This window comes from Ruegeria sp. BK1, from assembly GCF_056535645.1.
In genome coordinates, this window is the sequence record NZ_JBQFIS010000001.1 from 1,578,442 (window position 1) to 1,634,437 (window position 55,996).

General features: G+C 60.4%; 55 protein-coding genes, 1 tRNA gene and 2 riboswitches (2 of these 58 running past the window's edge). Of the genes, 35 read left to right on the top strand and 21 right to left on the bottom strand.

The window, feature by feature from the left end; genetic code table 11:
- Positions 1-677: the 3' portion of an alpha/beta fold hydrolase gene (locus tag ACR3E7_RS07880; RefSeq protein WP_480502640.1), read on the top strand. Its footprint begins 217 nt before the window's first position; only the last 677 of its 894 coding nucleotides appear in the window; its start codon lies beyond the left edge, outside the window; it ends in the stop codon at positions 675-677.
- On the opposite strand, the gene ACR3E7_RS07885 is transcribed toward ACR3E7_RS07880, so the two are convergent.
- Positions 657-1,265: a carboxymuconolactone decarboxylase family protein gene (locus ACR3E7_RS07885; RefSeq protein WP_480502641.1), complete on the bottom strand. Its 609-nt coding sequence runs from the start codon at positions 1,263-1,265 to the stop codon at positions 657-659. The genes ACR3E7_RS07880 and ACR3E7_RS07885 overlap by 21 nt on opposite strands.
- Before the next feature lie 154 nt (positions 1,266-1,419).
- Between ACR3E7_RS07885 and ACR3E7_RS07890 the strand changes: the two genes are divergently transcribed.
- From ACR3E7_RS07890 to ACR3E7_RS07905, 4 genes are all read left to right on the top strand, one after another.
- Positions 1,420-1,974, top strand: a complete 555-nt coding sequence (locus ACR3E7_RS07890) for an NYN domain-containing protein (RefSeq protein ID WP_480502642.1) — start codon at positions 1,420-1,422, stop codon at positions 1,972-1,974.
- Positions 1,975-2,083: 109 nt separating this feature from the next.
- Positions 2,084-4,042 carry a DNA topoisomerase IV subunit B gene (gene parE / locus ACR3E7_RS07895; RefSeq protein WP_480502643.1) on the top strand — a complete coding sequence of 653 codons (1,959 nt, stop codon included), beginning with the start codon at positions 2,084-2,086 and terminating at the stop codon, positions 4,040-4,042.
- Positions 4,035-4,643 carry a hypothetical protein gene (locus ACR3E7_RS07900; RefSeq protein ID WP_480502644.1) on the top strand — a complete coding sequence of 203 codons (609 nt, stop codon included), beginning with the start codon at positions 4,035-4,037 and terminating at the stop codon, positions 4,641-4,643. Before parE ends, ACR3E7_RS07900 begins: the two co-directional genes overlap by 8 nt.
- A 363-nt stretch (positions 4,644-5,006) precedes the next feature.
- Entirely contained in the window at positions 5,007-5,288 is a 282-nt protein-coding gene (locus ACR3E7_RS07905; protein ID WP_170770289.1) for a DUF1496 domain-containing protein, read from the top strand.
- A gap of 18 nt (positions 5,289-5,306) precedes the next feature.
- Here ACR3E7_RS07905 and ACR3E7_RS07910 read toward each other — a convergent pair whose 3' ends face one another.
- The 9 genes from ACR3E7_RS07910 to ACR3E7_RS07950 form a co-directional block, all read right to left on the bottom strand.
- Positions 5,307-6,077: an alpha/beta hydrolase gene (locus ACR3E7_RS07910; protein WP_480502645.1), complete on the bottom strand. Its 771-nt coding sequence runs from the start codon at positions 6,075-6,077 to the stop codon at positions 5,307-5,309.
- Positions 6,078-6,135: 58 nt separating this feature from the next.
- Complete coding sequence (locus ACR3E7_RS07915) at positions 6,136-7,281, bottom strand: iron-containing alcohol dehydrogenase (RefSeq protein ID WP_480502646.1); 1,146 nt, start codon at positions 7,279-7,281, stop codon at positions 6,136-6,138.
- Entirely contained in the window at positions 7,278-8,660 is a 1,383-nt protein-coding gene (locus ACR3E7_RS07920; RefSeq protein WP_480502647.1) for an aldehyde dehydrogenase family protein, read from the bottom strand. The genes ACR3E7_RS07915 and ACR3E7_RS07920 overlap by 4 nt, the downstream gene beginning before the upstream one ends.
- Positions 8,661-8,753: 93 nt before the next feature.
- Positions 8,754-10,115, bottom strand: a complete 1,362-nt coding sequence (locus ACR3E7_RS07925) for a glutamine synthetase family protein (RefSeq protein ID WP_170788909.1) — start codon at positions 10,113-10,115, stop codon at positions 8,754-8,756.
- 56 nt (positions 10,116-10,171) lie between these two features.
- Positions 10,172-11,857, bottom strand: a complete 1,686-nt coding sequence (locus ACR3E7_RS07930; protein ID WP_480502648.1) for a Na/Pi cotransporter family protein — start codon at positions 11,855-11,857, stop codon at positions 10,172-10,174.
- Between the two features lie 148 nt (positions 11,858-12,005).
- Entirely contained in the window at positions 12,006-13,040 is a 1,035-nt protein-coding gene (locus ACR3E7_RS07935) for a TRAP transporter substrate-binding protein (RefSeq protein WP_170770277.1), read from the bottom strand.
- 52 nt (positions 13,041-13,092) lie between these two features.
- Positions 13,093-14,412, bottom strand: a complete 1,320-nt coding sequence (locus ACR3E7_RS07940) for a TRAP transporter large permease (protein ID WP_170770275.1) — start codon at positions 14,410-14,412, stop codon at positions 13,093-13,095.
- Positions 14,409-14,981 (bottom strand): TRAP transporter small permease subunit, encoded by a 573-nt coding sequence (locus ACR3E7_RS07945; protein ID WP_170788912.1) that lies wholly within the window; start codon positions 14,979-14,981, stop codon positions 14,409-14,411. The genes ACR3E7_RS07940 and ACR3E7_RS07945 overlap by 4 nt, the downstream gene beginning before the upstream one ends.
- An 8-nt stretch (positions 14,982-14,989) precedes the next feature.
- Complete coding sequence (locus tag ACR3E7_RS07950) at positions 14,990-15,745, bottom strand: N-formylglutamate amidohydrolase (protein ID WP_480502649.1); 756 nt, start codon at positions 15,743-15,745, stop codon at positions 14,990-14,992.
- A gap of 155 nt (positions 15,746-15,900) precedes the next feature.
- On the opposite strand from ACR3E7_RS07950, the gene ACR3E7_RS07955 reads away from it, so the two are divergent.
- Complete coding sequence (locus ACR3E7_RS07955; RefSeq protein WP_480502650.1) at positions 15,901-16,770, top strand: MurR/RpiR family transcriptional regulator; 870 nt, start codon at positions 15,901-15,903, stop codon at positions 16,768-16,770.
- Positions 16,771-17,609: 839 nt separating this feature from the next.
- Here the strand turns inward: ACR3E7_RS07955 and ACR3E7_RS07960 are convergent.
- Complete coding sequence (locus ACR3E7_RS07960; protein ID WP_480502651.1) at positions 17,610-18,284, bottom strand: TIGR04283 family arsenosugar biosynthesis glycosyltransferase; 675 nt, start codon at positions 18,282-18,284, stop codon at positions 17,610-17,612.
- A gap of 73 nt (positions 18,285-18,357) precedes the next feature.
- Between ACR3E7_RS07960 and ygfZ the strand changes: the two genes are divergently transcribed.
- A complete protein-coding gene (ygfZ, locus tag ACR3E7_RS07965; RefSeq protein ID WP_480502652.1) occupies positions 18,358-19,095 on the top strand; it encodes a CAF17-like 4Fe-4S cluster assembly/insertion protein YgfZ in 738 nt (245 codons plus the stop codon).
- Positions 19,096-19,199: 104 nt separating this feature from the next.
- Entirely contained in the window at positions 19,200-20,144 is a 945-nt protein-coding gene (locus ACR3E7_RS07970; RefSeq protein ID WP_170782710.1) for an ABC transporter transmembrane domain-containing protein, read from the top strand.
- A 52-nt stretch (positions 20,145-20,196) separates the two neighbouring features.
- On the opposite strand, the gene efp is transcribed toward ACR3E7_RS07970, so the two are convergent.
- Entirely contained in the window at positions 20,197-20,760 is a 564-nt protein-coding gene (gene efp / locus ACR3E7_RS07975; protein ID WP_170770260.1) for an elongation factor P, read from the bottom strand.
- Positions 20,761-20,978: 218 nt separating this feature from the next.
- On the opposite strand from efp, the gene ACR3E7_RS07980 reads away from it, so the two are divergent.
- Positions 20,979-21,299: a DUF6280 family protein gene (locus tag ACR3E7_RS07980; RefSeq protein WP_037310273.1), complete on the top strand. Its 321-nt coding sequence runs from the start codon at positions 20,979-20,981 to the stop codon at positions 21,297-21,299.
- Positions 21,300-21,371: 72 nt separating this feature from the next.
- Here ACR3E7_RS07980 and ACR3E7_RS07985 read toward each other — a convergent pair whose 3' ends face one another.
- Positions 21,372-21,941: a cobalamin biosynthesis protein CobQ gene (locus ACR3E7_RS07985; RefSeq protein WP_170788916.1), complete on the bottom strand. Its 570-nt coding sequence runs from the start codon at positions 21,939-21,941 to the stop codon at positions 21,372-21,374.
- Between the two features lie 62 nt (positions 21,942-22,003).
- On the opposite strand from ACR3E7_RS07985, the gene ACR3E7_RS07990 reads away from it, so the two are divergent.
- Entirely contained in the window at positions 22,004-23,461 is a 1,458-nt protein-coding gene (locus ACR3E7_RS07990; RefSeq protein ID WP_480502653.1) for a cobyric acid synthase, read from the top strand.
- A 3-nt stretch (positions 23,462-23,464) separates the two neighbouring features.
- On the opposite strand, the gene ACR3E7_RS07995 is transcribed toward ACR3E7_RS07990, so the two are convergent.
- The 3 genes from ACR3E7_RS07995 to ACR3E7_RS08005 all read right to left on the bottom strand — a co-directional run bounded on the left by ACR3E7_RS07995 (position 23,465) and on the right by ACR3E7_RS08005 (position 26,393).
- Positions 23,465-24,112 (bottom strand): hypothetical protein, encoded by a 648-nt coding sequence (locus ACR3E7_RS07995; RefSeq protein ID WP_480537059.1) that lies wholly within the window; start codon positions 24,110-24,112, stop codon positions 23,465-23,467.
- A 113-nt stretch (positions 24,113-24,225) separates the two neighbouring features.
- Positions 24,226-25,644, bottom strand: a complete 1,419-nt coding sequence (locus ACR3E7_RS08000; protein ID WP_170788919.1) for a TolC family outer membrane protein — start codon at positions 25,642-25,644, stop codon at positions 24,226-24,228.
- Between the two features lie 95 nt (positions 25,645-25,739).
- A complete protein-coding gene (locus ACR3E7_RS08005) occupies positions 25,740-26,393 on the bottom strand; it encodes a protein-L-isoaspartate O-methyltransferase family protein (RefSeq protein WP_170770250.1) in 654 nt (217 codons plus the stop codon).
- Between the two features lie 226 nt (positions 26,394-26,619).
- Here ACR3E7_RS08005 and ACR3E7_RS08010 point away from each other — a divergent pair.
- Positions 26,620-26,693: transfer RNA gene (locus ACR3E7_RS08010), tRNA-Cys, on the top strand.
- Positions 26,694-26,736: 43 nt separating this feature from the next.
- Here the strand turns inward: ACR3E7_RS08010 and ACR3E7_RS08015 are convergent.
- Complete coding sequence (locus ACR3E7_RS08015) at positions 26,737-27,693, bottom strand: NAD(P)-dependent oxidoreductase (protein WP_480502655.1); 957 nt, start codon at positions 27,691-27,693, stop codon at positions 26,737-26,739.
- Between the two features lie 146 nt (positions 27,694-27,839).
- Positions 27,840-28,047: riboswitch (cobalamin riboswitch) on the top strand.
- An 85-nt stretch (positions 28,048-28,132) separates the two neighbouring features.
- On the opposite strand from ACR3E7_RS08015, the gene ACR3E7_RS08020 reads away from it, so the two are divergent.
- Genes ACR3E7_RS08020 through cobJ form a run of 7 tightly spaced genes read left to right on the top strand, consistent with a single transcriptional unit; the run spans position 28,133 to position 36,079 of the window.
- Positions 28,133-28,507 (top strand): DUF1636 family protein, encoded by a 375-nt coding sequence (locus ACR3E7_RS08020; RefSeq protein ID WP_170788921.1) that lies wholly within the window; start codon positions 28,133-28,135, stop codon positions 28,505-28,507.
- A 1-nt stretch (position 28,508) separates the two neighbouring features.
- Positions 28,509-29,564 carry a cobalamin biosynthesis protein CobW gene (gene cobW, locus ACR3E7_RS08025; RefSeq protein WP_170788922.1) on the top strand — a complete coding sequence of 352 codons (1,056 nt, stop codon included), beginning with the start codon at positions 28,509-28,511 and terminating at the stop codon, positions 29,562-29,564.
- A 3-nt stretch (positions 29,565-29,567) separates the two neighbouring features.
- Complete coding sequence (cobN, locus tag ACR3E7_RS08030; RefSeq protein ID WP_480502656.1) at positions 29,568-32,861, top strand: cobaltochelatase subunit CobN; 3,294 nt, start codon at positions 29,568-29,570, stop codon at positions 32,859-32,861.
- On the top strand, positions 32,858-33,979 hold the full coding sequence (locus ACR3E7_RS08035) for a cobalamin biosynthesis protein CobG (RefSeq protein ID WP_480502657.1): 1,122 nt from the start codon (positions 32,858-32,860) through the stop codon (positions 33,977-33,979). Before cobN ends, ACR3E7_RS08035 begins: the two co-directional genes overlap by 4 nt.
- Positions 33,979-34,608 (top strand): precorrin-8X methylmutase, encoded by a 630-nt coding sequence (locus ACR3E7_RS08040; protein ID WP_170788925.1) that lies wholly within the window; start codon positions 33,979-33,981, stop codon positions 34,606-34,608. Before ACR3E7_RS08035 ends, ACR3E7_RS08040 begins: the two co-directional genes overlap by 1 nt.
- Complete coding sequence (locus tag ACR3E7_RS08045; RefSeq protein WP_170770236.1) at positions 34,605-35,330, top strand: precorrin-2 C(20)-methyltransferase; 726 nt, start codon at positions 34,605-34,607, stop codon at positions 35,328-35,330. Before ACR3E7_RS08040 ends, ACR3E7_RS08045 begins: the two co-directional genes overlap by 4 nt.
- Positions 35,327-36,079, top strand: a complete 753-nt coding sequence (gene cobJ / locus ACR3E7_RS08050) for a precorrin-3B C(17)-methyltransferase (RefSeq protein ID WP_170770234.1) — start codon at positions 35,327-35,329, stop codon at positions 36,077-36,079. Before ACR3E7_RS08045 ends, cobJ begins: the two co-directional genes overlap by 4 nt.
- On the opposite strand, the gene ACR3E7_RS08055 is transcribed toward cobJ, so the two are convergent.
- Positions 36,052-36,801 (bottom strand): cobalt-precorrin-6A reductase, encoded by a 750-nt coding sequence (locus ACR3E7_RS08055; RefSeq protein ID WP_480502658.1) that lies wholly within the window; start codon positions 36,799-36,801, stop codon positions 36,052-36,054. The genes cobJ and ACR3E7_RS08055 overlap by 28 nt on opposite strands.
- Between ACR3E7_RS08055 and cbiE the strand changes: the two genes are divergently transcribed.
- The 9 genes from cbiE to ACR3E7_RS08100 all read left to right on the top strand — a co-directional run bounded on the left by cbiE (position 36,800) and on the right by ACR3E7_RS08100 (position 43,651).
- Positions 36,800-37,999, top strand: coding sequence for a precorrin-6y C5,15-methyltransferase (decarboxylating) subunit CbiE (gene cbiE, locus ACR3E7_RS08060; protein ID WP_480502659.1), 1,200 nt, complete (start codon positions 36,800-36,802; stop codon positions 37,997-37,999). The genes ACR3E7_RS08055 and cbiE overlap by 2 nt on opposite strands.
- The gene (locus ACR3E7_RS08065) at positions 37,996-38,364 is read left to right on the top strand and encodes a cobalamin biosynthesis protein (protein WP_480502660.1); all 369 of its coding nucleotides are present in this window, start codon (positions 37,996-37,998) and stop codon (positions 38,362-38,364) included. The genes cbiE and ACR3E7_RS08065 overlap by 4 nt, the downstream gene beginning before the upstream one ends.
- On the top strand, positions 38,361-39,155 hold the full coding sequence (gene cobM, locus ACR3E7_RS08070) for a precorrin-4 C(11)-methyltransferase (protein WP_480502661.1): 795 nt from the start codon (positions 38,361-38,363) through the stop codon (positions 39,153-39,155). The genes ACR3E7_RS08065 and cobM overlap by 4 nt, the downstream gene beginning before the upstream one ends.
- Entirely contained in the window at positions 39,148-40,476 is a 1,329-nt protein-coding gene (locus tag ACR3E7_RS08075; protein WP_480502662.1) for a cobyrinic acid a,c-diamide synthase CobB, read from the top strand. Before cobM ends, ACR3E7_RS08075 begins: the two co-directional genes overlap by 8 nt.
- Positions 40,473-41,201 (top strand): uroporphyrinogen-III C-methyltransferase, encoded by a 729-nt coding sequence (cobA, locus tag ACR3E7_RS08080; protein ID WP_480502663.1) that lies wholly within the window; start codon positions 40,473-40,475, stop codon positions 41,199-41,201. The genes ACR3E7_RS08075 and cobA overlap by 4 nt, the downstream gene beginning before the upstream one ends.
- Entirely contained in the window at positions 41,194-41,937 is a 744-nt protein-coding gene (cobF, locus tag ACR3E7_RS08085; protein WP_480502664.1) for a precorrin-6A synthase (deacetylating), read from the top strand. The genes cobA and cobF overlap by 8 nt, the downstream gene beginning before the upstream one ends.
- A 43-nt stretch (positions 41,938-41,980) precedes the next feature.
- A riboswitch (cobalamin riboswitch) is annotated at positions 41,981-42,186 on the top strand.
- 36 nt (positions 42,187-42,222) lie between these two features.
- Positions 42,223-42,387 (top strand): CbtB domain-containing protein, encoded by a 165-nt coding sequence (locus tag ACR3E7_RS08090; protein WP_170770220.1) that lies wholly within the window; start codon positions 42,223-42,225, stop codon positions 42,385-42,387.
- 4 nt (positions 42,388-42,391) lie between these two features.
- Positions 42,392-43,090 (top strand): CbtA family protein, encoded by a 699-nt coding sequence (locus ACR3E7_RS08095; RefSeq protein WP_480502665.1) that lies wholly within the window; start codon positions 42,392-42,394, stop codon positions 43,088-43,090.
- 66 nt (positions 43,091-43,156) lie between these two features.
- Entirely contained in the window at positions 43,157-43,651 is a 495-nt protein-coding gene (locus ACR3E7_RS08100; RefSeq protein ID WP_480502666.1) for a hypothetical protein, read from the top strand.
- Here the strand turns inward: ACR3E7_RS08100 and ACR3E7_RS08105 are convergent.
- Positions 43,648-43,983, bottom strand: a complete 336-nt coding sequence (locus ACR3E7_RS08105) for a DUF1636 domain-containing protein (RefSeq protein ID WP_209194612.1) — start codon at positions 43,981-43,983, stop codon at positions 43,648-43,650. The two genes, ACR3E7_RS08100 and ACR3E7_RS08105, sit on opposite strands and share 4 nt — an antisense overlap.
- Positions 43,984-44,131: 148 nt before the next feature.
- Here ACR3E7_RS08105 and ACR3E7_RS08110 point away from each other — a divergent pair, with 148 nt between their 5' ends.
- The 7 genes from ACR3E7_RS08110 (at position 44,132) to mdoH (ending at position 53,625) form a co-directional block, all read left to right on the top strand.
- The gene (locus ACR3E7_RS08110) at positions 44,132-44,590 is read left to right on the top strand and encodes a DUF302 domain-containing protein (protein WP_480502667.1); all 459 of its coding nucleotides are present in this window, start codon (positions 44,132-44,134) and stop codon (positions 44,588-44,590) included.
- Positions 44,591-44,668: 78 nt separating this feature from the next.
- Positions 44,669-46,288 (top strand): thiamine pyrophosphate-binding protein, encoded by a 1,620-nt coding sequence (locus ACR3E7_RS08115; protein WP_480502668.1) that lies wholly within the window; start codon positions 44,669-44,671, stop codon positions 46,286-46,288.
- Positions 46,275-47,459 carry a CaiB/BaiF CoA transferase family protein gene (locus ACR3E7_RS08120; RefSeq protein ID WP_480502669.1) on the top strand — a complete coding sequence of 395 codons (1,185 nt, stop codon included), beginning with the start codon at positions 46,275-46,277 and terminating at the stop codon, positions 47,457-47,459. Before ACR3E7_RS08115 ends, ACR3E7_RS08120 begins: the two co-directional genes overlap by 14 nt.
- A gap of 181 nt (positions 47,460-47,640) precedes the next feature.
- Positions 47,641-49,011 (top strand): tetratricopeptide repeat protein, encoded by a 1,371-nt coding sequence (locus ACR3E7_RS08125; protein ID WP_480502670.1) that lies wholly within the window; start codon positions 47,641-47,643, stop codon positions 49,009-49,011.
- A 35-nt stretch (positions 49,012-49,046) separates the two neighbouring features.
- Positions 49,047-50,264: an OpgC family protein gene (locus tag ACR3E7_RS08130; RefSeq protein ID WP_480502671.1), complete on the top strand. Its 1,218-nt coding sequence runs from the start codon at positions 49,047-49,049 to the stop codon at positions 50,262-50,264.
- Positions 50,261-51,760: an OpgD/OpgG family glucan biosynthesis protein gene (locus ACR3E7_RS08135; RefSeq protein ID WP_480502672.1), complete on the top strand. Its 1,500-nt coding sequence runs from the start codon at positions 50,261-50,263 to the stop codon at positions 51,758-51,760. The genes ACR3E7_RS08130 and ACR3E7_RS08135 overlap by 4 nt, the downstream gene beginning before the upstream one ends.
- A complete protein-coding gene (gene mdoH, locus ACR3E7_RS08140; RefSeq protein ID WP_480502673.1) occupies positions 51,757-53,625 on the top strand; it encodes a glucans biosynthesis glucosyltransferase MdoH in 1,869 nt (622 codons plus the stop codon). Before ACR3E7_RS08135 ends, mdoH begins: the two co-directional genes overlap by 4 nt.
- Here the strand turns inward: mdoH and ACR3E7_RS08145 are convergent, their stop codons facing one another.
- Both ACR3E7_RS08145 and ACR3E7_RS08150 read right to left on the bottom strand, forming a co-directional pair.
- Complete coding sequence (locus tag ACR3E7_RS08145) at positions 53,626-54,450, bottom strand: CE1 family esterase (RefSeq protein ID WP_480502674.1); 825 nt, start codon at positions 54,448-54,450, stop codon at positions 53,626-53,628. It lies immediately after the preceding gene.
- The gene (locus ACR3E7_RS08150; RefSeq protein ID WP_170770199.1) at positions 54,447-54,920 is read right to left on the bottom strand and encodes a rhodanese-like domain-containing protein; all 474 of its coding nucleotides are present in this window, start codon (positions 54,918-54,920) and stop codon (positions 54,447-54,449) included. The genes ACR3E7_RS08145 and ACR3E7_RS08150 overlap by 4 nt, the downstream gene beginning before the upstream one ends.
- Before the next feature lie 221 nt (positions 54,921-55,141).
- Here ACR3E7_RS08150 and ACR3E7_RS08155 point away from each other — a divergent pair, with 221 nt between their 5' ends.
- Positions 55,142-55,996: the 5' portion of a monovalent cation/H+ antiporter subunit A gene (locus tag ACR3E7_RS08155; protein WP_480502675.1), read on the top strand. It continues 2,016 nt past the right edge of the window; the window shows 855 of its 2,871 coding nt (coding positions 1-855); its start codon is at positions 55,142-55,144; its stop codon lies off the right edge, out of view.

Below are 55,996 nucleotides of genomic sequence, written 5' to 3' on the forward strand. Positions count from 1 at the left end.
CCCTGTCAAAACTGGTCGGGGACATGGCGGCGCTGATCGATATGCTGGGCGCACCTGTCACGGTTCTGGGCCATGATTGGGGGGCCTCAGTCGCCTATGGGCTGGCCATGTTCCAGCCCAAGCTGGTGGGCCGACTGATTATCGCCAATGGCGTCCACCCGGTGCCGTTTCAGCGCGCGATGGCGTCGGGCGGAGCGCAATCAGCGGCCTCGCAATATATCAACGATCTGAGGGCCGAAGACGCCGCCCAAAGATTTTCTGCCGACAATTTCGCGCGGCTCGAGAGGTTCATTCGGTACGGGATGGGGCTGGATTGGCTGTCGGATGCACAAATGCAGGCCTATCGCACCGAATGGGCCCGGCCCGGCCGGTTGGACGCAATGCTGAACTGGTACCGCGCCTCTCCGCTGGTGGTGGCGAAACCCGGCGAACCGCTGACGAATCTGCCCGAGCTGCCGGTCGAGCGCCTTTTGGTCCGCTGCCCGCATCTTTTGCTGTGGGGATCTGAGGACAAGGCCCTGCTACCCGAGGCCACTGAGGGGCTGGAAGAGTTCGCCCCCGACCTGACCCGCATTGACATTCCCGGCACGGACCACTGGCTGCATCATCAACGCCCCAAGGCGCTGGCTCAGGCCATTCTGAACTGGACCCGAGCCTTAACGGTGTCCCCAGTCTGACGGATCGTCCGAGTTGTTGGGGGACAGCCCCAGAATATCCCCATCGGTGGAACAGCCCAGCCCCAGAACCGTGCGATTGGCGTAAGAAAAATAGGCGCAGACCTGATTGATCTCGAGGATTTCTCCATCCTCCCACCCTGCAGCGTGCAGAGCCTCAATATCACTTTCTGTCAGCTCCGCAGGCGCCTCGGTCAGTTTGCGCGCATAGCCCATCGCCGCGATCTGCGCCGGATCTAGAGGGGCTGTCTGCGGTGTCCGAGCTTCAATCGCGGCACGGATAGCATTGCCTCGGTCAGGGTCAGCCAAAAGCCGCTGCAGGCCATTGAAATGATGCTCGACACAATAGTCGCAGCGGTTGAGCGCGCTGACCCACACGCCCAGGACCTCAAGAAACCATTTCGGGATGGTGTTGGCCGAATGGTGCAAGACATTCTTGTACATCGCCATGTGGCCTTCCATCGAATGCGGGCGCAAGGAATGCACCATCATGATGTTGTCCACATTATTGCCCGGCCCCGTCACCCGCTCATACAGTTTCTTCAGCTTCCCCGAGGCGTCCTCGAACGGTATGGTCTTGATCCAGCTCATTGAAACGATGTCCTTTTTCCTGACTGCCACCGGGCTGCGGACAGGTTTGCTGATTTCCCTATTAACAATCAACCGGTTTTGATAAGAGACCTGAAGAGATTGAATTCGAAAACCCATTTTCCCGTTTTGCAAGAACGCCACTCAGATATCTAACATGCGCCTGCTTATTACTTGTTTTCTGCTTTCCACCATCGCGGCCCTCTACGCAGCGCTGGACCCAGCCGCGTCGGATTGGGTATTGCTGGCCGCCCCGTGCGCTTTCGGCAGCGCGATATTGATCCTTTGGGGCGGTCTGCAACGCCTCCACACCCCGCGAAAATGGGCGGTTATTGACGGATCAAACGTCATGCACTGGAAAGATGGCGAACCCAGCCTCGAAACGGTGCGCGATGTTGTCGAGAAACTGTCGCAGGCCGGATATACGCCCGGCGTCGTCTTTGATGCCAATGTGGGCTACAAAATATCTGACCGTTATCTGGATCACCGCGTCCTTGCCCGACGTCTGAGCCTGCCCAAAGACCGCGTTCTGGTTGCCCCCAGCGGCACACCGGCAGACCCGCTGGTTCTACAGGCGGCTACCGACTATCGGGGATTCGTCGTATCCAATGACAGATTCCGCGACTGGGCTGAGGATTTCAGCCAAATTCTGCAACCTGAACACACCATACGGGGCGGTTTTAAGAACGAAAAACTCTGGCTTTCGCTTTGATCCGACCTTGGTTGCGCGCCGCAATCCGCCCACAACACTTCGCGCCCCTCTTCCCCCGGACCACATCACCTGCCATAATGGGTAAAACCCAAAAACAAGAGCAGCACCGATGCCAGACGATCTGTTGACGCCCAGCGCCACCTCCACATACGACGCCTCTTCGATTGAGGTGCTTGAAGGACTGGAACCCGTTCGCAAACGCCCCGGCATGTATATCGGCGGCACGGATGAGCGCGCGCTGCATCACATGGTGGCCGAGATCCTCGACAACTCGATGGACGAAGCGGTCGCGGGGCACGCCAACCGGATCGAGGTGGAACTGCACGCAGATTACGCCCTGACCGTGCGCGACAACGGGCGCGGCATCCCGATTGATCCGCACCCCAAATTCCCGGACAAGTCCGCGCTGGAAGTCATTCTGTGTACTCTGCATGCGGGCGGTAAGTTCTCGGGCAAGGCCTATCAGACCTCGGGCGGTCTGCACGGGGTTGGTGCCTCGGTGGTGAACGCTCTGTCGGATTCGATGGTCGTACAGGTGGCGCGGGACAAGACGCTGTTCGAACAACGGTTCTCCCGCGGAATCCCGCTGGGTCCGGTCGAAAAAGTCGGCGCGGCCCCCAACCGGCGCGGCACCACCGTGACATTCCACGCCGATGCCGAAATCTTTGGCCACCACAAGTTCAAACCGGCGCGGTTGTTCAAATCCATTCGCTCCAAGGCCTATCTGTTCTCAGGCGTGGAAATCCGCTGGAAGTCCGCCATCGACGACGGCGAAACCCCGACCGAGGCCACGTTCCATTTCCCCGGCGGCCTGTCCGATTACCTCAAAGAGACGATGAACGGCTCGTCCACCTATGCCGAGCAGCCCTTTGCAGGCACCGTGGACTTCACTGAAAAATTCGGAACACCGGGCAAGGTCGAATGGGCAATCAACTGGACACCCTCGCGCGATGGGTTCATCCAATCCTACTGTAACACCGTCCCCACCCCCGAAGGCGGAACCCATGTGGCGGGTTTCTGGGCCGCGATCCTCAAGGGGATCAAGGCTTACGGCGAGCTGATCAACAACAAGAAAGCCGCGCAGATCACCCGCGAAGACCTGATCACCGGCGGCTGCGCGCTGGTGTCCTGCTTTATCCGCGAGCCGGAATTCGTGGGCCAGACCAAAGACCGTCTGGCCACGGTCGAGGCGCAGCGCCTGGTCGAGAATTCGGTCCGCGACCATTTCGATAACTGGCTGGCCGCGGACACGAAATCCGCCGGCGCGATACTCGACTTTGTGATACTCCGAGCCGAGGAACGTCTGCGCCGACGGGCCGAGAAAGAGACACAACGCAAGTCCGCCACTAAAAAACTTCGTCTCCCCGGCAAGCTGGTGGACTGCTCTAGTTCAACACGCGATGGGACCGAGTTATTCATCGTCGAGGGCGACTCGGCCGGTGGCTCGGCCAAAATGGGGCGGGACCGCAAGACACAGGCCCTGCTGCCCCTGCGCGGCAAAATCCTGAACGTGCTGGGCGCGGCCAGTTCCAAGCTGGGCACCAATGCCGAGATCAACGACCTGACGCAGGCGCTGGGTGTGGGTCTTGGCACCAAGTTCAACGTCGACGACCTGCGTTATGACAAGGTCATCATCATGACCGACGCGGATGTGGACGGCGCGCATATCGCCTCACTGCTGATGACGTTCTTCTTCACCCAGATGCGACCCATGATCGACGCGGGCCACCTGTATCTGGCCTGCCCGCCTCTGTACCGCCTGACCCAAGGCGCCAAACGCGTCTATTGTCTGGATGAGGCCGAGCGCGACGAATGGCTTGAGAAAGGTCTGGGTGGCAAGGGCAAGATCGACGTATCCCGCTTTAAGGGGCTGGGCGAAATGGACGCCAAGGACCTGAAAGAGACCACGATGGACCCGGCCTCGCGCAAACTGATCCGCGTTACGATTGACGAGGACGAACCCGGCGAAACCGGCGATCTGGTCGAGCGCCTGATGGGTAAGAAGCCCGAACTGCGGTTCCAGTACATTCAGGAGAACGCGCGGTTTGTGGAGGAGTTGGATGTTTGAGTGGGTAGGCAAACTGCCATATTGGCTCCGAGCTACTCTCTCTGTTTTTTCATTTATTGGAATATGGTTAGCTTTTAGCCTATCGCCTCTATTGGACAATCGGCCTGATGCATTTCAAGCCGCGGGTTCTATTGTGGTGGCTTGGGGAATTCTGTTCATTGGCACTAGACGAATTCAATACGAAAACAGCATCCAAGTTGCAGAAGAAGTTGTTATTGCAAGTGCGCTAAACCGACTTGAAGCGCATCGGAAAATTTCAGATGAAAGGTCCAATCTAACTTTCGATGTGCACATGCTCCAGATTGCTCAACTTTCCAAACACTTAGAGGTTCCTAATCCCATCGGGCCTGAAACTGACAAAGAAATCTCTGAACTAGCAGATAGCGTCACCAATAGAACCAAAGGCGGAGAGTTTAGGCCAGCACCGCCTGAAGATGAACAAGCTACCAGAGCTTTGCAGCAGTTGGCGAACATCAAGTCACAGTTCAACCCTTGGGCAAAGTTGTATTGGCGAACGGAACTTGCATTTTTGGTTTTTGGCACCCTTCAGTGGGGTTATGGAAATCACTGGGTCATGGCTCTGCATAACCAAATCGGGTAATGAGAATAGTATAGTAACCTGCACCAATCGTTAATGAACTGCACAGTCATAAAAAGTGCCACAAGAACTCAAAATGACCTATCTGATTTAATCCGCACTCTCGATCGGAGTATGCGAAGTATCGGTGATCGCTCATAAGAGTCGGGTCGACGGGCACGTAGTGTTTCGCATCGTACCGTGGTTGGATAGCTTGAAATACTCCCCCCCGGGTAGGCTGGGCTTCAGCCCGGCACAAGTAAACCCCCTGCCTAACCCGTTGATCCCGTTCACACTTACCCTCAACCCGTCATTCAAGAACGACATTTGAGGTTCCCGAGCGTCCAAGATCCATTTGACCCACTGATTTCTCAACGGGAGGACGACATGAAGACACTACCCCTCGGACTGGCCTTAGCCCTGCTGGCCACACAAGCCCCAGCGCAGCAAATGCTCAGCACCGCATCGCCTATTCCGGAAGGTGCCGAGAAGCGGTTTTGCTATTATGAAGGCATGGCCTATTCCGAAGACGCATTTGTTCTGATGGTCGGCGACAACACTGTAACCAGCACCGTCAGTACCGTTCAGGAACGCCTGCTGCGCTGTCATCGTGAAGAGGATGGCTCGCTGAAGTGGAAACCGCAGAGCACATTCTCGACCAACAACTGAACGCGTTGGGTGGGCGTTCTAGCCCACCATTTGCTCCAGCCAATCCGCGATCTGACCTGCTGGCCCCTCCCAGCCGGGCTCCATGAACAGGAAATGGGCGTGGTCTTCGGCTGGCAGGAAGGTGGCTCGCACGCCGTAAAGTTCCGCCAGCGCGCGGCAGGTGTTGGGGTTCACGGCCCGGTCCTCGGTTCCGGATACGATCAGCACCGGGCAGTCGACCTTGTCGATATCCACCTTCATCGCGTGCTGGTCGTCGAACATCCAAAAGAACATCTCGAACATCACCCGCCCGCTTTCCGGGCCAAGCTGGTCGAATACCTCATGCTGCTGTGCCTCGGGCATTTTGTTCAGCGCAAAGGGGGCCATCAGGTCGAAATCGACGCGCATGGGCTGTTTCCAGAACGCCCCGCCCTCCATCAGTGCGCGCGGTACCGCGCGTTCGTCGTCGGTTTCGGGCAGCGTCCCCCAGGCCGCATTCGGGTTGATCAGAACGATGACACTGGCCAGGCCCCGAGACGCCACCTGCTGTGCCACCACCCCGGCGATGGCATGGCCGAGCAGCACCGGCTTGCTATCCAGCCCCTGCACGAATGCGGCAACGTCATCGGCGTAGTCCATGACGCTGGTGTCGGTCAGGCCGGGATCGGGCTCGGCCTTGGGGTCGCCGTCATGGTAGCGCAGCGCAGGGGTGTGAACCGTCCAGCCGCGCGCGCGGAAGAAGCCCGCGTAATCCTCCATACACCACGGCCCGGCAAAGGCCCCGTGGATCAGAACAATCTCTTTGGTCATGAAAATCTCCCTCACCTGCGCGCAGTATGCGGAGTGAGGGAGCGGGTTTGCAACCCTGTTACAGCGCGGCTTTGAACAGCGCGGTCAGGTTGTCTTCGGTCAGTTCAATCGGGTTGCCGCCACAGGACGGGTCGGTGATCGCACCTTTGACCAGTTCCGGGATCGATGCTTCGGTCACGCCCAGATCGGACAGTTTGCGCGGGATGGCAAAGCTGTCGTTGAACGCCTGCACAAAGGCACGGAAGCCGTCAAAGCCGCCTTCGATGCCCAGATAGGCCGCGGCCTGCCGGAACCGGTCCGCGATAACGGGCGCGTTGAAATCCAGCACGGCGGGCATACAGACCGCGTTGGTGGTGCCGTGATGGGTGTTGAACACCGCGCCAATCGGATGGCTCATCGCGTGGATCGCTCCGAGGCCCTTTTGGAACGCCGTGGCGCCCATTGCCGCTGCGCTCATCATCTGGGCGCGGGCTTCGATGTCGGTACCGTCAGCATAGGCGCGTGGCAGGTAGTCCTTGACCAGCCGCATCCCCTCCAGCGCGATGCCCTGGGACATGGGGTGATAATGCGGGCTGCTAAACGCCTCGACGCAATGCGCAAACGCGTCCAGACCGGTGCCTGCGGTGATGAACTTGGGCATCCCCACGGTCAATTCAGGGTCACAGATCACGACCGCAGGCAGAACTTTGGGGTGAAAGATGATCTTCTTCGCGTGCGTTTCCGAGTTGGTGATAACGCTGGCACGGCCCACCTCGGACCCTGTCCCGGCGGTGGTCGGCACGGCGATGATCGGTGCGATGGCGTCAGCATCGGCGCGAGTCCACCAGTCGCCGATATCCTCAAAATCCCAAAGAGGGCGGATCTGGCCGCACATGAAGGCAACCATCTTACCCAGATCCAGCCCCGAGCCACCGCCAAAGGCAATCACCCCGTCATGACCGCCCGCATTATAGGCGGCAACCCCTGCTTCGAGGTTCTTTTCATTGGGGTTCGGGTCCACTTCGCTGAACAGCCCTCGTCCCAGCCCTGCGGCCTCGAGGATATCCAGAGTGGCCGTGGTGATTGGCAGATCGGCCAACCCCTTGTCCGTCACCAATAAGGGGCGTTTCATCCCAGCCGCTGCGCAGGCCTCGGGCAATTCCTTGATCCGGCCAGCGCCGAACTTGATCGCGGTCGGGTAGGACCAGTTTCCAACAAGGCTCATGATGTCACCTTTTTCAGATGGTAGGATTTTGGACGTGTGAGGTTGTGATAGCCGATGACCGACAATCCGCCTCCGCGTCCGGTATTCTTGCAGCCGGTCCAGCACAGACCCGGGTCCAGATAATCCGCCCGGTTCATGAACACGGTGCCGGTTTCGATCCGGTCGCCCACCCGCGCCGCGCGATCCACGTCACGGGTCCAGAGGCTGGCAGTCAGGCCAAACTCGCTATCATTCATATGCCCGATGGCTTCTTCGTCCGAGGACACTTTCATGATGCCCACAACCGGGCCGAAGCTCTCATCCCGCATCACGCGCATGTCATGGGTGACATTGGTCAGGATCTGTGGGGTCAAATAGGCCCCGCCATCATCCTCAGCGAAGGTCTCGATATGGGGAACGGCACCATCCGCGACAGCCTCGGCAATCTGCGCGCGCACCTCATCAGCAAAGCGGACGTTGGCCATCGGGCCAATCGTCGTCTCAGCGTCAAGCGGATTGCCCAGCTTATAGCCTTTCAACACCTCAACCGCTTTGGCAACGAAGGCGTCATAGAGGCTTTCATGCACATAAATCCGTTCGATCCCGCAGCAGCACTGGCCCGAGTTGAACATGGCCCCGTCGATCAGCGTATCGACCGCCGCATCCAGATCGGCATCCTCCATGACGTAGCCCGGATCCTTGCCACCCAACTCGGTACCAACGCCAGTAAAGGTGCCCGCCGCAGCGCGTTCCATCGCCTGTCCGCCGCCGACCGAGCCGGTAAAGTTTACGAAATCAAACGCCTTGCCAGCGATCAGATCATTGGTCACGTCATGGCTGAGGAACACGTTCTGGAACACATCCGCGGGCACTCCCGACGCATGGAACGCCTGCGCCATACGCTCACCCACCAGCAAAGTTTGTGTGGCGTGTTTCAGCACCACCGCATTGCCCGCAATCAGCGCAGGTGCCACCGTGTTGATCGCCGTCATATAGGGGTAATTCCAAGGCGCCACCACAAAAACGACCCCATGCGGAATACGCTTGATATAGCGTTTGAAGGTCTCATCCTCACCCACAGCGATATCGGCCAGAGCGTCTGAGGCAATTTCGGCCATATGACTTGCACGTTCATTGAACCCGCCAAACTCACCGCCATAGCGCACCGGCCGGCCCATCATATGCGCAAGCTCTGGCACGATCTCGTCATTCATCGCCCCCACAGCGGCCACACCTGCCATTACAAGATCAATCCGCTCCTGCAACGGCCGCGCCGCCCACTCCACCTGCGCCGCACGGGCCCGCGCGGCGGACTTTAAAGCCGCCTCAGCCGACAACACTTCACGCTCCGCAAAAACCGATCCGTCAATCGGCGAGACACATTGCAACATCTGCCCCATTTTCACTCCATTTTCGAAAGAAACAGGATCCCTGCTTCATCTGGCCCAAAATATCCCGGGGAGCGCGAGGGGCTGGCCCCTCGCTCCCGCCCTCTAAGCCCGCTCAAACCCGCGCGCAATTTCCCAATCCGTCACTACACGCTCGAACTCTTCGATCTCGACCTCCGCCGCTCGGGCATAGTGATCGACCACATCATCCCCCATGGCCGCGCGCAACATGGCCGACCCATGCAACGCATCCCGCGCCGCGCGCAAGTTGCCGGGGATCATGCCCGTTTCGCCCTGATAGACGTCTCCCTGTGTCGGGGGCTGCAATTCCAGCGCTTCCTCGATCCCGGCAATCCCAGCGGCCAGCATCCCTGCCATCGCCAGATACGGGTTCGTGTCCGAGCCCGGAATACGGCACTCCACCCGAACTGCCTTGGTGCCATCCCCGCACAGACGGAACCCCGCCGTGCGGTTGTCCACCGACCAGATGATCCGCGTTGGCGCAAACGTACCCTTCATGAACCGCTTGTAGCTGTTGATATAGGGAGCCATGAAATAGGTGTAGTCGGCGGCGTATTTCAGCAAACCCGCCATGTAATTCTTCATGACATCAGACATCCCGAGCGGATCTTTTTCGTCGAAAAAGATTGGCACCCCATCTGCCCAAAGCGACTGATGCACGTGGGACGAGCTTCCCACTTTCTCATGATGCCATTTCGGCAGGAACGTCGCCGCATGGCCATGCTGCCACGCGATTTCTTTCACTGCGTTCTTGGCAATCGAGTGATACTCGGCCGTGTCCATCGCGGGGGCGTATTTGATGTTCAGCTCTTCCTGCCCGGTCTCAGCCTCACCTTTCGAGTTTTCGACCGGAATCCCCGCGTTCCACAGATGATTGCGGATCGGGCGCATCACATGCTCTTCCTTGGTGGTCTGCAGGATGTGATAGTCTTCGTTATAGCCCGAGATCGGCTCCAGATCGCGAAACCCTTCCTTGCGGATCTGGTCAAAGCTCTTCTCGAACAGGAAAAACTCCAGCTCGGTGGCGCACATGGCGTCATAGCCCATGGCCTTAAGCCGGTTCACCTGCTTTTTCAGGATGGACCGAGGCGCGTGGGGCACTTCCTCATGCGTATGGTGATCCAACACGTCGCACATCACCATGGCGGTGCCCTCAAGCCACGGAACCGGGCGCAGAGTACTTAGGTCAGGCTTCATCACATAGTCGCCATATCCGCGTTCCCAGCTGGTGGCAGCATAGCCATCGGGCGTCGCCATCTCGAGGTCGGTGGCCAACAGATAGTTGCAGCAATGGGTCTCTTCCCAAGCGCCCGCCACGAAATGACCCGCGTGGAACCGCTTACCCATCAGACGCCCCTGCATGTCGACCATGCAGACCAGCACGGTGTCGACCTCACCAGCTTCGGCCTTGGCTTTGAGATCGTTCAATCTTGCTTCATTGCCCATCCCGTTCATCCTTTGTCATCTTCTGGGACCGTCGTCCCAAATTATTCCCAGCGGCCCTAGTCCTCGACCGTTTCGCTATCCATTTCCATCACCAGACGTGTCTCCAGCACCTGCCCGCTTTGGTAGAGGATCGGATAGGCGATGGCGGCGATATGCCCGTGCAGGTCACGCATGGCGCGCAACGTCTCAAGATGCAGATCACTTGAGGCAAAGCTCTCGGTCTGCCCCCTCTCAAGCCGTTTCAGATGCGCCTTGCGGCTATGCCGTGACAGGCGCTTGACCTCGGCCTTGTCCAGCACCAGACGGCGGGCGCAGTCCACATCATTCACCAGCAGCACATGACGAGCCAGCGAGAAACTGGCCAGTACAGCCGCGTGCAGGTCCTTGAGTTCCTTCCAGCCTTGCGCCGAAAACTCGGTGCGTTCAGTGTGTTTGATCTGCGCGGTTCGGGTCATGCGGTTTGACACCACGTCGCCCGCCGCCTCAAGCCGGATCGCGTATTCGACCAGGCCGCGCGCCGCCTTGATCTGCGCCTTGCTCATGTTTTGGCGCGGCATTCGGGCGACAAAGCGTCGGATTTCGGTCAGCTGTGCATTCACCCGTTCATCCTGCTGCCACAGGGCCGAGATCGCATCGCTGTCGTCCTGCTCATAAATATCCAGAACCGGGCGGAACATGCGCTCAACCTGTGTGACCATCTGCAACAGCTCATGCCGGACCGAGGACATCGCAACGTTCGCCCCCGACGCGCTTGGATCGTTCAGTGGGCTAAGCGCGTCCGAGAAGTGGTCCATCGCGTGCGCCTTAACCTCGGGCTCGGGCAGCAGCAGTGTCACCGGACGCTCCATCCAGTTCACAAACCCTGTGGCCAGCACAAAAACGGCAAGGTTGAACCCGATATGGGCCAAGATCAACGACTGCCCTGCCCCCGCTACCATCAGCGTCTGATGCGTGCCGGTCACGTTGACCACAATCAGCATCACCAGCGCCGCGCTGCCGCGTAGCAGAAGGTTGGCCAGTGGAATACGACGCGCGGAAACCGTCAGGTCACGGGTCAGCCAGATCGGAATAAAGGCCGAGCCCAGATTGGCCCCAAGAACCAGCGACAGCCCGGCAGCAAAAGGGATGGCTCCGATCTGAACCAGTGTCACGCACATCAGGATCGTCGCAACCGAACTGTGCATGACAAAAGCCAGTACCGCGCCCACGATAAAGGCGCTGAAATAGTCGCTTTCCAGATAGCCCGCGATGGCGGGCAAAAAGGCGCTCTCGCGGATCGGATCAACCGCATCGCGCAAGAACTGCAATGAAACCAGAATGAACGCGATGCCCAGAACAATGCGCCCGATCAGCCGCATATTGGCGCGGTCGGACTTGAGGTACAGCCACCCGCCCAGCGCCAGCAGCACGGGCTGCAGCCAGCCCAGATCATAAGACAGAACCTGAATGACAAGCGCTGCACCCAGATCCGCGCCCAGCACCCCAGCCAACGCAAGGCCAAAGCTGACCATGCCTGCCGCGGCAAAACCGGTCAGCAAAACCGTTACCGCCGCCGAGCTTTGCAGGATCGTGGCCAGAACCATACCGGCCCCACCGGCAACAAAGGTGTTCGAGTGTCGCGTCAACAGCGACTGGAACAATGCGCCAAAGCGTCTTTCGATGCCCGTGCGGACCAGCCGCACCGCAAACAGCAGCAACATGGTCGCCGCAAAAATCTCGATCAGGAACCCCGCAATAGCCATTGGCCTATACCCCTCTGACCCGGTTCACGCCAAGGCGCGACCAGAGTGTTCTTGTCTGTTTCAGAGGCAAGCCTAGCATCGGGGATCGGGGTTCCAGAGGTCCAATACCGGCACGCGACCGAGGCCGCGCGCCGTAATCGCATTGAAATTAGCCGTAGCGATAAGGCCGTCCGGCCTTGAGCATGTCAGCGTTATACTGCTTGAAGATCTCGACAACCTTGGCTTTGGTCTCGGACTCGGCTGCGATTTCATCCCAGAAGGCAACGGCTGCTTCTTCGACCTGCGCCCATTCGGCGTCCGGGATCGAGGTCAGTTCCATCTTATCGCCATTCACGCGCAGGCTGGCCTCGCCACCCCAATACCACCACTGGCGATAGTAGTGCGATTGGTCGCAGCAAACGCGGAACAGGGTCTGCAGGTCTTCCGGCAGTTCGTTCCAGCGGTCCATATTGGCAAAGAACGATCCTGCCCATGCGCCCGAGATGTTGTTGGTCAGGAAATAGTTGGTCACATCAGCCCAACCCACGGTGTAGTCTTCGGTGATGCCCGACCAAGCGATGCCGTCCAACTCGCCGGTTTGCACCGCGACCTCGATGTCTTCCCACGGCAGAGTGACCGGCACAACGCCGAATTGGCTCAGGAAGCGGCCCGCCGTTGGGAAGGTAAAGACGCGTTTGCCCTGCAGATCGGCCAAGCTGTTGATCGGGTCTTTGGTGGCAAAATGGCAGGGATCCCAAGCGCCCGCGCTGATATGCTTGACGCCGACCTTGGAATATTCCTCATCCCAGATCTCGTTCAGGCCGTACTGGTTGAACAGCACCGGCACGTCCAGCGAGTAGCGGGAAGCAAACGGGAAATAGCCACCGAACACGGTGACTTCGGTGGGAGATGCCATCGAGTCATCATCTGATTGCACCGCATCGATGGTGCCGCGCTGCATGGCGCGGAACAGCTCTCCGGTCGGGACCAGCTGATCAGCATAGAACAGCTCGATCTGCATCCGGTCACCAGCGATCTTGTTGAACATCTCGATGGCCGGGTCGATCACATGGGCCGCCAAAGCTGGACCGGCATAGGTCTGCATCCGCCATGTGATCGTGCTCTGCGCCAGCGCGGGCGCGGCCAGAGGGGCAGCGGCAACGCCCACCCCGGCGGTTTGCAGAAACTTACGTCTTGTTGTCATGTCATTTCCTCTCTGTTGCAGTTCTTCTCGTGCCTTTTCATCGGCATTCTTGTTAGTTTCCGTAAACATATCCGGGCAGCCACAAGGCCAGTTCCGGGAAGATCATGATAATCGTCAGCGCCAGCACCATCACCGCCACAAACGGGAAGATCGAGCGGTAGATGTCGCGCAGTGTGATCTCGGGCGGGGCCATCGCGCGCATCAAAAACAGGTTATAGCCGAAGGGCGGCGTCATATATGCGATCTGCGTGGTGATCGTATACAGCACCCCGTACCAGATCAGGTCAAAGCCCAGCGCCCCCACCAGTGGCACATAGAGTGGGGCTACGATCACCAGCATCGCCGTGTCGTCCAAAAACGTGCCCATCACGATAAAGCTGAGCTGCATCAGGATCAAAATCATCCATGGCGACAGGCCAAGTTGATCGGTGAACAGGTTGTCGATGGCCTTCACCGCGCCCAAGCCATCAAACACCGCACCAAAGCCAAGAGCGGCGAGAATGATCCACATGAACATGCACGAAATCGCCAGCGTCTGCTTGGTGCAGTCCTCGAAAATCTTCCACGTCATGCGCCGTTTCACCACCGACACGACCAGCGCCGTCAGCGCCCCAATGGCCGAGCTTTCGACCAGCGAGGTCCAGCCATTCACAAAGGGCACCATCATGGCGGCAAAGATGATCAATGGCAGCGCACCCGCGCCCAGCAAGCGGATCTTCTCGGCCCGCGGGACCTCATGCGCATCTTCCATGGCGGGGCCCAGATGCGGCTGAATGCGGCAGCGGATCCAGATATACAGAATGAACATGCCCGCCATCAGCAGGCCGGGCACGATCCCGGCCAGCCACAACTGCCCTACCGGCTGCCGCGCGATCATCGCATAGAGCACCAGAACCACCGAGGGCGGCACAAGAATTCCCAGACTGGAACCCGCCTGAATGACACCCGTGACCATCGTCTTGTCGTAGCCCCGCCTCAGCAATTCCGGCAGCGCAATGGTCGCGCCAATCGCCATCCCCGCCACGCTGAGCCCGTTCATGGCCGAAACCAGCACCATCAGCCCGATTGTGCCAATTGCCAGCCCGCCATTCACAGGCCCCATCCAGACATGGAACATCCGATAGAGGTCATCGGCCAGACGGCTTTCTGACAACACGTAGCCCATGAAGATGAACATAGGCAGCGTTAGCAGTGGATACCACTTCATCAGCTTCATCGCGGCCGAAAATGTGATGTCTTGCCCGCCTGTTCCCCACAGGGCCAGCGCGGCAACAGTTGCGACCGCTCCGATCGCGCCAAAGACGCGCTGACCTGTGAACAGCATCAGCATCATCGAGGCGAACATGAAAATGGCGATATATTCCTGGCTCATGCCCGAGCGACCCCGATTTCCTGCCCTTTGATCCGGGCTATGTCTTTGAAGAATTCCGATATCGCCTGCAGCAGCATCAGGAAGAAGCCCAGCGTCATGATCGATTTGATCGGCCAGATATAAGGTCGCCACGCGGTCGAGGAACGCTCGAGCCGCCCAACCTCTTCACTGCCGGTCAGAAGACCAGTGAAATAAGCCACGGGTTCCGTGCCCCAATACCCAAGGCTATAGGCAGTTGAGCCCAAGCCGCCATAGAACAGCACGCCCAGATACAGAATCAACAGCAGCACTGTGAAGGCGTCGAACCACGCTTTCTTCTTGTGACTCCAGTTGTGATAAAACAGGTCCATCCGTACGTTCGAACCCAGCTGGATCGAATACGGCCCGCCCATGATGTAATAGGTCACCATGGCAAATTGCGCCATTTCCAGGGTCCACAGCGACGGCAGAAAGAAGGTTTTCGAGATCGACGACCACAGCAGGATGCCCATCATCGCGAACAGACCCCACATCATCACCCGCCCGATCCGGTAGTTGATCGCGTCAACGACGCGGACATATATGCTCATCGCCCGGATCACTCGGTCGCCCTTTCTTCGAAGGTCGCCAAGGTCCGCTTGATCCACGGTACAAGGCAGTTGGTGACGGTTGCGTGCTGCTGAGGCGTGCGGATCAAGTCGTTGCGGATTTCGATCATCACGTTCAGCAAACCATTGGGCAATGCCTGCACATCCAATGTGTGGGCCACGCCGTCCTTGGCCGAATACGGCTCGTTCAGTCGCGTGATATACGGGTTCTCAACGGCTTTCGTTGCCATCATCGCGGCGGCAAACCGATCATCGACTCCGTGCAGTATGCCAAGCTCGACCTGACGTTTTTGTCCGTGATAAATTGGCGTGAAGCTATGGATCGTCACCAGCAACTCCAGTGAGGCGCGGTTGCGGTCAATCACAGCCGACAAGGCTTGTCGAAACGGGTCATAGACCCCATGGATACGGGCCTGCCTTTCTTCATCCGACATCTGGGCATTTGCGGGGATGTCGTAGTCCTCGCTCCGGACGGGCATGGCGCCCGGCGCTTCGGGGGGGCGGTTGCAGTCATAGACCAGCCGCGACACACCACCATGAACCAGCGGTGCCGAGAGTTCGGCAGACATCATCCGGGCCACGGCCAATGCGCCGGGGTCCCATGCGATGTGACTGTCGCGCGCCTCGGCGCCTAGGCCCATGTCGCCCAGAAACGCAGGGATGCGGTTCGACGCGTGTTCGCAGACCAACACCACCTTCGGGGCGTTGCCTGCCAAGTCAGTGTGAACAACTGTGCCGAAATCCAACTTATCGCCCCGCGATTCCCAGAATCTTCTTTGTGGAAAAATTTCCACACACGTCGATCACCTGTCAATAATTTTCCTGTACAATTTTCTCCAGACTTGATCTTGATGAAAAATTATTCACAATATGCCTTTGTCGCATACAGGAGGATCGTTTAGTGCGGGTGACGGACAGGCTGCTGGCCCATCGGGACAAGATGACGCCTTCGGAACGGCAACTGGTCAGTGTGCTCCTGGATGACTATCCCATGGCAGGCTTGGGCAGCATTACTGAACTGGCCAGCACCGCCTCGGTCTCGACCACCACGGTGGCACGGATGCTGCAAAAGACCGGATTTGACGGCTATCCGCAATTTCAGGCCGCCCTGCGGGGCGAAGTAAAAGAGATGATCTCGGGCCCCATCGCCAAGCGTGATGTCTGGCAAAACGATCTGCCCGAAGAACACATCCTCAACCGCTACTCCCAGCAATCCCTCGCCAACCAAAAGCGCACGATTGATGAGGTCGATCCAGCCGAGTTTGACAGTTTTTGCAACCTGTTATCCGATCCCAACCGACGTATTTTCATCACCGGAGGACGCATCACAGGTACAATGGCGCAGTACCTGTACCTGCATTTGCAAATGATCCGTCCCGACGTCCGAATGTTACCGGTGGCTGCGTCGTGGACACATGATCTGCTGGATGTACGCAAGGATGATGTCCTAATCGCGCTGGACGTACGGCGCTACGAGAACTCGACCATGCTGATCGGACAGCTCTGTCAGGAACGCGGGGCCGAGATTGTGCTGTTCACAGACCAGTGGCGCTCGCCCATTCACCGACTGGCCAAACATACCTTTGCCGCACGGATTGCGGTACCGTCAGCGTGGGATTCGATGGCGTCGATCCTGACGCTGATGGAGTGCGCCATCGCCGAGGTTCAGGAACGCCTTTGGGATTCGGTCAAAGACCGCACCGACGAACTTGAGGCCGCCTTTGACCGTACCAAGCTGTTCCGCAAGTTCGGCCAAAGCTCGGGTTCTTAACATCTGAAATTGCTATAATTTACAACTGCCCGTGATCAGTGTTGCCACTTCGGGGCCGCGCGTTCACTTTATGGGCATGAGTTTTGTCGCCGATAATCAACTGCCGCTTCTGATCCTGTTTTTTCTGATCGGACTCGTAGGCACCGGGTTTCTGTTCCGCAAACCTGCGGGGCATCGAGCGTGGAAACTGGCCGATCTGGTCTGGGTCGTGTTGGGTGGCATCGGCGCATTGGTTGCCGTTTTGGCAGGTCTTTACACTGCAGACAGTTCTCGTCTCGACCGACAAATCGACGTGGCCTATGCCGCTACACTGGCCTTTGACCGAGACGCTGCCCGCTTTCGGTTGCGCTTTTGTGATCCCGCCTACGACGATGATATCGGCGTTCTGTGCGAAAAGGTGGAATTCCTGTCAGCGTCTACGGCCAGCAACGCTGACCTCCCCCTGTTTATAGCCGTGACCAACGAGGTCGCGCCGCTGCAAGGACTGCACTTCCTATTCGGACGTCAGGCAAAAGACGATATGGACGACGCACGCGCGATGGCCGCAAAGGCCAACGCTTTCGACATTGACCAGTTTCTTGTCTTTACGACCGTGGACGACAAAACCCAGATTGCCATCGACAATATGCGCCGCAAGGTGCCTGCGATTGCCGGTGACTATCTGATCCTTGCCCGAAGCTATGAGGATCTGATTGCGCAAGTCGGGAAGTTGAAAGACGAATGGGAATATCTACAAGCCAACGCGCATATATTGGTGTTGCAGATCATTGCCCTATGTCTGGTCAGCTTTGCTGCACCGTTCCGTCTGGGCAAATCGCTTGTAGAACTACGCACCGCCTTCAGCGCCGATACGCCTGAGCCAGCCGCTCCGGGTCCGCGCCAAGAAAATACCGTGTCAGAGTCCAAAGGTTCCGCGTCCCTCGACGCAGCCAACCCGCCTTCTGGTATCGGCCCGCACTCGTAAAGGCCCGGACCGGCAACAGAGTGATGCGGCCAAGGCGACGCACCAACGCCACGTCCTCCATCAATGGCTGATCCGGGAACCCTCCCGCCTTTTCATACAGGCGGCGCGGAACCAGCAACCCCTGATCGCCATAGGGCAAGCCAAATATCCGGCTGCGCAGGTTGGCCCAACCCGCCACCCATGTCGGGGCAAAACCCGAGGCAGAAAACGCCAGCCGGAAGACCCCCGGGGTGCCATATCGCAGATGATCCCCAACCACTTTGGTCCAGCCCTGCTGCAATACGGTATCGGCGTGCAGAACAAGCAGCCACTCGCCCTTGGCCTCGGTACACCCCCGGCGCAACTGACCACCGCGCGACGCGGCACCGGACACGATTTCAGCCCCGGCCTCATCCGAGATCTCTAGGGTTTGGTCCGTCGATCCACCGTCCGAAACGATCAACTCCCTGATCAGGCCGGTATGCAGCCCTTCCATCAACGCCTCAAGCGTTGCGGGTAAGGTCTGAGCCGCGTTCAGGGTTGGGATGACGATCGAGATCGGTGCTGGCACGTGGATTACCCTCTGGTCTTGTCGGCGCGAACTCCTATATCACGAAGCCGAGGGAAAGCACGAGGACACCCCCATGCCCAATCGCCGCATCCTGCGCCTGAGTGGCGCGGACACTGACAGTTTCCTGCAAGGGCTGGTGACAAACGATATCGCCGGGATGCAGGGCGGGTTGGTCTATGCAGCGCTGCTGACGCCGCAGGGCAAATACCTTGCCGATTTCTTTCTGACGCGTCGGGGCGACGCTGTCTTGCTGGACGTGGCAGAAACTCTGGCGGACGGGCTGGTCAAGCGTCTGAGCATGTACAAGCTGCGCGCGGACGTCACGATCGCGGACAGCGGGTTGAATCTGCAACGCGGCACCGGCCCTGCGCCCGACGGCGCCCTGCCCGACCCACGCCACAATGACATGGGCTGGCGGACGTATAGCGCTGCTTCTGAAAGCGACGACGGCACCGATTGGGACGCCATCCGTGTGCGAAATTGCATCCCTGAGACGGGCGTTGAGCTGACCCCAGACAGCTACATCCTCGAATCCGGGTTCGAAGCGCTGAACGGCGTCGATTTCAAGAAGGGCTGTTATGTCGGGCAAGAGGTCACCGCCCGCATGAAGCACAAGACCGAGCTGCGCAAAGGTCTGCGCCGGGTGCTGATCGACGGCAGCGCCCCGGTCGGAACGGAAATCAACGCGGGTGGCAAATCTGTTGGGACGTTGTTCACTCAGTCTGGCGGCGCTGCCATCGCGTATCTGCGGCTGGATCGCGCCATTGGCGATATGCAGGCCGACACAGCGACAGTTCGGCTAAGCGGTTGAATTGTTGCGCAATCGGCACGGCTGATCCCCGTCACCGCGGGTAAAGATTGCCACCCCCACCCTGGCGCTGTCACAATACCGACGGGACCAACACGGGTGCGGGTATGTTCAAGCTATACAGAGCGATCTGGCGCGCCAGCGCCGGGCGACAGATCATCCTGATCGCCCTGTCCATTGCGGTGGCCGCCCTTGCCGCCGTCCCACTGGAATTTCAACGCGATATCGTCAACCACCTGACCTCGGCCAATATTGATGCCGATCACCTGATGTTGCTGGGCGCGGGGATGATGGGGGTTATCCTGCTGAGCCTCGGGTTGAAATGGGTGCTGGGATACCGCTCGGGCACGCTGGGCGAAGACATGATCCGCCTTATCCGTCAGCGGCTGCTGGTCAGGTCTGCTGATCTGAACGAAACGGGCGAGGACGTGCGCAAGGGGACCATGACCACCGCCATCTCGGCCGAAGCGGAAGAGCTCGGCAAATTCGCAGGTGGTGCGTTTTCCGACCCGGTCGTGCAAATCGGAACGTTGATCAGCGTGATAGGATATATTTCCTCCACACAGCCGGGGCTGGGACTGATCGCTTTTTCGATGATCGTGCCGCAGATCGTCATCGTGCTGGTGTCGCAACGCAAAGTGAATGTCTTTGTGGCTGAACGCGTGCGCATTCTGCGCAGCGCCACGGACCGGCTGACTTCGGCCCAGATCGACGCCGCTGCGCGTGAGGTCGAGGCGCAGTTCGACGACATCTATGAAACCCGCCGCCGGATGTTTCTCTGGAAGCTTTCTGCCAAATTCCTGCTCAGCGTCATCAACGGCGCAGGCACCGTTGGCATACTGATGCTGGGCGGTTGGCTGGTTCTGCAAGGGCGCACCGATGTCGGCACCGTGGTTGCCGCAACAAGCGGGCTGGCCCGGATCCAGGGACCGACCGCGTTTCTGATCGCCTTCTACCGCCAGGTCAGCGCCAACCGCATCAAGTATGAGCTGATGCTGGAACTGTTCGGCCCCCACCCCGAGCAATACCGCCGTATCAAGCGCCGCACATAAAAAAGGCCGCGTAGCCTTGGCTAACGCGGCCTCTTGGTGATTTCAGTGCAGCTTACGCGCGCTCGGAATATTCCATGGTCTCGGTGTTCACTACGATCATCTCATCCTGACCGATGAAGGGCGGCACCATGACCTTGACGCCATTGTCCAGAATGGCCGGTTTGAACGAGTTCGCAGCGGTCTGACCTTTGACGACAGGCTCGGTTTCGACGATCTTGCAGGTCACTTTCTGGGGCAGCGTGGCGTTCAGGGCCTCCGCTTCGTAGAACTCAACCACAATGGTCATGCCGTCCTGCAGAAACGGGCGACGTTCGCCCAGCAGTTCCGATGGCAGTTCGATCTGCTCATAGGTCTCGGAATCCATGAACACCAGCATGCCGTCGGATTCGTAGAGGAACTGCTGATCCTTCTGTTCCAGCCGCACACGCTCGACCTTGTCCGCCGAGCGGAACCGTTCGTTCAATTTCGACCCGTTGCGCAGGTTACGCAGTTCGACCTGCGCAAAAGCACCGCCTTTTCCGGGCTTTACGTGATCGACTTTTACGGCTGCCCACAGGCCGTCATTATGCTCAAGCACATTGCCGGGGCGAATTTCGTTCCCATTTATCTTGGGCATGACATAAATCCTTCACAAACGGTTGATGCGTCAGTTGCGCTTCCTATATCTGGCGTGACCACACCTGGCAAGACAACGAGACCTAGTGCTGCACATGCAGCAAGCTATGCGAGTGACGCAACGCAACTATGCATATTAGCTGTATCCGAATCACACTTTATAGGTCATAAGGACCGTCACGCCGAAAATGCAAGAGCAAGAACAACAAGGAAGACGAGATGAGAGATTTCGTTGACGGCACCGCCTTTAACAATGAGCAAGGCAACCGTGCGCGCAAACTTTTTGCAGCCGTCGTTCTGGCTGCGCTGGATGATGCAATTGCCGATGACAAGAAATACGGCAATGGCCCCGAACAAATCGCCCGCTGGGCACGCTCTCGCGATGGCCGCGAGGTGCTGTCCTGCGCGGGTATCGACCCCAATGAGCGGGTTGTCAGCGGCCTGATGGAATTCGTGGGGCGCGGTGTGCGCACCTCGGTCGCGCTGTCGCGGGAGGAAAGCGAACGCCGTAACGCTGCTCAGCAGGCCGAAGCCGCCTGATCTGAACAGCTGTCTTTGAGAAAAAGCGCGCTCTGACTGCCAGAGCGCGCTTTTCTTTTGGCTAAACCAACGTCAGAAAAACAACAGCCACTGCCGAGCGACCCAGACTTCGGCTGCAAGCAAAGCTGCGAAGAAGATCTTTGTCGGAAGGGTCAATCCGCGCCGCCACAGCGCGATATATGACACCGCGCAGGCTGTGATCGACACAAGCACGACCCATTGTGCGTGATGGGCGCTGTCCCAATAGCTGATCGGGCTGTGAAAGACCCAATTGCTCAGCGGCCAAAACTGCGCCCGTCCATCCCCTGCATGCAGCAGAAAATCGGTACCCAGATGCAGTAACCCGGCCGAGGCGCCCAGCACCAGCAAACGCGCGCGCAGCAATACCCCGATGGCCAGTGCCAGCCCCCAGACTAGAAACGAGTTGTCGATGGCAAAAACGGTCTGCCACGCGTCGGAATAATAAAGCTGCCCGAACACCACCTGCTCGGGGATGTTCAGAATGAACAGCGACACCCCCGCCATCAGATAGAGCGACAGGTCCGGCAGCACCGACCCAATCAGAACGGCACGCAGAGTTCGGCCATAGGACGGGCGCGCAAAGGCGGCGGCTCCGATCAAAAGATGGGCTGGCGTGTTCATCGGGGGCTTTTCCTCTGCCATCAAATCGGGTCATGTGCCCGTCAGGTTATAGGAGAACAAGCATGGTTCGCGCCATCATGATTCAGGGTACCGGCAGCAATGTGGGTAAATCGGTTTTGGTGGCCGGGCTGGCTCGCGCCTATACACGACGCGGGCTGCGCGTGGCTCCGTTCAAGCCGCAGAACATGTCAAACAACGCCGCCGTAACCGAAAACGGCGGCGAGATCGGGCGCGCGCAGGCGCTTCAGGCGTGGGCAGCGAACAGGCCGACGCATACGGATATGAACCCGATTCTGCTCAAACCCGAAACCGACACGGGGGCGCAGATCATCGTGCAGGGGCAGCGGGCTGGAACGATGAAGGCGGGTGACTACCGCAAGGACAAATCCAAGCTGCTGGGGGCTGCGCTGGAAAGCTTTGACCGGCTCTGTGCGGATGCCGATCTGGTTCTGGTCGAGGGCGCAGGCAGTCCGGCTGAAACCAACCTGCGTAAGGGAGATATTGCCAATATGGGCTTTGCCTGCGCCGCAGGTGTGCCGGTCGTGCTGGTCGGCGACATTCACCGCGGCGGTGTAATCGCACAGATTGTAGGCACGCAGGCAGTGCTGGAAGCCAGCGATCTAGCGATGATCAAGGGCTTTGCGGTGAACCGCTTCAAAGGCGATGTATCCCTTTTCGATGAAGGGCGTGACGATATCGCAGCGCGGACCGGTTGGGCCTGCGTGGGTGTCGTGCCGTGGTTCAACGACGCATGGAAACTGCCTGCCGAGGATATGATGGACATCCGCTCTCACGCGGGCGGGACCTGCAAAGTGGTGGTGCCGCAACTTGAGCGGATGGCCAATTTTGACGATCTGGACCCGCTCTCGGCTGAACCAGGCATCACGGTCGAGATCGTCCCTGCGGGGCGCCCCCTGCCCGGCGATGCTGACCTTGTGCTGCTGCCAGGCAGTAAATCCACTATCGGCGACCTGATCTATTTCCGGGCGCAGGGGTGGGATGTGGACCTCTATGGCCATGTGCGGCGCGGTGGTCATGTTTTGGGCCTGTGTGGCGGGTATCAGATGCTGGGCAATACCATCTCCGATCCCGGCGGCGTCGATGGTCGACCAGGAACAGTCGATGGGCTGGGCTTGCTGGACGTCGATACCATCATGGCTGGCCAGAAGCAGGTCACGTTGCGGCAGGCACATGCGGTTCCCGGCAAAGAACCGGTGTCAGGCTATGAAATCCATATGGGCCGGACCGAGGGCCCCGACTGCGCCCGCGCTTGGCTGGAGGTTGAAGGTCGGCCCGAGGGTGCCGCAGACAAAACTGGACGTATTCGCGGCAGCTATCTGCACGGGATATTTTCGTCCGATGCGTTCCGCGCGCGTTACCTGTCGGAATTGGGGGCTGTCTCAGAGATCTATTACGAGGACGGCGTGGACGAGACGCTGGACGCATTGGCCAACCATCTTGAGCAGCATATGGATTTGGATCAGCTTTTGGAACTGGCGCAACAGCCCTGCCGGGCCTAGCGTCTAGCTGGATTCCAGCTCAGCCAAAGCCCGATAAATCTCGCGCCGGACCATTTTTCGCACGTTGCGGGTAAAGCGTTCGCCCAGCACGCCCTGAAGCTCTTCCCGCACGACCTGCGCGATAAGCTGGCGCAACGCGTCTTCATCCATCGCAGGAGGTTCAGGCTGTTCTTCAGCCTCGGTCGCCGCGATGACCTCGGGGTCACGGATGAAGGTTGCTTTGGTGTCCGAGAGCCCCTCTTCCACCACTTCATCCTCTTTGGCTTCGTTCCCGACGCTCCAACCCAAAGCACGGGTCGGAGTTCCAGAATAGGCGTCATCGCTATCACCGTCGGGTTCCCACTGATCCTCGGTGCGGGCAATCGCCGCCTCCAGCGCTTCTATCTTGGAACTCAGGCTGAAACTCGGAACTTTCTCTGGGGTTGGGACGGGTTGCGACGCCTCACTCTCTACTGCATCCCGGGCGCGCAGAACCATAGGTTTGACTGACGCATCCACCACCGGGTCTGCAATGGGTTTACCGTCCTCATTATCCCCGACTCGCAGTGCGTCCGTCAAAACCAATCTACCGGGCTTTCGTGCCAAAGAAGACGGAACGAGATCGGGGATTTTGCGGCCTTCTTCACCGACCAGGCGTTTAATAGAGGACAAAACGTCCTCTACTCTCCCGTCTACGACTTTATCCGTCATTCTTCTCTACCACTCTTTCCTCAGAATCGAGTGTAGCCAAACACTTCGGCCCTCACAACAGATTGTGTCCTGGGTTAGTCGCGGCGCAGGGCCTTGAGTACCCGATCCAGATCCTTGCTCTGCTTGCTAACCTGTGCCGGTGCTTTCTTGACCAGATTGTAATACAGCGTCGGGTCATAGATTTGCACGGCCAGCCCCAAACGCTCGGCCGTCAAAAGACCTTGCGCCTGCAACAACTGATAGGCAGCCCGCGACCGTTCGGTGCGCGATGCAACCTCATTGAGCTGCGCATCCAGCAGGTCTTGCTGTGCGTTCAGAACATCCAGCGTCGTCCGAGCGCCCAAGGTCGCCTCTTCCCGGATGCCGTCAAAGGCCACTTGAGAAGCTCGCACCTGCTCGGTCGATGCGCGCAGGCTGGCCGATGCAGCCTGGAAGTTGGCATAAGCCACGGAAACGCCTTGCGTGATATCTTTCTGTACGTTCAGCAGGTTCGCGCGGGACGCGTCACGGGTCGCCATTGCACGACGGACCTGCGCGGCCAAGGCGCCACCAGCATAGATCGGCTGAGTGAAGGTCAAAGCGACCGTCGCGTCTTCGATTGAATCGTCGTTGTCGTAGCTTTCGGTAATCCCGGCATCCGCGTTCAAAGTAACATTCGGGCCAAGGTTTGCACGCTGCTGAAGAACGGCCAGATCAAAGGCACGAACCTCATGCTGAGATGACAGGATCGCCGGGTGGTTGCGCTGAGCCAGGGCAATCGCCTCCGCCTCTGACCGCGGCAGGTTGGGCAGGCTGGGCTGACCAGCCGTCGCGCCCGGCGCTTTACCTACGGCGTTAACGTATTCGGCCTGCGCCGTGCTCAGGTTCCCGCGCGCAACGGACAATTCCGCCTGAGCGCTGGCAAGCTGCGCCTGCGACAGCGCCACGTCCGTGCGCGTCACCTCGCCCACATCGAAACGGTCCTGCGAAGCGCGGAGTTCCTCGGCAGAAACTTCCACATCGTTCAATTGAATCTGAACGGTTTCTTCCTGAAGAACAACGGCCAAATAAGCATTTACGGCTCGGAACAGCACGGCCTGTTCCACATCAATCAGGCTTTGACGTGTGGACAGAACGATTTCTTGCGCCGATTGCTTGCCCAGAACCGAAAAGCCACCATCGTAGATCAGCTGACTAAGCGTCAGACCAGCAAAGAACGTAGAAGGTTCATTTCGGACCGTCACATCGTCAATGGTCGAGCGGGTATAATCCTGGCTGACCTGAGCGGCAAAGTTGATGATCGGACGCAGCGCGGCCAATGCGATCGCCACATCTTCGTCGGCAGCACGCAGCAAGGCCCGGTTTTGTTCCAACAGCCCGCTGGTGTTATAAGCACCAATGAACGCGTCTGTCAGATTGTCTGCCCATGCGCCCCGACCTGGCACAACACTAAGCGCGATACCAGCCGTCAGCGCCAACGCCTTGACCAGTTTTCCTCCCGCCGTAGAACTCATCACGAAATCCTCTCAAACCAAAATTACGCAGCCCTGCGGACAGTTTGCGCGTTTATGTTCAACTAATCAAGGCGGCAGGACAATCTGTCCCGGAATTATAGCGAAAATACACGATCCGTGGAAAAAGCGCGCAAAACCGGGGCATTGGCATTAAACGCGTGGCGCCAAGTCACGCGTTCGCCGGATTTGTGGCCGATCCGAACAGTTCCCAATTCACCATCCATGAAAAGGCATGCGATCCGGCCATGATCCTTGAGCTGCGCGAGCAACGCGTCAGGCACATGCTCGACCCCGCCCTGAATCAGGATGACATCGTAGGGGCCATGTTCGGTTGCACCCTGCTCCAAAGGCCCGACATGCACGATTGCGTTATCTGCGTCTGCTTCCATCAAAACGGTTTGGGCCTCGGTGGCGAGTTCTTCATCCTCTTCCACCGCAACCACAAGCTGCGCCATCTTTGCAGCAACAGCAGTAGAATACCCCATCGCCGGCGCGATATCGAGTACGACCTCATCATTGGAAATATTCAGCGCATCCAACATTTTGGCAAGCGTCCGAGGCTCCAGCAGGCAGCGACCGTTCCCCAGATCAAGCAGCCCTTCAACATATGCTGCCTCGCGCTGCGCATCGGGCACGAAATTTTCACGCCTGACGCTAAGCATCGCATCGATAATCGGAAATTTCGTGACATCAGAAGGCCGGATTTGCGTATCGACCATAGTGCGGCGCCGGGCTGCGAAATCTGTCATTGGATCGCTCGTTCTATTCCCTTGGATGCTGGGCTTGTGCCATATCCGGATAAAACCGGCAACGGCTCAGGCATCGAAACTTTTGTTGCAGAACAAGAAAGTGAACCTGTTTCCGATACGGCACGCCTGCGCTTGCTGAATTTTCGCCGCAACCCTCTGGACGCCCCAGAAGAAAGCTGTTAAAACGCCTGTCACACCACAGCAAGTATTTGATTTTACTTGAAAAGGCGAGTTGGCGGAGTGGTGACGCAGCGGATTGCAAATCCGTGTACACCGGTTCGATTCCGGTACTCGCCTCCACTCTCTCTACAAAACAGACTATTCCACTGACGCGCGGCTTGCGTCATTCGGCCCCACGCCCCTGAGGGATGACCTCGTATCCGGGCTCTTCCGGTTCGTCGTCCTCCATCTCGGGCGGAAAACCGGAGGCTGTGATGTCTAGACCGGTTGCATCCTCCAGACGTCGGATGATGTTGGGAGACAATTCACGCTCGCCATAGCGGGCAATTCCGTCCTCGAAAATCTGGATCATGACCGGGTTGATCTCCAGCGGTACACCGGCGCGGTCAGCGACGTCCTGAAACAGCCCGATATCCTTTTTCACAAGGTCCATCGTAAAGGCAATGTCGCGTGATCCGTTCAGGATCACCTGGCTTTCGGTCTCATGCACAAAGGAAGTACCTGATGAAATCTTGATCGCCTCATAAGTCGTGTTCAGGTCCATCCCGGCGGCCTTGGCGGTCACGAGCGCTTCGGCGCAGGTAATCAGGTTTGCCGTCGCCAGGTAGTTGGTCAGCACCTTAAGCACCGAGGCCGAGCCCAACTCGCCCGTGTGCAGCACGCGGCGGCCCATCGTGGTCAGAAAGGGTAGGATACGTTCGAACGTCGCGCGGTCGCAGCCCGCGAAGATCGAGATATTGCCCGTCGCCGCCCTATGGCACCCGCCCGAGACGGGGCAGTCTACTGCCGCCCCTCCGCGTTCGATGACCTGCGCACCCAGCCGCTTGACCTCGGCCTCGTCGGTGGTGGACATCTCCATCCAGATCTTGCCGGGGCCGACCTCGGGCAGCATCTCCTGCATCACGGCGTCCGAGGCAGCAGGCGATGGCAGACAGGTGATCACCGCGTCGCAATCGCGCATCAGCTGGGCCGGGCTTTCGGCGGCCTTGGCCCCCTGCGCCACGAAGCCCGCGACCAGATCAGGGTTCAGATCGTGCACCGTCAGGTCGATCCCGTTGCGCAGCAAAGACCCGGACAGTTTGCCGCCCACATTGCCCAGTCCGATAAAGCCCACTCTCATGCGACACGTCTCCCTGTTTGCGCCGTTTCGGTCATGGCAGCACGGGGTTGCGGGCTTCGTCATGCCGCCCAGCGACGCTTACAGGTCGCTTTTCCACCGTTGCTTCACAGATGCTTGCGACTCGCTTGACAAGCCCCGGCCCGGTGCCGCATGTCCGATCCGTTGGTGTCCTCTGCACGAGGATGAAAAGGGAATGCGTCAACGGATCATCCGCCAAACGCAGCCGCCCCCGCGACCGTGACCGGAGAGGGTGCCCAAGCCACTGGCCAAACAGGCCGGGAAGGCGGGACATCCGACAGGGCAATTGCCCTGACATCCGCAAGCCGGGAGACCTGCCAGCACCCGCGATTGAAACCGGACGGGGTGTTCCGGTGTCGGGTCAAATGCGACCCGCTTGAAACCCCGTCCCCCACGATGAGGATTTGGGGGGATGAGAGACATGACCGAGACCGCTCCGGTCGAGCTGCTGGTTTGCACCACCTGCCGCCGCGGCCTACCTGTTGAAGATGACGCAGACCGCCCCGGCACGTTGTTGCACAAGGCGCTGGAACAGGCCGATCTGCCCGAAGGCGTAACGCTGAGAGCCGTCGAGTGCCTTTCGAATTGCGATCAGGGCTGTTCCATCGTTCTGCGCGGCGGACCCGAGCGCTGGACCTTTGTTTATGAGAACCTGAACGAGGTCGATCATGTCGACGTGATCGTCGACGGCGCGACCAAGTATCTGGCCACCGAAGACGGCTTGGTCAAATGGCGCGAGCGCCCCGAACATTTCCGCAAAAACTGCGCCTCGCGCATTCCCCCGATTGGAGCCTGACATGTCCACCCTCGAAAAACTCCCCGTTACTGTGATCACCGGCTTTCTGGGCTCGGGTAAAACCACGCTGGTGCGGCACCTGATGCAGAACCCGCAGGGCAAGCGTCTGGCCGTTGTGGTTAATGAATTCGGCGACGTCGGCGTGGATGGCGATATCCTGAAGTCCTGCGCCATTCCCGATTGCCCGGCGGAAAACATCATGGAACTGGCCAATGGCTGCATTTGCTGCACCGTGGCCGATGATTTCATCCCCACGATCGAGGCGCTGATGGCGCTGGAGCCGCGCCCCGAGCATATCCTGATCGAAACCTCGGGCCTTGCGCTGCCGAAACCGCTTCTGAAAGCGTTCGACTGGCCCGATATCCGCTCGAAAATTACCGTGGATGGCGTGATCGCGCTGGCCGATGCCGAGGCGGTGGCCGCTGGTCGGTTCGCGCCGAATGTCGAGGCAGTGGATGCCCAGCGCATGGCCGACGATTCCATCGACCATGAAACCCCTCTGTCCGAAGTGTTCGAAGATCAGATCTCCTGCGCCGATATCATCCTTCTGACCAAGCCTGATCTGGCCGGCCCCGAAGGTGTCGCCAAAGCCAAAGAGATTATCGCCGCCGAGGCCCCGCGTCCTCTGCCCGTGGTCGAAGTGGCCGAAGGTGTGGTGGACGTGCGCGTCGTGCTGGGTCTTGAGGCTGCCGCCGAGGATGACATGGAGGCGCGGCCTTCGCATCATGACGGTCATCACGATCATGAACATGACGATTTCGAAAGCATCATCGTCGAGCTGCCGGAACAGACCGACCCGGCCGATCTGGTCGCGAAAATCGAACGTCTTGCCAAAGAACTGAACATCCTGCGCGTCAAGGGCTATGCCGCTGTTAAGGGCAAGCCAATGCGCCTTCTAGTTCAGGCTGTGGGCGCGCGCGTGCGTCATCAGTACGACCGTCCGTGGCAGCCCGGCGAAGAGCGCCGTTCGCGTCTGGTGGTGATTGCCGAGCATGACGACATCAAAGAGGCTGAAATCCGCGACATCCTCGTGGGCGTCACCGAGGCTGCCGAGTAAACCATGCACGTCGTCTTCCGCGAAAGCCACGGGTTAGAGGAATCCGAAACCCCAACCGATCTGGGCCAGAGCCCGGCGGATTTGGTGGTGCTGTCGTTCTCGGACAGCGACCTTGGTGCTTTCGCGGCAGGCTGGCATCGCGGTGGCGGGCCTGACGGTCGGATGCCGACCCTGCGACTGGCCAATCTGACGGCGCTGAAACACCCTCTGTCCGTTGACACCTATGTGGAACAGACGTTGGAGGACGCTAAAGGCATCCTGATCCGTCTGATCGGCGGAGTGCCCTATTGGTCCTACGGACTGCAGCAGGTTCTATCGCTTGCGCAGACCAAAGGGATTGCTGTGGCCGTGCTGCCCGCCGACGGGCGCGAGGATACGCGACTGGATGAGTATTCCACCCTGCCCGTCTCCACCCTGCGCCGCTTAGCGCATCTTTGTGACACCGGCGGCGAGGTTGCAGCACAAGCCGCTTTGGCACAGATGGCACTGGCAGCGGGGCTCTATGCGGGTCCGGTGATGGGGGCTAAATCCCTGCCCGACTGCGGCGCATGGTGCCCCGATCGCGGAGTGATTCCGGCGGAACAGGCGTTTTCCGGTGACTCAAAACGCGTCGTGGTCAGTTTCTACCGCGCTTACCTGACCTCGGCCGACACAGCCCCCGTGGCCGCCCTGATCCGTAGCCTGCGCGCGCGCGGCTTTCAGGCCGTGGGCCTGTTCGCCCCTTCCCTGAAAGCGCCATCCGCCGCCGACTGGCTGCGCGACACCATCGTATCGCTGGCCCCGTCCGCGATCATCAACGCCACGTCCTTCTCGGGCAAAGGCGCGTCGGGTACCTCGCCTTTGGACGCTGCAAATGTGCCCGTCTTCCAGGTCGCACTGGCCACTTCGCGCCGCAAGGCGTGGGCCGAGGCGGAACGCGGCCTCTCCCCCGCCGACCTCGCCATGCATGTGGTGCTGCCCGAGGTGGACGGGCGGATTTCAGCGGGCATCGCCTCGTTCAAGGAACCGGGCAAACGCGACCCGCATCTGGAATATTCCCGCTTTGCCCACCGGGCCGAGGAGGAACGGATCGAGGCCATCCTTGACCGTGTGACCGGCTGGCTGAACTTGCAAGGCAAACCCAAATCCGATCAGGTGCCCGCGCTGGTTCTGTCCACCTATCCCGGCAAAGACTGGCAGATGGCCCATGCGGTGGGCCTCGACGCGCTGGCCTCGGCTGAGGCGATGCTGTCCGACCTGCAAGCCGGGGGCTATGATACCGCCCCTGCCAAACCAATCGCTGATACGCTGCTGAACGCCCGGATCGCATGGCCGCTGGCCGAGTATCAGGCCGCGCTTGCGGACCTGCCCGAACAGCTGCGCACCGACTTGCATACGGTTTGGGGCGCTCCCGAGGATGACCCCGCTTACACCGATAGTGCCTTTCACTTCACCGCCCTGCGTCGGGGCAAGGCTCTGGTCGCGTTGCAACCTGAACGCGGCACGCCCGAGCTACGCGATGACGACTATCATGACCTGTCGCGCACCCCGCGCCACAGCTATGTCGCCTTTTACCTTTGGCTGCGTAAAAGCTTGAATGCCGATGCGCTGATCCACATCGGAGCCCATGGCACGTTGGAATGGCTGCCCGGCAAATCCGTGGCGCTATCAGCCGATTGCTGGCCCGAGGCGCTGATCCGCGACCTGCCAGTGATCTACCCCTTCATCGTCAATGACCCCGGCGAGGCGGCGCAAGCCAAGCGCCGGATCGGCGCGGTCACGCTGGGCCACATCCCTCCCGCTTTGAAAGAAAGCGGTACACCGGATCGGATGGTACGGCTGGAGTCCCTACTGGACGAATTCTCGAACGCCGATGGTCTGGACCCCAAGCGCCGCGACCGTTTGCAAGAGGATATCCGGAATGAGGCTCAGGCCATCGGGCTGGAAAGCGATCTGGGTCTGGATCAGGCCACCTGCTCCGCCGAGGCGATCACCCGCATCGACCGCTTTGTCTGTGACATCAAGGAAAGCCAGTTCGGCGACGGGCTGCACATATTTGGCCGGGTGCCAGAAGTGACCGGCAATTTCGACCCCGCGCCTTCCGCCCAGTCTGAACGCAACGCCCTAATCGACGCACTAGCCGGAAAGCGGATCGAGGCCGGGCCATCCGGTTCGCCCTATCGTGGCCGCTCGGACGTACTGCCTACCGGACGGAACCTCTATACCACCGACCCGCGATCCGTGCCCACGCGCGCGGCTTATAGCCAAGGCGTGAAACTGGCCGAAGAACTGGTGCGGCGTCACCTGCAAGAGGAAGGCGACTATCCCAAAGGGCTGATCGTTGACCTCTGGGGCTCGGCCACTATGCGCACGGCGGGTGAGGAATTCGCCATGGCGCTGCACCTGCTGGGCGTCAAACCCGTCTGGGACAAGGGGTCAGAGCGGGTCTCAGGCATCGAGGTTCTGCCCATCACCGACCTCAGCCGCCCGCGTCTGGATGTGACGCTGCGGGTCTCGGGCCTGTTCCGCGACGTTTTTCCGACGCTATCGGCGCTATACGGTCAGGCGATCCGGGCCTTGTCGGCGCGCGATGAGGCGGCCGACTGGAACCCCTATGCCGGTCAGGAACCCGCCGCCCGCGTCTATGGCCCAGCCCCCGGCAGCTATGGCGTGAACATGACACAATTGTCCGAAATTTACACCGACGAGGCGCGCGTGCAGGCGGGTGCGGCATGGCTGGACGCCAGCTCTTATGCCTTGGAAGGCGAGCATGTCGCGCAGGACAAGGACGGCATCACCCAGCGCGTCGCCAACGCCGACAGTTTCGTCCACCTGCAGGATTTGACCGAGACCGACCTGCTACTGGCCAATGATTACGCCACGCATGAAGCCGGATTTGCCGCCGCCAAAAAAATCACAGGCGGCTCGGCGCAGCTCTATCATCTGGACAACACCAACCCCGCCACCCCACGCGCGCGGACCCTGCCCGAAGAAATCAGCCGCGTGGTCCACGCCCGCGCCGCCAATCCGGGTTGGATCGCCGGGATGCAGCGCCACGGGTTCCGGGGCGCGGCCGAGATCGCCGCGACGCTGGATCACATGGCCTCATTCGCGCATCTATCTGGCACAGTCGCGCCGCACCTTTTCGACCTTTACCACGATGCCACGCTGGGCGACGCTGAGGTCGACGCCTTTCTGGCCGAGGCCAACCCTAAAGCGCATCAGGCCATGCAGGACCGGTTCCGCGCTTTGCTTGAGGCGGGGCTTTGGAACACACGCCGCAACTCGATTCGCGCCGATCTGGAGGGGCTGGGATGAGCGCTCCCATCGTCCAGGGCTGGTGCCCCGGCGCGCACCGTCCGATGATGTCGGGCGATGGGCTGGTGGTCCGGGTGCGGCCGCGGCTGGCCCGTCTGACAGCTGAGCAGACCATGGGTCTGTGCGATCTGGCGGAACGCTTCGGCAATGGCACCATCGACCTGACCAACCGCGCCAACCTGCAGCTGCGGGGTGTGGCCGAGGCGGATCATCAATCCCTGCTGGCCGAACTGGCCGCGCTGGACCTGCTGGACGCCGAGCCGGGGATCGAGGTGCGCCGCAACATTCTGGTCTCACCTCTGTACCAAGCCGGAGACCTGACCGCTCGGCTGGCGCAAGAGCTTATTGACCGGCTGGCCGAACTGCCCGCCCTGCCCGCCAAGTTCGGCTTTGCCATCGACACTGAACCTGAGCGCCTGTTGGCTGGGGATTCAGCCGATATCCGGCTGGAAACAAGCCCAGAGGGTTTGATCTTGCGCGCTGATGGGGCAAACACCGGACGTTTGGTCCAAGAATCGGAATCCATCGACCTGCTGATCGCCTTGGCCGCATGGTTCTCCCAAAACTACACGCCTGAGAGCAGGCGCATGGCCCGCGTGGTCGCGGACTTGCCGCCGGAGTGGCAGGGCGTGGCTCCGGGACCAGTTGGCGCGCCGCTGCAACCCGGTGCTTGCGATCAGGGGACGCTCTATGGTGCGGCCTTCGGACAATTGCCTGCGCGCGCCCTGAAAGACCTGATCGCGCAAAGCGGGGCCGAGGCGCTGCGTGTCACCCCATGGCGCTTGATCCTGTTGGAAGTCGGGGCGGCGATACCCGCCCCAGCCTTTGTCACAGATGGCACCAACCCGCTTATGACGACCGACGCCTGCCCCGGCGCGCCATATTGCCCGCAGGCGCAGGTGGAAACCCGCGACATCGCGCGCCTGCTTGCCGCGCGTATCAATGGCAGCCTGCATGTCTCGGGCTGCGCCAAAGGATGCGCGCGCATGAGCCTGGCCGATGTGACGCTGATAGGCAATGCCGGACGATTTGATCTTGTCAAACAGGGCCGCGCGGGGGATGAGCCCTGCCAGACCGGCCTGACCGAAGAAACACTGATGAATATGGACTTCACCTGATGCCCTATACTTATGAAACCGATGGCGCTGCGATCTATAAGGAAAGCTTTGCCACCATCCGGACCGAGGCTGATCTTGCCCGGTTCGACGCCGACGAGGAACAGGTCGCCGTCCGCATGATCCACGCCGCCGGCATGGTGGGGCTGGAAGAGTTCGTGCATTTCTCGCCCGGTTTTGTGGCCGCCGCCCGCACTGCAATGGAAGCCGGCGCACCCATCCTGTGCGATGCGCGCATGGTCAGCGAGGGCGTGACCCGGTTCCGTCTGCCCGCTGACAATGAGGTGATATGCACCCTGCATGACGAACGTGTGCGCCCCTTGGCCGCTGAGATGAGCAACACGCGCTCGGCTGCCGCGCTGGAGCTGTGGCGCCCACATCTGGAAGGCGCCGTTGTCGCCATTGGCAACGCACCTACTGCGCTGTTCCATCTGCTGAACATGCTGGAAGACCCCGACTGCCCACGCCCCGCCGCCATCATCGGCTGCCCCGTGGGCTTTGTCGGCGCGGTCGAATCCAAAGACGCCCTGTGGGAGGCACAGCCAGTGCCCTCCTGCATCGTCAAGGGCCGCCTGGGCGGCAGCGCCATCACCGTCGCCGCCATCAACGCCATCGCGAGCCGCGCGGAATGAGCGGCACCATCTATGGCGTGGGCCTCGGCCCCGGTGATCCCGACCTGATGAGCGTCCGGGCCGACCGCCTGTTGCGCAACGCGCGCCACGTGGCGTTTTTCCGCAAGCCCGGTCGCAGCGGACAGGCGCGCAAAATCGTCAATGGGATGATACCCGAAGATGCCGTCGAATTCCCGATGGAGTACCCGGTCACAACCGAGATCCCAGTGAGCGATCCGCGCTATAACGAGCTGCTCTCGGCGTTTTACGAAGACTGCGCCGCGCATCTGAAGGCTCTGTCCGAACAGGGCGAAGACGTGGTGGTCTTGTGCGAGGGCGATCCGTTTTTCTACGGCTCTTTCATGCATCTTTACAACCGGTTGCGCGACGAATCTGATGTCGAAGTCGTGCCTGCCATCACCGGCATGTCGGGCGCGTGGACAGCGACCGGAGACCCGATCACCTGGGGTGATGACGTGCTGACCGTACTGGTGGGTACTCTGCCCGAGGACGATCTGGCGCAGCGCATGGCACAGACAGACGCGCTGGTCGTGATGAAGATCGGGCGCAATATCGACAAGGTGAAACGCGCGCTGAAAACGGCGGGCCTCTATGACCGCGCGTGGATCGTGGAATTTGCGCAAATGCCGAACCAGACGGTGACGAAACTGTCTGAGGCTTGTGAAAAGGTCACACCCTATTTCTCGATCATCATCGTGCACGGTCAGGGGCGCAGGCCATGAGCGGCTGGGTCAAGATCGCCGGTCTTGGACCAGGGGCTGATGCGCTGGTGACGCCCGAGGTGACTGCCGCTTTGGCCGAGGCCACAGATGTGGTCGGCTATATTCCCTACGTGGCCCGCGTGGCCGAGCGCCCCGGCCTGACACTGCACTCCAGTGACAACCGCGTCGAGATCGACCGCTCGCAGCACGCGCTGCAAATGGCGGCTGAGGGCAAACGCGTGGTCGTTGTGTCCTCGGGCGATCCCGGCGTGTTTGCGATGGCGGCGGCTGTGTTTGAGGCGCTAGAAGATGGCCCGTCCGAGTGGCGCAATATCCAGATTGATGTGCTGCCGGGGATCACGGCGATGTTGGCGGCCTCGGCCCGTGCGGGCGCGCCAATGGGGCATGATTTCTGCGCCATCAACCTGAGTGACAACCTCAAGCCATGGTCATTGATCGAAAAGCGTCTGCGGCTGGCCGCGCAGGCGGATTTCTCGATGGCATTTTACAATCCGCGCTCGAAGTCCCGCCCCGAGGGCTTTGTAAAGACGCTGGAAATCCTGCGTGAAGAATGCGAGCCCGAACGGCTGATCCTGTTCGCCCGCGCTGTGTCGCGCGCAGATGAGGCCATTCGGATTTCAACATTGGCCGAGGCCACGCCCGAGATGGCGGATATGCAAACGGTGGTCATCGTCGGCTCGTCCCGCACCCGCGTGATCGAGCGCGACGGCGCGCCCATCGTCTACACCCCGAGGTTCACACCGGAATGAGCCAGCCAGTCCAGAACCTGAGCGACGCTCGACATCTCGACCCGCTGCGGCAGGGCGGGACGGTCGATCATCAGCACCGGCAGGCCCAGCGCCCGCGCCGCGTCCAGCTTGGCCCGCGCGCCAAGGCCGCCTGCGTTCTTGGAGACGACCAACTGGATCCCATGGCGCTGCATCAGCGCCTGATCGTCGGCCAGAGTGAATGGCCCGCGCGCGACAACAACCTCGCAATGCGGCAACGGCAGGTCGCCCGGTTCATCAACCAGACGCAGCAAGTAACGGTGCTGAGGCTGGGCGGCGAACTCCTCAAGATGCATCCGGCCCACGGCCAGAAACACCCGCTGCGGCGCACCGGACAGGGCGGCCACCGCGCCGTCGATATCCGGAACATGCTGCCAGCGGTCTCCGTCCTGTTCCTCCCACGCCGGGCGGGTCAGCGCGGCCAGAGGCACGTCGGCCTTATGGCAGGCGGCCACCGCGTTGGCGCTCATCTGGGCGGCAAAGGGGTGCGTGGCGTCGATCACGTGGGTGATCGCGTGATCGCGCAGGTAGGTGGTCAGGCCGTCCACGCCTCCGAACCCGCCCACGCGCATCGGCAACGGCTGCGGGCGCGGGTTATCAACGCGGCCCGCATAGGAATAGGTCGCTTGGATGCCCCGTTCGGCCACGGTTTTAGCCAGGGCGTTGGCCTCTGTCGTGCCGCCAAGGATCAGGAGGTGTGTCATGCATGAAGCTCCGTGGCTGACCGTTCTGGGCCTGGGTGAGGATGGGCTTGATGGCCTGTCACCCGCAAGCCGTCAAGTGCTGGACCGCGCTGAAATCATCATGGGCCCGCCGCGCCACCTGTCGCTGATCCCCGACAGCCAGGCCCGGCGGGTCGAATGGCCGGTGCCTTTTGCCGACGGGCTGCCCGTGCTGACGGGGTTCCGGGGGCAACCCACTGTGGTGCTGGCCTCGGGCGATCCGTTCTGGTTTGGTGCCGGATCGGTCATCGCGCGTAATTTCGAGGCTGGGGAATGGACCGCCCTGCCCGGCCAGTCGACCTTTTCCTTGGCCGCCGCGCGGCTGGGCTGGCCGCTGGAGGCGACGCTGACTTTCGGCCTGCACGCCGCCCCCCTGACGCGGCTGCGACCGCATCTGTCGCCAGGCCTGCGCGCCATTCTGTTGCTGCGCAACGGGGCTGCGGTGACGGAACTGGCGACCTACCTGACCGAAACCGGCTTTGCCGACACCCGCCTGCACGTGATGGAAGCGCTCGGCGGCCCTCGTGAACGTTCCCGCAGGGTATCCCTGACTGAGGCGCTGCTGGGCGGGTTCGATCACCCGGTTTGTGTTGCGCTTGAGGTCGCGGGCGATGGGCGCGCGCTGCCTAAGTCTTCGGGCAAGCCCGATGAGATTTTCGAGACCGATGGACAGATCACCAAACGCCCCATCCGCGCCCTGACCCTGTCAGCGCTGGCCCCGCAGCGCGCTGAACATTTGTGGGATATTGGCGGCGGTACCGGTTCGATCAGTATCGAATGGCTAATGTGTGACCCGACGCTGACGGCCACCACGATTGAACCCCGCGCGGACCGGGCCGAGCGGATTCGTCGCAATGCCGATGCGCTGGGTCAGGATCGGCTGACCGTCATCCACGGCACTGCGCCCGATGCGCTGGACGGGTTGTCCCTGCCGGATGTGGTGTTCATCGGTGGAGGTCTAAGCGCCGCGCTGCTGGACTGGCTGTATGCCACTTTGCCCGCTGGTACCCGCTTAGTCGCCAATGCAGTGACACTGGAGAGCGAGGCGTTGCTGGCGCAGTGGCATGAGAAACGCGGCGGCGATCTTTTGCGGATTGAATTGGCGCAGGCTGCGCCATTGGGGCCGCGCCGGGGTTGGAAATCCGGCTATCCGGTGGTGCAGTGGAGCGTCACGCTATGATCGTCGCGGGCCTTGGCTTTTCCTCCACCGCGACGGTGGACAGTCTGCGCGCGGCCTTTGCGGCTGCCGCCTCTGACCACCCCGTCAGCGCCTTGGCGACCGTCGCGGACAAAGAGGGCCATGCTGCGCTTGCAGAATTCGCAGCCGTAACCGCCCTGCCCCTGCATTTCATCGCGCCCGCCGATCTGGCCGGGCAGCGCACGCTCACCTACTCGCCCCGCAGCCGCGCCAGTTATGGCACCGGCAGTGTGGCCGAAGCATCCGCCCTTGCCGCCGCTGGATCTGGCGCGCGGCTGCTTTCACCACGACAGATATCAGACGACCGGCTGGCCACCTGCGCCATCGCCATCGGAGGACAAAAATGACCGTTCATTTCATCGGCGCCGGACCGGGCGCTGCCGACCTGCTGACCCTGCGCGGGCGCGAAATCATCGCGTCCTGTCCCGTGTGCCTCTATGCGGGCTCGCTGGTGCCCGAGGAAATCCTTGGCCACTGCCCCGAGGGAGCCAAGATCATCAACACCGCGCCGATGGATCTGGATCAGATCATGGCCGAGATCGATGCCGCCCATAAGGCTGGTCAGGATGTGGCCCGCCTGCATTCGGGCGATCTGTCGGTCTGGTCCGCCATGGGCGAACAAATCCGCCGGTTGAAAGAGATGGGTATCCCGGTCAGCGTCACGCCCGGCGTGCCGTCCTTTGCCGCGGCAGCCGCGGCCTTGGGCACGGAACTGACACTACCCGGCCTCGCGCAATCGGTGGTGCTGACCCGCACGCCGGGCCGCGCGTCTTCGATGCCCGAGGGTGAGACGCTTGAGAACTTCGCCCGCACCGGCGCAACGCTGGCCATTCACCTGTCGATCGGCAATTTAGACAAGGTCATCGCCGACCTGACCCCAGCCTATGGGGCCGATTGCCCGGTGGCCGTTGTCTATCGCGCCAGTTGGCCCGATGAACGCATCATCCGTGCAACGCTGGAGACGCTGAAAGACGCGCTGGACGACGGCATCGCCCGCACCGCGCTGATCATGGTCGGCCCAGCGCTTGCGGGGGAAGGGTTCGACGAAAGCTGTCTGTATTCCAAGGATTACGACCGCCGCTATCGCCCGCAAAGCGCCGACAGCCCGTGGTCCAGCTGGAGCCCCGAGGATGAATGACGCGATGACTAACCCTCCGGGCCTTCTGATTTCTGCACCGTCCTCGGGCACCGGCAAGACCACGGTCATGCTGGGCCTGTTGCGTGCGCTGGCCGAGGATGGGCTGACCGTTCAGCCTTTTAAAAGCGGACCAGATTATATCGACCCGGCCTTTCACCGGGCGGCTGCGGGGCGTGCCTCGTTCAATTTGGACAGCTGGGCCATGGGAGAGCCTCTGTTGGACGCCATTTCTGCACAGGCCGAAGGCGCGGATATCGTGGTCGCCGAGGGCTCAATGGGGCTGTACGACGGCGTCGCCAAGCCCGGTGAACTGGGTCATGGGTCCAGTGCGGAAACCGCGTTACGGATGGGTTGGCCGGTGGTGCTGGTGCTGGATGTGGGCGGTCAGGCGCAATCGGCGGCGGCGACGGCTTTGGGGTTCAAGATGTATAACCCCGATCTGCCCTTTGCGGGCGTGATTCTAAACCGCTGCGCCAGCCCCCGGCACGAGCGGTTGACGCGGTTGGGAATGGAACGCGCGGGCCTGCCGGTTCTGGGCGTGCTGCCCCGTCGTGGAGACCTGACCCTGCCCGAGCGGCATCTGGGCCTGATCCAGGCGGTTGAACATCCCGATCTGGAAAGCGCAATTGTGGGCTATGCCGCGTTTCTGCGCGAACATGTCGATCTTGAGGCGATCAAGCGGGCGGCGTCCTCAGGCCCGAATGGGCCATCGTCCGCCGCGCTGCCGCGGCCACCGGCGCAACGGATCGCGCTGGCCCGCGATGCGGCGTTTTCCTTCACCTATCCGCATTTGCTGGAAGGCTGGCGGGCGGCTGGAGCCGAGGTGTTGCCGTTCTCGCCCTTGGCCAATGAAGCCCCTGCGGCGGATGCCGATCTGGTTTGGTTGCCGGGCGGATATCCTGAGCTGCACGCAGGCATTCTGGCCGCCGCATCCGTCTTTCAGGAAGGGTTGCGGAACCACGCGCAAACCAAGCCCGTGCATGGAGAATGCGGGGGTTATATGGCGCTGGGACAGGCTCTGATCGACAAAGAGGGTGTCTCGCATCAGATGGCCGGGTTGTTGGGGCTGGTGACGTCCTATGAAAAGCGCAAGTTCAATCTGGGCTATCGTCGCGCCGAACTGCTGGCCCCGATGCCCGGCTTTGCCGTAGGCACGGGCCTGCGGGGGCATGAGTTCCACTATTCCTCAATCATCGAGCAACCTGACGCGCCTTTGGCCCGTGTGTTTGACGCAGAAGGGGCCGAAGGGCCGCAGACCGGATCGGTGCGTGGCAACGTGACCGGCACGTTCTTTCACCTGATCGCGGAGGCCTCAGTATGAGTGGGTTTGTCTCGTTCATCGGCTCAGGTCCGGGCGATCCGGAATTGCTGACGCTCAAGGCCGTAGATCGGATGCAAAAGGCGGATGCGGTGCTGTTTGATGACCTCAGCAGCGGGCCGATCTTAACCCATGCGCGCGAGGATGCCGATCTGGTGGGCGTGGGCAAACGGGCGGGTCGCCCCTCGCCCAAGCAGGACCATGTCAGCCGGTTGTTGGTGGATTACGCCCTGACCGGGCAGCGGGTCGTGCGGTTGAAATCCGGCGATGGCGGCATGTTTGGACGTCTGGAAGAAGAACTGGTTGCCCTGCGCGCGGCTGGGATCGAATACGAGATCATCCCCGGCATCCCCTCAGCTGTAGCGGCGGCGGCGGCGGCTGGCATCCCGCTGACCCGTAGGCTAACCGCGCGACGGGTGCAGTTTGTCACCGGCCATGATGTCAGCGGCAAACTGCCCGAGGACCTGAACCTGCCCGCGCTGGCCGACCCGGATGCGACCACCGTCGTCTTCATGGGCAAGCGCACCTTTCCTCTGCTGGTCGAAACGCTGCACGCACATGGCCTGCCGCTGGAAACGCCAGCACTGATGGCCGAATCCGTCTCGACCCCCGAGCAGAAGCTGCATCGCAGTACTGTAGGCGCGCTGTCCAATAAACTGGCGGACGAGATAGGCACCGCCCCGGCGCTGATCCTTTACGGCCCGCTGGCAGAGTTTGACGATGTTTGACCTGACCTTGATCGGCATCGGCACCGGGAACCCTGACCACGTGACCTTTCAGGGCGCGCAGGCGATCCGCTCGGCGGACCTGATCCTGATCCCCCGCAAGGGCGAGAATAAGGCCGATCTGGCCGGGCTGCGCGAAAAGATCATTGCGCAGGTGACCGACACGCCGCCGCAGATCGCCTATTTCGACATCCCCAAGCGCCGGTCCGACGACGGATATCTGCGCGGGGTGGATGAATGGCACGACGCGATTGCATTGCGCTGGAGCGAGGCAATCGCCGCCCATCCTGGAGCACGACATGTAGCTCTACTGATCTGGGGCGATCCGTCGCTTTATGACAGTTCCCTGCGGATTGCAGAGCGGCTGGACCCTCAACCGACGACGCGGGTGATTCCTGGCATTACAGCGCTGCAGGCGTTGACGGCTGCCCACGTGATTCCGATCAACGATCTGGGTGCCCCCTACATCGTGACCACGGGGCGGCGGATTCGCGACGAAGGGTGGCCGGACGGTGCGTCAAACGTGGCGGTAATGCTGGATGGTGAGTGCTCGTTCCAACATCTTCAGATGGCAGATTATGACATCTGGTGGGGGGCGTACGTGGGCATGAAAGAGGAAATTCTGATCAAGGGGCCCTTGGCTGAGGTTGCGCAGCAGATTCTGGACACCCGTGCAGCTGCGCGCGCCGATCACGGGTGGATCATGGATATCTATCTTCTCAAAAAGTGCGTGAACTGACCAAATTGGTCGCGAATGGCGATTGCGCCACGCGGGTTTTGAAGGCTAGATGAACCCGTCTGGTCCCGTCGTTCACAGCGACGAGCTAAGAGGGAATGTGGTGCGATCCGAGTTGATCCAATCCACAGCCGCCCCCGCGACTGTAAGCGGTGAGTCTTGCTCAACCAGCCACTCCTGAATTTTCAGGGGGAAGGCGAGCACAGGCCCTGACCCGCAAGCCAGGAGACCTGCCAGGCGTGATTTGAAACACCGGCCGTCGGGTGCGACGGCACAGGAGAATTGAAAATGACAACACAAACACAAACCGCCTCGCGCGCTGGTATCCTGCCGGTCATGTTCGCTGTGGTTCTGGGTCTTGGCATCATTTCGGTGACTGGCCACGTTCAGGCCGCTGCCCTGCATGACGCAGCCCATGACGTGCGTCACGCAACCGGCTTCCCCTGCCACTAAACCCATGTTTACCCGTATCCTGACCAGCGCGTTGTTCGCTGGTGCTGCAGCGGGGCTGATTGCCGCCTTGCTGCAGTTGGTCTTTGTGCAACCTGTGTTGCTGCACGCGGAACTGTATGAATCAGGCGAATTGGTCCATTTCGGCGGTGACGTCGTAAGTGCTCACCCCGAGCTGCCGGGAATGTTCTCGGACCTGTTCCGCGATGCGCTGAGCGTCATTTTCACGATGCTTATCTATACCGGTTACGCGCTGATGATGATTGCGCTGATGTCCGTGGCTGAGGGCAACGGCCACAAGATTGACGGGCGCACCGGTGTTTTGTGGGGGCTTGCGGGGTTCGTTGCCGTGCACCTCGCACCCGGATTCTCGCTCGCGCCAGAAGTGCCCGGCGTGGCAGCAGCCGATGTCGCTGCGCGTCAAATCTGGTGGTTTGCGACCGTCGCAGCAGCAGGTGTTGCCATGTGGCTGATTGCCTTTGGCGGCACCCTGATCAGCTATGTGATCGCAGCCGCCCTGCTGTTGGCCCCACATCTGATCGGCGCGCCCGAGCCGGACGTGTTCACCGGCCCCGTTCCGACCGAGATCGGCGCGCTGTTTGCCGCACGCGCTTTTGGCATCGGACTGGTAGCCTGGGTTCTGGTCGGGGCATTCGCCGGGTACTTCTGGCGATATGAAAGCCAGCGTGCCGAAGCTGCGGCCTGACAAGCACGCTTATGAACACGCCGAGACCAGCTCGGCGTGTTTGCTACTACCATCAAGGAACATAAAATGGCACGCTCACTTGCCCTGTTTGCAATCGGCATAGTTTTTGGCAGTGGTGCAGGATTTGTGGTTGCGGCTGCAAATGGCGTCACTTTCGACGGCCATGACCATGGCGATCCTGCACATCACAGTCCATCTCACGCCGAGGCAGCCGCACACGATCATTCGACTGCCATCAACCTGCCTGCCGGCGCTGATGCTCCGGCGCTTGAGATCGCTCTTACGCCCGATCCTATGGCGGGCTGGAACCTGTATGTCATGCCGCAGAACTTTCGGTTCTCACCACAAAATGCCTCAAAGACCGATGTCGACGGCGAGGGGCATGCACATGTCTACGTAAATGGAGAGAAACTGGCCCGGTTGTACGGTAACTGGATGCATATCGACCATCTGCCGCAGGGCGAGGTCGAAGTCTCGGTCTCTCTGAACGCAAACAGCCACAGCCCGCTGATGGTCGACAACATCCCCGTCAGCGCGGCGGTCACACTACAGGTCGACTAAAGCGCCGGGATACGCGCCCGCAAACACATCCGGAGCCGCCCGCAAGGCCGGGCGTCTTCGATCCAGCCTTTGGGGCTTTCCAGATAGGTCCGGCAGGTCGCCACGATATCATCGGCGTCCGAGGCGACATCGACCCCTGAAAACACATATGACGCCCCGCCATCGGCCTGCAGCGCGATGGCCACTGGTTCAGAGCATCCGCTGAAACAGGCGTGCTGGTCGACCGCTACCTGCGCGCCCAGCCCAGCGCGGGTCAGGGCGGATTCGACAGCTTTGACCTCAGCCCCGTAATCGCGGGCACCGGCACAGGACGAACATATCAACAGGCGCATCTGATCCAATTCGGACCTCATCGGGTGGCATTTGCCTGTTTCTGAGGGTTTCCAACTGCCGGCGCAATCGGGAAAACGCACAAGATTGTGAGTGCGCCCTGTCCCGCTTTCTGGCATCACTGTCGCAACCCCGAAACAGGAGGCCCGGATGAAAGCCCTTTGGACTGCGATTGCCCTGATGGCGACCCCTACTTTGTCAGACGAGCCCCTGTCGGGCTGGGCCAGCTACGCAACCGACAAAAGTTACGACGCGTTGGTTGCCGACACCAAGGATGCCATCAAAGCTAATGGTCTGATCGTGGTCACGCAGGCAGGCCCGACCAACGCCGCCGCATCGCGCGGGATCACTATCCCCGGCAATCGGGTCATTGGTGCCTTCAACAACGACTATGCGGTGCGCGTGCTGGAAACATCAGTGAACGCGATGATCGAGGCGCCGATCCGCTTTTATGTCACCGAGAACGAGGACGGCACCGCCACCCTATCTTACAAGACTCCCAGCTTTGTCTTCGCGCCCTATGTCTATGAGGGCGGAGACCCCCTGCGCGAGATCGCTGAGGAGCTGGATGGCAAGTTTCAGGCTGTGGCTGAAACAGCAGTCAAATAGTCACACTGGCGTGATCCGCCTTGCGTCTGGGGCCGTCCTCCGCAATCTGCTGTGAAACAGTTTTTCGGAGCATGACTTATGCAAGACCTCTCGCCCCGCGCAGCGGACCTTCTGGCCCAACGTTTGTACGAGGCCGGATGTCGCCACGCCTTTGGAATGCCCGGTGGTGAGGTTCTGACTCTTGTCGATGCGCTGGAACAGGCCGGGATCACCTTTCACCTGACCAAGCATGAAAACGCCGCCGGTTTCATGGCCGAGGCCGTGCATCACCGCGATGGCGCGCCTGCCATTCTGGTTGCCACCCTTGGCCCCGGTGCGATGAACGGGATCAACGTGGTCGCCAATGCCTTGCAAGACCGTGTGCCGATGATCGTGCTGACCGGATGCGTCGATGCCGATGAAGCGCTGACCTATACCCATCAGGTAATGGATCACGCACAGGTCTATCGCTCAATCACCAAGGGGACGTTTGCACTGACCGCCAAAGGCGCAGACATTATTGCCGATAAGGCGGTTACGTTGGCCAATCAGCCGCGCCCCGGTCCAGTGCATATCGACGTGCCGATCTCGGTCGCGGATACCCGCGTGTCGGGCGTGAAACCGCGCCGCCGCGCCAAGATTGCCACCGTATCCCCCGCGGGCGACTGCGTCGAGAAAGCCCGCCGTTGGGTGTCACAGGCCGAACGGCCCATCGCAATTGTCGGGCTGGATGTTCTCTATGACGACTCGCGCAACGTGGTGCAGGCATTTCTGGAGCATTTCGACATCCCATTTGTGACGACCTACAAGGCCAAGGGCGTAGTCCCCGAGGATCACCCTCTGTGTCTGGGCGGCGCGGGCCTGTCGCCGTTGGCTGACAAACATCTGGTTCCGCTGGTCGAACAGGCCGATTTGGTGCTGTGTCTGGGCTATGACCCGATCGAAATGCGCCCCGGCTGGCGTGAGATCTGGGACCCTGAGGAAAAGCGTGTGATCGACGTCTCGGCCGTGCCCAATGACCACTACATGCATCAGGCGGGGCTGAATCTGGTCGCGCACACGGGCGAGACGTTGGAGGCCATTGCCAAAGGCACCCCGTCGCGCAAGACATGGCCGGGCGGCGAGCCCGCACAAGTCAAAGCCGCTTTGGCGCAGGCGTTTCCAGCGGATGACGACTGGGGGCCCGCGGCGGTGATCGCCGAAACCCGTGCTGCCCTGCCCGCCAACACGCTGGCGACCGCCGACAGCGGCGCGCATCGTATTTTGCTGAGCCAGATGTGGGACTGCTCCGAGGAACGCGGTCTGATCCAATCCTCGGCCCTGTGTACCATGGGCTGTGCCGTGCCGATGGCGATTGGCCTGAAACTGGCCGAACCCGACCGCCCTGTGATCAGCTTCTCGGGTGATGCCGGGTTCCTGATGGTTGCCGGAGAGCTTTCGACAGCAGCCGAGATGGGGGGAAACCCAATCTTTCTGGTCTTTGTCGATGCAAGCCTTGCGCTGATCGAGCTGAAACAGCGCCAGCGCCAGATGGGCAATACGGGCGTGGATTTCGACCGCCACGACTTTGCCGCCATGGGCCGCGCGTTCGGCGGAAACGGCCACACGGTGCGCAACCGCGAGGAGCTGCGCGCGGCGCTGGACGCGGCGGTCAAGGCCGACAGCTTTACCGTCATCGCCGCCGAGATCGACCGTGGAGGCTATGATGGCCGGATCTGAGGGGCCGCTGACGGGCGTCAAGGTTCTGGACCTGTCCCGCATTCTGGCAGGACCGACCTGCACGCAATTGCTGGGCGATCTGGGCGCCAACGTGATCAAGATCGAAAACCCGGCAACCGGCGGCGATGATACGCGGCAGTGGGGTCCACCTTATGTGACGGACGCAGATGGGAATGCATCGGACCTAAGCGCTTATTTCATGTCGGCCAACCGCAACAAGAAATCTGTTGCCATCGACATCGCCACCCCCGAGGGTCAGGCGGAAATCCGACGCATCGCCTCGCACGCGGACATTCTGATCGAGAACTTCAAACCCGGCGGGCTGGCGAAATACGGCTTGGATTACAAAACCTTGTCGCAGGAATTTCCCAGCCTCGTTTATTGCTCGATCTCGGGTTATGGGCAGGATGGGCCGAACGCATCGAAACCCGGGTATGACCTGATGGCGCAGGGCTATGGCGGGATCATGTCGCTGACCGGCGACCCCGAAGGCGCGCCGATGAAGGTGGGCGTGGGCATCGCTGACGTGATGTGCGGCATGTACGCGACCGTCGGTATTCTGGCCTCGCTACGTCACCGGGATCAAACAGGTGAGGGCCAGCAGATCGACCTTGCGCTGGTCGACGCGCAAATTGCGTGGCTGATCAATGAGGGCGTGAATTACCTGACCTCTGGCAACGTCCCTCAACGGCGCGGAAATGGGCACCCGAATATCGTGCCCTATGACGTCTATCAAACGGCGGACGGGCACGTGATCCTGGCGGTTGGCAACGACAGCCAATTTAGACGGTTCTGTGACTTCATCGGGCAGCCTGCCCTAGCGGACGATCCCCGTTTTGCGACCAACCCATCACGTCTGGAACATCGTGATGCGCTGAATGTAATTCTGCGCCCAGCCGTGCAAAACTATGACACTGAAACCGTCATTGCCGAGCTTGAGGCGCGCAAAGTGCCTGTGGGCCCGGTGCAGACGTTGGATCAGGTTTTTGCCACCGATCAGGTCGCCGCAAGGCAGATGCAGATCGCCATGCAAGCCGACCCGGCACAGGTGAATCTGATCGGAAATCCGCTGAAACTGTCCAAAACGCCTGTAACATATCGCAGTGCTCCACCGACCTTTGGCGCGGACACTCAGGCCGTTCTGAACGCCGAAAACCCGTTTGAAGACTGAAACACAATGCCTAATTCGGCGGCATGTTGCTGAAACATGCCGTTGAATCGGCGGTTTTTTTCACGTTTTGCACACACAGCATTTCACCAATTCGAGAGGTCGGTCGATACTGATACGACCCGACTAGAGTCTCTGGTAAGTCGAATATTGTACTAATTCTCACACGGATCGGACCACGAGCATGAAACAAGACGTTTTCGGACAGATGAACACCCTGAGCCATTCGGCAAGCGCCGAGGCCTGGGATGGCGTGCTGCTCGGGTTCATGGCGCATGCGGCGGTGACGCCTCAGCATCTGGGAAAAGTCTTAGAGCTTGAGCCCGATTTTGTCCTGGGCCATGCGATCAAAGGTCTGTTCATGGTTCTGCTGGGCCGCCGCGAGATGATGCCAGTCGCCATCGAAGCTCTGGCCGCGGCCAATGCCGCAATGGAGCGTCAACCGGTAACCTCACGCGAACGCCTTTATGTACAAGCGCTGGAGCTGTATCTGTCCGATCTGCCCTCGCAAGCCGTTCAGAAGTTCGAGGAAATCCTGCGCGCCCATCCGCAAGACTCGCTGGCGATGAAGCTTAGCCATGCCACCCGCTTTGTTCTGGGCGACGCCGAAGGCATGCGTCGCTCGATCGAACGTGTGATGCCGGCGTATGAGCCTGATCACGCGGGCCGTGGATATCTGTTGGGCTGCCATTCTTTCGCGCTGGAAGAAACCGGCGCCTATGAGAAGGCCGAGATTGCAGGCCGTCAGGCGCTGTGGATGGTGTCAGATGACGCATGGGGCCTACACGCGGTGGCCCACGTGCATGAGATGACCGGTAACGCACAGTTGGGTCTGGATTGGCTGGCCCGGCGCGAGGACGCTTGGGCGCATTGCAACAACTTCCGCTATCACGTCTGGTGGCACAAAGCGCTGATGCATCTGGATCTGGGGCAGGTCGATCAGGTGATGGAGCTTTATGACAACTACATCCGTCAGGACAAAACCGACGATTACCGCGATATCTCGAACGCGACCTCGTTGTTGTCCCGTCTGGAGCTTGAGGGGGTAAATGTCGGCAATCGTTGGGAAGAACTGGCCGACCTGAGCGCCAATCGCACCGAAGACGGCTGCCTGATCTTTGCCGACCTGCACTATCTCCTGGCCCTCACTGGCGATAACCGGGACGAGGCGACCGGAAAGATGCTGAAACGCATCCAGAAAGACGCCCAGCGTAATCAGGGCGACACCCCGATCCGCATGTCCGATCCGGGCGTTGCAGCAGCCAAAGGGTTGGAAGCATTTGGCGACGGCCTGTACGGCCAAGCCTTTGATTTCCTTTCTACAGCACGTGACGGAATGCAACTTGCAGGTGGCAGTCACGCGCAACGTGATGTATTCGAGCGCATCACAATTGATTCCGGCCTGCGCGCCGGGCGTCTGGATGCAGTCGAGCGCATCCTGGATGACCGCCGCGCAAAACGAGCCGGTGGCGAGGACAATTACGCCCTTGCGCGCCGCGCATTGATCGACGCGGCACGCGATGACGGAGACGCACAAAGCGTTCCGGCTGAATAACAAAAACAAAAAGACCAAAGAAGGACAGAACACGTATGGCGACAGCATCGCCCGCTTCTGATTTTGCGCCTGTGGCAGCTCAAGTAGCCGCCCCTGCCCGCGTGCGCGACCCACGGCTGGATTTCTATCGCGGCATCGCGATGTTCATCATCCTGATCGCACACATCCCGAACGACCCCTGGGCTAGATGGATTCCAGCGCGGTTCGGCTATTCGGATGCAACCGAGATTTTCGTATTCTGCTCGGGGATGGCCTCGGCCATTGCGTTTGGTGGGGCCTTTGCCCGCAAGGGTTGGTGGATGGGAACGGCTCGCGTGGCGTTCCGCATCTGGCAGGTCTACTGGGCGCATATCTGCCTGTTCTTCTTTGTGGCCATGTCGATGGCGGCGCTGGACCAGACAGGTTTCTTCGAGAAAACATATATTTCCTCGCTGAACCTCCAGCATTTCTTCAACGATCCTGCGCCACAGATGGTCGGTCTGTTCACGCTGACATACGTGCCGAACTACTTTGACATCCTGCCAATGTATCTGGTGGTTTTGGCGCTGATGCCCGTTTACATGGGCCTATACCGCGTCGGGTTCTGGGCCGTGGCCGCCACTTCGATTGCGATTTGGCTGGTGGCACAAACTGGCGCGCTGGCCCTACCGGCCGAGCCTTGGTCGGACCGTCAGTGGTTCTTCAACCCCTTCGGCTGGCAGTTGCTGTTCTTTACCGGCTTTGCCTTCATGCGCGGGTGGATCCCTGCCCCGCCCGTATCGAAAACCCTGATCTGGGCTGCCGTGCTGTTCCTGATCCTGTCGGCCCCGTTTGGATCTTGGAAGGTCTTTACCTGGATCAACAATGCCGCGCCTGAATTGGGTGCCGTGCTGCGCAAGGGCTGGCACTTGACCTCGGAACTGCGGGGCAAGACCGAGTTTGGCCTGCTGCGCTATGTTCACTTCCTCTCACTGGCCTATCTGGGCTGGGTTGTCGCGGGTGAGCATGGCCATCGCCTGATCGCAACCGGTCAGGGTGCAGCCGCGAAAGTTTGGGAATTCCTGCTGACCGTCATCACCAAGGTCGGGCAGCAATCGCTGGCGGTCTTCGTCTTTTCCATGGCAGCAGCGCGCCTGATCGGCGTTGGACTGGACCTGAGTGGGCGGGATGTTGCCAGCGTCTTCATCGCCAACATGATTGGCTTTGCCATGATCATCGGCGTGGCCTATCTGGCCGGTTGGTTCAAGTCACAGCCTTGGAAGTCTAAAAAATGAATTTCACACGTCGCGCATTTCTGGCCTCAACTTCGGCGCTTGCTTTCGCTCCGGCCACCTTTGCTGCCGGTGGCGAGGTCCCCTTTGACCGCAACGATGTGATCGCGCTGGCCCGTGAACTGGCCAGCCAACCCTATGCCGAGCGTGAAATGGTTCCGCAGGAATGGCAGGACCTGACGTATCAACAGTATCGCTCGATCCGATTCCGGCTGGACCGTGCGCTGTGGTATGAAACCCAGACGCCGTTCAACGTAGATTTCTTTACGCCAGGCCTGTACTTCCCGCGCACTGTTAAGGTTTCAACGGTCGAGGACGGGATGACCACCCCGGTTACGTTCGATCTGTCGATGTTCGACAAATCCGAAGACGTGCCGACCCTGCCCATCGACGACACGCTGGGGTTCTCTGGCTTGCGCCTGCGCACCGAAATGCACCGCCCCGGTAAGACCGATGAGTTCTGCGTCTGGCAAGGCGCCAGCTATTTCCGCGCCATTGGTCTGCACGAGGTTTACGGGCTGTCCGCGCGTGGTCTGGCCCTAAAAACAGGGGACCCGGATGGTGAGGAATTTCCCGAATTCATCCGCTTTTGGCTGGAACGACCCAAACCCGGCCAGCGCAACATGGTCGTCCACGCGCTGATGGACAGCCCCAGCGTGACCGGGGCTTATCGGTTCAACGTCACCGCCGGGGCCGACTGCATCATGGATGTCGAAGCAACGCTCTTCCCCCGAGAAGAGCTGCCCCATGTGGGTATCGCGCCCGGCACTTCGATGTTCCTGTTCGACCAGACCAACCACAGCCGGTTTGACGATTTCCGCCCCGCCGTTCATGACAGCGATGGCTTGATGGTTCGCAATGGCGCGGGTGAGGTGCTGTGGCGGCCTTTGGCCAACCCTACCCGCCTGCAGATTTCGTCGTTCGTGGATACGAACCCACGCGGCTTTGGCCTGATGCAGCGGAAACGCAAGTTCTCGGACTATGCGGATCTTGAGGCGAATTATCACAAGCGCCCCGGCCTGTGGGTGGAACCAAAGGGCGATTGGGGTAAAGGCACCGTGACGCTGGTGGAGATTCCGGCGGATCAGGAAATCTACGACAACATCGTCGCCTATTGGCGCCCGGCCGAGCCCTATGCCGCCGGCAGCCAGATCGACATGTCCTATCGTTTGATCTGGGGCGAAGAACCCCAGCGCACGCCCATGCCACGGGTGATCAACACCGCGATGGGCGACAATACCTTCGGCGACGGACGTCTGGCAGTAATCGATTTTGAGGCCTCCGACCTGTTCGATGACCCCGAAGCGATGACTATTTTTGTGGACTCACCCCATGCCGAGACCTCAGACGGCGTGCTGCAACGCAATCCCGATACCGGCGGCTTGCGGCTGGCATTCTCGTTCCAGCCGGGCGAGCGGAACCACGTGGAGCTGCGCGCGCAGCTTCTGAAGGACAAACAGCCAGCCTCTGAGGTGTGGCTCTACCGTTGGACCTCATGAGCCGCGATCTGCATATCATGCCGTCTGAGGCCCCTCTGGCGATGCCCGCGCAGGATTTCAGCGCCGGGTTTCGGGATGCACAGGTACCGAATGGCAAGCGCGCCTCGGCCGGGTTCTGGCGCGCGCTGGCCTTTTCGCCTGCGATGGCGGCCACTCTGGGGCTGCTTTGGGTGATGTCCGACTGGTTCGGGGCCGAAGGGATCAACCTGATCGAAGGCATCCTGCTGGCGTTGATCTCGTTTAACTTTTTCTGGATTTCTTTCACGGTCTGCACCGTGCTCCTGGGCATGGTATCCTTGTCGCGGCAGGAACAGCCCAAACGCGAAGGCCGCCCTCAGCCCCTGCGCGTGGCGCTCTTGACGCCCGTCTACAACGAGGTGCCGTGGAACGTGCTGGGCAATGCCCGCACCATGCAGGAGGATCTGAGTAAGCGCGGTGGTCAGCATCACTATGCCATGTTCATCCTATCCGACACGCGCGACCCCGAGATCGCCGCGCAGGAACAAGACAGCGTCGAGGCGCTGCGCACAACCCTAGCGCCGGGACTTGAGCTGTATTACCGCCGTCGTCCTGAAAACACTGACCGCAAAGTGGGCAATATCGCCGATTGGGTCAGCCGCTGGGGGGCTGATTGGGATGCGATGCTGGTGTTGGACGCCGACAGTCTGATGACCGGCCGTGCCATCACCCGCCTAACCGACGCCTTGGCGCGTGACCCCGGAGCCGGTCTGATCCAGAGCTACCCGCAGCTGATCGGCGCGCAATCGGTCTTTGCCCGGATGCAGCAATTTGCCAACGGCGTCTACGGCATCGCCTTTGCCGAAGGTCTGGCCCGTTGGTGCGGGCAAGAAGGCAATTATTGGGGCCACAACGCCATCATCCGCACCCGTGCCTTTGCTTCCAGCGCGGGGCTGCCCAAGCTGCGCGCCTTCAATGGTCAGGAAAAGCTGATCATGAGCCACGATTTTGTTGAGGCCGGACTACTGCGCCGCGCCGGGTGGGCCGTGCGGTTTCTGCCACGCATTCGCGGGTCGTATGAAGAGACGCCCCCTACGCTGATCGACCACGCGCTGCGGGACCGGCGCTGGTGTCAGGGCAATCTGCAACACCTGAAACTGCTGGGCTCGACCGGGTTCCGCGCGGTGTCCCGCTTCCACATGTTCCATGGTGCGGTCGGGTATCTGATGTCGCCCTTGTGGTTTGCTCTGCTGGTTATGTGGGCGCTGATCGGTCAGGGTGAGGACGCCTCGGTCCTGTATTATTTCAGCCCCGACAATCCACTGTTCCCGCAATGGCCCGAGATGTCGGAAACCCGCCATGTGCTGATCATTCTCGTTATGTATGCCATGTTGCTGGCCCCCAAGGTGCTGGGCGTTCTGGCCCTGCCGCTCAGCGGTGTGCGCTATTCGGATTTTGGCGGCGGCTTCAAATTCCTGACTTCGTTTTTGTCCGAGGTCATTCTGTCGATCCTCTACGCGCCAATCCTGATGGTGCAACAGATGATCGCTGTGTTCCGCACCGCATTCGGTGTGCAAAAGGGCTGGTCCCCACAGGCGCGCGACGGGGGCAGCTATGGGCTGCGCACTCTGATCCTGTGCCATGCTCTGGAAACCGTCAGCGGCGTAGCGTTGAGTGTCGGCATCCTGTCCGGGCTGGTCTCGGTCTGGCTGGCCCCGATAGCGATCAGCCTGGCCTTCGCGATCCCGCTTTCTGCACTCAGCGGAGTGTCTTCGGGCCCTGCGCGCCGCATGGTCGGGATGAAAGAGGATGTTAAGGAACCCGCGATCACACGCTCGGCCCGCCGTCACAGAGACGAGTTGAAGCGCTTGATCGAAGGTAAAGGCGTGATGACCCCGGCAGAGTGATCAGCCGCCGGGCAGGCCTTCGTACCAGTCCACCATCATGTCCGCCCACCCTTTGGGCACTGTGTGCCCTCCAGGGAACAGCGCAAACTCCAGTGCACTGCCATCTGCACAGCCGCTCCAATACCGGCGCATAAAAGGGCCGGTCGTCGAAAACCCGCTGGGTTTGGTGTCGACGCAGCCATTGGCGATGCGCCAGATTTCCAGCCCGGCAAAGATATCGCCCTGATGGAACCGGCCACCGCCCAGCAAACGCCCTTCGAGCGGGACCACATTGTCGGTCCAGCCATGGGTGTGAAACATACGGATCGGCCCTTCGCAGGCCTCAGGGTGAGGTCGCCAGAACCCGCCTGATACGGGCACATAAGCCGAAAACGTATCGGGCGCATCGCAGGCCAGATAGTTGACCATGAACCCACCGGCCGAGAAACCACCCAGAATAACGCGCTCGGCATCAATCCCGAACTTGTCAGCGGCGTCCTGAACGACCTCGGTCAGGAAGGCGGTTTCATCCCTGTCGCCTAAGCCGGGGTAGAAGTTCCAGCTTTTGACACCGGGGCGATTGGCGCGCTCAAGCCCCTCGGGCGCCATCACCGCATAGCCTCGCGACAACAAGGGTTTGACCATGCCGCGGTTCTTCATCGTACCGGTTCCGCTGCCGCCATAGCCGTGCAGGAAAACTACCAGCGGCGGATTTTCCGCCTTAGGCAGTTCGATATGGTATTCGCCCATTTCAGTGCTACAGGCACCATCCTGATCAGCGCAGGCGGCATGGGCCGACTGCCCGGCGATTGCGGCCACGACAGCCAGCATGGCGGCGCGGATCATTGAACGGCCTCCTCATAAGTTCCAACCGGCAACCCCGACCGGACCCAACCGGGCCCTGCGGCCGAGCCTAGCATCCCTTCGGGTACATCGATGATATTGGTAAAGCCTGCTTCGCTCAGCCGGTTGCTGAGCCGCGCGGACCGAACCCCGCGCGCGCAGATCAGAGCAATAGGCGCAGACCTGTCGCCGTCGGTCAGTTGATCCAGCGCCTGAACAAAATCATCACGGCGCATGTCCAATGGATAGGCACCCTCACCCACGCCTGTCGCATCCCACTCGCGCGGGGTTCGAATATCCAGCAACAGCACGTCGCCCGACACGGCCTGTTCATGCGCCGCCTGCACACTGAGATGCCCACCCGCATAGCTGGGCGGGATCAACCGGTATTCCCGGATCGCAAAACCCGCTGCAACGGCGGCCCCGCCGCCGAAAAGAATCCACCTGCGGGTGCGGATCGTCTTGTCTGGCACGTCGTGCCCTCCTGTGTGGTCAGATACGTATTACCATATTGAACACCGCAAATCCGCGTTCAATTCAGAGAGCCGGATCAAGTTCATGTCAGGATTTTTTCAAAAACCGCAATTTGGCGACATCAGTAGGTCAAACAGCGGTACTTGCAATAGCTGGACAGTTCGAAAATTATCCTTACAAAATCAGGGTTATCTTGACCGCCCAGACCGGAGTATCGCACTTGTCCCTATTCCTCATCGCGGCCCTTCCCTTTCTTGGCGCTGTATTTCCAGCTCTACTGATCAGGGCAGGACGAAATGCAGCTGCTTCGGCTGCGGGCCTCACCACATTCCTGGCACTGATGGGCGTCTTGATCCATATCCCCACGATCATGCGCGGCGAGGTCGTGACCGCCCGGTTCGACTGGATCCCCATCCTGGGTCTGAACGCGAATTTCATGATGGACGGGCTGAGTTTTCTGTTTGCCCTGCTGATCTTGGGGATCGGACTGCTGATCATCCTCTATGCGCGGTTCTACCTGTCGCGCGAGGACCCGATGGGACAGTTTTACACCTATCTGCTGCTGTTTCAGGGCGCGATGGTGGGGATCGTTCTGTCTGACAACGTTTTACTTCTTCTTATTTTCTGGGAACTTACGTCTCTAAGCTCATTCTTGTTGATCGGCTATTGGAAACACCTGCCTGAGGGCCGTCAGGGCGCGCGCATGGCACTGGCCGTGACCGGTTCTGGCGGGCTGGCCATGATCGCGGGGATGCTGATTCTGGGCAATATCGTGGGGTCTTACGACCTGAGCGTAATCCTTCAGAACAAGGAGATGATTCAGGCGTCGCCCTATTATCTACCCGCTCTGATCCTGATCCTGCTGGGCTGTTTCACCAAGTCGGCGCAGTTCCCGTTCCACTTTTGGCTGCCGCACGCAATGGCGGCTCCGACACCTGTGTCGGCCTATCTGCACTCGGCAACCATGGTGAAGGCCGGGTTGTTCCTGATGGCGCGGATGTGGCCAGTTCTGGCGGGCACGGATGCGTGGTTCTATATCGTGGCGACCACCGGTTTGGTGACCATGTTGATCGGT

What these genes read in the sequence shown, in the direction of transcription:
- ACR3E7_RS07930 (WP_480502648.1), bottom strand. Translation starts at nt 11,857, where the DNA reads ATGGCTATTGCGGGGTTCCTGATCGAGATTTTTGCGGCGACCATGTTG.
- ACR3E7_RS07945 (WP_170788912.1), bottom strand. Translation starts at nt 14,981, where the DNA reads ATGAGCATATATGTCCGCGTCGTTGACGCGATCAACTACCGGATCGGG.
- ACR3E7_RS08040 (WP_170788925.1), top strand. Translation starts at nt 33,979, where the DNA reads ATGCCCTATACTTATGAAACCGATGGCGCTGCGATCTATAAGGAAAGC.
- ACR3E7_RS07885 (WP_480502641.1), bottom strand. Translation starts at nt 1,265, where the DNA reads ATGAGCTGGATCAAGACCATACCGTTCGAGGACGCCTCGGGGAAGCTG.
- ACR3E7_RS07890 (WP_480502642.1), top strand. Translation starts at nt 1,420, where the DNA reads ATGCGCCTGCTTATTACTTGTTTTCTGCTTTCCACCATCGCGGCCCTC.
- ACR3E7_RS08120 (WP_480502669.1), top strand. Translation starts at nt 46,275, where the DNA reads ATGGCCGGATCTGAGGGGCCGCTGACGGGCGTCAAGGTTCTGGACCTG.
- cbiE (WP_480502659.1), top strand. Translation starts at nt 36,800, where the DNA reads ATGCATGAAGCTCCGTGGCTGACCGTTCTGGGCCTGGGTGAGGATGGG.
- ACR3E7_RS08130 (WP_480502671.1), top strand. Translation starts at nt 49,047, where the DNA reads ATGGCGACAGCATCGCCCGCTTCTGATTTTGCGCCTGTGGCAGCTCAA.
- ACR3E7_RS07990 (WP_480502653.1), top strand. Translation starts at nt 22,004, where the DNA reads ATGGTTCGCGCCATCATGATTCAGGGTACCGGCAGCAATGTGGGTAAA.
- cobW (WP_170788922.1), top strand. Translation starts at nt 28,509, where the DNA reads ATGTCCACCCTCGAAAAACTCCCCGTTACTGTGATCACCGGCTTTCTG.
- ygfZ (WP_480502652.1), top strand. Translation starts at nt 18,358, where the DNA reads ATGCCCAATCGCCGCATCCTGCGCCTGAGTGGCGCGGACACTGACAGT.
- cobM (WP_480502661.1), top strand. Translation starts at nt 38,361, where the DNA reads ATGACCGTTCATTTCATCGGCGCCGGACCGGGCGCTGCCGACCTGCTG.
- ACR3E7_RS07970 (WP_170782710.1), top strand. Translation starts at nt 19,200, where the DNA reads ATGTTCAAGCTATACAGAGCGATCTGGCGCGCCAGCGCCGGGCGACAG.
- ACR3E7_RS07925 (WP_170788909.1), bottom strand. Translation starts at nt 10,115, where the DNA reads ATGGGCAATGAAGCAAGATTGAACGATCTCAAAGCCAAGGCCGAAGCT.
- ACR3E7_RS08005 (WP_170770250.1), bottom strand. Translation starts at nt 26,393, where the DNA reads ATGACAGATTTCGCAGCCCGGCGCCGCACTATGGTCGATACGCAAATC.
- ACR3E7_RS08135 (WP_480502672.1), top strand. Translation starts at nt 50,261, where the DNA reads ATGAATTTCACACGTCGCGCATTTCTGGCCTCAACTTCGGCGCTTGCT.
- cobJ (WP_170770234.1), top strand. Translation starts at nt 35,327, where the DNA reads ATGAGCGGCTGGGTCAAGATCGCCGGTCTTGGACCAGGGGCTGATGCG.
- mdoH (WP_480502673.1), top strand. Translation starts at nt 51,757, where the DNA reads ATGAGCCGCGATCTGCATATCATGCCGTCTGAGGCCCCTCTGGCGATG.
- ACR3E7_RS08125 (WP_480502670.1), top strand. Translation starts at nt 47,641, where the DNA reads ATGAAACAAGACGTTTTCGGACAGATGAACACCCTGAGCCATTCGGCA.
- ACR3E7_RS08035 (WP_480502657.1), top strand. Translation starts at nt 32,858, where the DNA reads ATGAGCGCTCCCATCGTCCAGGGCTGGTGCCCCGGCGCGCACCGTCCG.
- ACR3E7_RS08100 (WP_480502666.1), top strand. Translation starts at nt 43,157, where the DNA reads ATGGCACGCTCACTTGCCCTGTTTGCAATCGGCATAGTTTTTGGCAGT.
- ACR3E7_RS07915 (WP_480502646.1), bottom strand. Translation starts at nt 7,281, where the DNA reads ATGAGCCTTGTTGGAAACTGGTCCTACCCGACCGCGATCAAGTTCGGC.
- ACR3E7_RS07905 (WP_170770289.1), top strand. Translation starts at nt 5,007, where the DNA reads ATGAAGACACTACCCCTCGGACTGGCCTTAGCCCTGCTGGCCACACAA.
- ACR3E7_RS08115 (WP_480502668.1), top strand. Translation starts at nt 44,669, where the DNA reads ATGCAAGACCTCTCGCCCCGCGCAGCGGACCTTCTGGCCCAACGTTTG.
- cobN (WP_480502656.1), top strand. Translation starts at nt 29,568, where the DNA reads ATGCACGTCGTCTTCCGCGAAAGCCACGGGTTAGAGGAATCCGAAACC.
- ACR3E7_RS08055 (WP_480502658.1), bottom strand. Translation starts at nt 36,801, where the DNA reads ATGACACACCTCCTGATCCTTGGCGGCACGACAGAGGCCAACGCCCTG.
- ACR3E7_RS08075 (WP_480502662.1), top strand. Translation starts at nt 39,148, where the DNA reads ATGAATGACGCGATGACTAACCCTCCGGGCCTTCTGATTTCTGCACCG.
- ACR3E7_RS08000 (WP_170788919.1), bottom strand. Translation starts at nt 25,644, where the DNA reads ATGAGTTCTACGGCGGGAGGAAAACTGGTCAAGGCGTTGGCGCTGACG.
- ACR3E7_RS07900 (WP_480502644.1), top strand. Translation starts at nt 4,035, where the DNA reads ATGTTTGAGTGGGTAGGCAAACTGCCATATTGGCTCCGAGCTACTCTC.
- ACR3E7_RS07910 (WP_480502645.1), bottom strand. Translation starts at nt 6,077, where the DNA reads ATGACCAAAGAGATTGTTCTGATCCACGGGGCCTTTGCCGGGCCGTGG.
- ACR3E7_RS07940 (WP_170770275.1), bottom strand. Translation starts at nt 14,412, where the DNA reads ATGAGCCAGGAATATATCGCCATTTTCATGTTCGCCTCGATGATGCTG.
- ACR3E7_RS08020 (WP_170788921.1), top strand. Translation starts at nt 28,133, where the DNA reads ATGACCGAGACCGCTCCGGTCGAGCTGCTGGTTTGCACCACCTGCCGC.
- ACR3E7_RS07980 (WP_037310273.1), top strand. Translation starts at nt 20,979, where the DNA reads ATGAGAGATTTCGTTGACGGCACCGCCTTTAACAATGAGCAAGGCAAC.
- ACR3E7_RS07985 (WP_170788916.1), bottom strand. Translation starts at nt 21,941, where the DNA reads ATGAACACGCCAGCCCATCTTTTGATCGGAGCCGCCGCCTTTGCGCGC.
- ACR3E7_RS07935 (WP_170770277.1), bottom strand. Translation starts at nt 13,040, where the DNA reads ATGACAACAAGACGTAAGTTTCTGCAAACCGCCGGGGTGGGCGTTGCC.
- cobA (WP_480502663.1), top strand. Translation starts at nt 40,473, where the DNA reads ATGAGTGGGTTTGTCTCGTTCATCGGCTCAGGTCCGGGCGATCCGGAA.
- cobF (WP_480502664.1), top strand. Translation starts at nt 41,194, where the DNA reads ATGTTTGACCTGACCTTGATCGGCATCGGCACCGGGAACCCTGACCAC.
- ACR3E7_RS08110 (WP_480502667.1), top strand. Translation starts at nt 44,132, where the DNA reads ATGAAAGCCCTTTGGACTGCGATTGCCCTGATGGCGACCCCTACTTTG.
- ACR3E7_RS08015 (WP_480502655.1), bottom strand. Translation starts at nt 27,693, where the DNA reads ATGAGAGTGGGCTTTATCGGACTGGGCAATGTGGGCGGCAAACTGTCC.
- ACR3E7_RS08145 (WP_480502674.1), bottom strand. Translation starts at nt 54,450, where the DNA reads ATGATCCGCGCCGCCATGCTGGCTGTCGTGGCCGCAATCGCCGGGCAG.
- ACR3E7_RS08095 (WP_480502665.1), top strand. Translation starts at nt 42,392, where the DNA reads ATGTTTACCCGTATCCTGACCAGCGCGTTGTTCGCTGGTGCTGCAGCG.
- ACR3E7_RS08045 (WP_170770236.1), top strand. Translation starts at nt 34,605, where the DNA reads ATGAGCGGCACCATCTATGGCGTGGGCCTCGGCCCCGGTGATCCCGAC.
- efp (WP_170770260.1), bottom strand. Translation starts at nt 20,760, where the DNA reads ATGCCCAAGATAAATGGGAACGAAATTCGCCCCGGCAATGTGCTTGAG.
- ACR3E7_RS08065 (WP_480502660.1), top strand. Translation starts at nt 37,996, where the DNA reads ATGATCGTCGCGGGCCTTGGCTTTTCCTCCACCGCGACGGTGGACAGT.
- parE (WP_480502643.1), top strand. Translation starts at nt 2,084, where the DNA reads ATGCCAGACGATCTGTTGACGCCCAGCGCCACCTCCACATACGACGCC.
- ACR3E7_RS08105 (WP_209194612.1), bottom strand. Translation starts at nt 43,983, where the DNA reads ATGCGCCTGTTGATATGTTCGTCCTGTGCCGGTGCCCGCGATTACGGG.
- ACR3E7_RS07920 (WP_480502647.1), bottom strand. Translation starts at nt 8,660, where the DNA reads ATGGGGCAGATGTTGCAATGTGTCTCGCCGATTGACGGATCGGTTTTT.
- ACR3E7_RS08090 (WP_170770220.1), top strand. Translation starts at nt 42,223, where the DNA reads ATGACAACACAAACACAAACCGCCTCGCGCGCTGGTATCCTGCCGGTC.